Here is a 56,262-nt window from a genome sequence, read left to right on the forward strand (position 1 = left end):
AGCCCCGCAAGCCCCAACGCCCCGCCGAACAGCACATTGGCGGCAATCTTCTGCCCGAAGAACACCCGGGCATTCAGCGCGTTCCACAGGGTCGCAGTGGAGAACACCACGGCGATCAGCCCGGTGGTCACCCACTGGCTGGCGGTGAGGAAGCACATGAAGTTCAGGCAGAACAGGCACAGCCCCTGGGCCACGCAGACCAGGTGCCCGCGCCGGTTCATCGGCTGCAGCTTGCGGCTGAGCAACAGGAAGGCGAACAGCACCAGCGCCGCCAGGGCGAAGCGATAGACGATGGACACCGGAATGGCGACCACCCCGAGTTGCAGTTTCAGGGCGATCCAGGTGGTGCCCCAGATCAGGACGGTGAGCAGATACAGCGACAGGTTCATGGCGAAGGCTCCTACGATGGCCTTCAGTCTCCGGCTCATCCCGGTTCGGCCGCTTGCACAAACTTGCGCTTTTATCGGCTGCCGGGCTGTCAGACCCGTATCCACGGCGTAGGATGGCGTCGGAGGTAGCCATCATGACCGCGCTCGACCAATTGCAAGTGTTCAAGTCCATGAATGCTTCGCCCCACGCCCGCCTGGAAACCAGCGCGCTGCTGGGCGAGGGCATGGCGGCGGCATTGTGGAGCAACCGGCATGACGCGCGGGACTACGAGGCGCCGAACCATCACACCCTGTCCTGCTACATCGCCGACGGCACCGGCACCTTCCGCCGCGGCCAGCCCGAACGCAAGGGCGCGCCGGACAAGCTGTGCATCATGCCGGCCGGGTGCGTATCAAACTGGATCGTCAACGGCAACATTCGTCTGGCCCACCTGTATATCAGCGAGGAGCAGTTCGCCCTGGGCTGCGTCACCTTGCTGGATCGTGAGCCCCGGGAGTTGCAGTTGCGCGAGGCGGATTTCGTCGAGGATGCGCAGCAGGCGCAGCGCTTTCGCCAGTTGATTGCGCTGAACTGGGAGGAGCCGGGGGAACGCTTGCTGACCAGCAGCCTGGCGAACGAGATCCTCAGCCATGCAATTCTCAGTCAGGTCGGGTTGCGCGACGGGTTGCGCTTGAAGGGCGGCCTGGCACCGCATCAACGGCGGCAACTGGCGGACTACATCGAGGGGCATCTGGACGAGTCGATCGGGCTGGGTGAGCTGGCGGGGTTGTGCAGTTTGTCGGAGTACCACTTTGCGCGGATGTTCCGCGAGAGCTTCGGCTTGCCGCCGCATCAGTATCTGCTGGCCCGCAGGCTGGCCAAGGCCCGGGAGTTGCTGGCCGGCGGGGACCTGCCGCTGGGCGAGGTGGCGCTGATGTGCGGGTTTGCCAGTGCCAGTCATTTCAGCAACCGGTTCCGGCAGGCGGTGGGGGCGACTCCGGGGGCCTACAGACTGGCGCTGGGCCGCTGATTTTTTCTTTGGTTTTGAGGGCCCTATCGCTGGCAAGCCAGCTCCCACAGGGATCGCATGCACCGCTGAACCTGTGCTGTAAGGCACAGCACAAATCCCCAGAGCACCGCTGAACCTGTGGGAGCTGCGGTTCGGCGCCCCGACTTGCCAGCGATGAGGCCCTGAAGGTCACTGCAAGAATCAGAACTCCAGCGTGCTCGACAGACTGACCTGCCGCGCATCCCCGATCGCCACGAAGTACCTGTTCACCGCCGAGGTGTAGTAGGTCTTGTCGAACAGGTTCTTCACGTTCAACTGGAAGCGCACCTTGTGCTCGTCCAGCTTCGTCTCGTAACTGGCAAAGGCATCCGCCACGGTGTACGACGGCAGGTCGAAGTCATTCACCGCATTCCCCGCCCGCTCACCGACATACCGCGCCCCGGCGCCCATGCGCAGGCGATCACCACCCAGCACGCTGCCGAAGTCATACACCGCCGACAACGAACCACTGTGCTTCGCCACGTTCTGCAGGCGATTGCCCTTGTAGTCCGGGTCCTTGGTCACTTCCGCGTCGGTGTAGGCATAGCTGCCGATCAGGCTCCAGCGCTCGCTCAACTGGCCGCTGACATCCATTTCCAGACCACGGGATTTCACCTCGCCCGCCGCGCTGTACAGCGTGTCACCGGTGCTGCTGTCGAAGTTGGACACCAGCACGTTGCGCTTGGTGATATCGAACAGCGCGACCGTGGCGCTGAGCGAATTCGGCAGGTCGAGCTTGGCGCCGATTTCCCAGGACTTGCCCTCCTCCGGCGCGATCGCCGAGTCCAGGACCAGGCCACCGGTGAGCGGCGCGATGCTGGAGTTGGGCTTGAAGGATTCGCTGTAGCTGCCATACAGCGACAGGGTGTCGTCGACCTTGTAGACCACCCCGGCATGCGGCACCCAGGCCTGGTCCTTGTTGTCGGTGTTGGCCGTGAAGGGCCGCCCGCGCCCGGCGTACTGGTCGTAGGTCTGCCAGCGCGCGCCGGCCACCAGGATCCAGTGCTCGTCGAGGTGCAGCGAGTCCTGGAAGAACAGCGCATCGTTGCGCAGCTTGTCGGTCTGCGCGCTGTCGCTGGCGCGGACCGTGGTGCCCTCGACTTCGCGGCCATACACCGGATTGACGTAGCTGAAGGTACTGCGGCTGGTCTGGCGGATCAGGTCGGAGCGGTAGATCTTGCGGTACTCGCTGTCCAGACCGAACAGCAGGTCGTTCTGCAAGCCGGCGACCTGCACCTTGCCGTCGAAACTGAGGGTGGCGAACCGGTCGGTGCTCAATGCACCGTGGGTGCCATCGATACTCCGGGTCAACGTGCCGCGGGCAGCGTTCACCCCGGTCACCCGCACCTGACTGGCATCGTAGGTCTCGCGGTTGAAGCTGTAGCCGAAGTGAGCCTTCCAGTCATCGGAAAACTGGTGGTCGATCTCCAGGCGATACAGGTCCGAGCGCCCTTCCATATCGTTGAACGGCTCGTCGAGGCGACGCTCGGCGGGGATGTTCAGCGGGCGATTGGTGTTCGGGTCGATTGCAGTACCACGGTCGAACGGGTAGAGGAACTCACGGTGCTCATAGGCCAACTGCACCTGGGTGTTCTCGCCATACCAGGCCAGGGACGGCGCCACCAGCGATTCGCGGTGCACGCCGTAGTTGCGCCAGTAGCCCTCGTCCTCGTGGTCGAGCACCAGGCGATAGGCCAGGCCGCTGTCGCCCAGCGCGCCGGTGCTGTCGAGCCCGCCGCCGCTGCCGTTCTTGCCTTCGCCGTAGGTCGAACCGCGCAGGTTGAGGGCGTTGTAGCTCTGCAACTGCGGACGCTTGCTGACCACGTTGATCACCCCGCCCGGGTCCTGGATGCCGTACAGCAACGAGGCCGGGCCCTTGAGCACTTCGACCCGCTCGGTGGTGGCATTGAGGCTGCGGCCCTGCACGATGGGCATGCCGTCGCGCATGATCGAACCGTCGCGGTTGTCGCCGAAGCCACGCTTCATCACGGTGTCGGACGTGCCGCCGAAGTTGTTGCCCTGGGTGATGCCGCTGACGTTGTACAGGGCATCGTCGAGGTTGCGCGGGGTCTGGTCCTTGAGCACCTGCTCCGGCACCACGTTGATCGCCTGCGGAATCTCCATGCTCGACGCCGAGCCGCGCATGATCGAGGTGGTTGGCGGTTGGGCATAACTGCCGACACTGTCCGCCTGGGAGACGATGCTGGTGGCCTGCAGGTTGAGGGTGCCGTCCTGCGCCAGGGGTTCCAGGGTCAAGGTACGGGCGTTGACCCGGCGGTAGCCGAAGCCGGAACCCTGCAACAGCCGCAGCAGCGCCGCCTCGGCACCCAGGCGATCGTTCAGGGCCGGCGCCTTGAGGCTGGAGAGATCGACGGTGTAGACCACGCTCTGCCCGGTGATCCGGCTGAACTCGGCCAGGGCCTGGGGCAGCGGCTTGCCCGCCACGTCGAACTGATAGACCTGCTCGACCTGCTCCGCGGCAAACGCCGGCAGCACCATCAGCCCCGCCGCCAAACCCAGTGAAACGCTATGTGCCTTCATGCCGATGAACCTGTGAATGAACCGTCATGTATGCGAATAAATCGCACTTCCATTCACTACACGGATGTCGCTGCGAAGTACCTCATCAATTTTTTCAAAAAATGTTCAGCGCAACAGGGTGACCCGGCCCAACAGGGTGTGGCGCTCGAAGCCGGCCACTGCGCCGAGGGCATCGAGGGCCGCCAGCGGGTCGTTGCCGGGGAAGCTACCGCTGACCTTGCGCGCACCGAGTTCGCGGTCGAGCAGGATGATCCGCCCCGGGTAGTAGCGGGCCAGGTCGTCCACCACCTGGCTCAGCGGCACCTGGTAATAGTTCAGCCAGCCCTGGCGCCAGGCCAGGCGGCCTTCGCTGTCGACGCCGTGCACCGGCCCGGCATGGCCGTCGTGGTACTCGACCTGCTGGTTGGCGGTAAGCACCTGCTGCGCCTCGCCCTCGGCGGCGGTGACCCCGACCCGTCCGGACAGCACCGTGACCTGCGCCCCATGCGCCTGCTGGCGCACCTCGAACTGCGTGCCAAGAACTTCGGTACGCCCGCCTTCGGTCTCGACGATGAACGGCTGGCCGGTATGGGTGACATGGAAGAACACCGCACCACGGCGCACCTCGATACGGCGCTGGCCATGGCTGAAATCGACGCTGATGGCGGTATCGGCATCCAGCATCAGTTGCGAGTTGTCGGCCAGGGTCACGGCGCGCAGTTGTCCCACCGGGGCCACATAGTGCGCGCCAAGGTCCCGCAGCCAGTCCGCCGGGTGCCAGCCGGCAACCATGGCGAGAATCAGGGCCACGGAAGCGGCGCCAGCAAGGCCGCCGAGCTTGCGGGCTTTACGCGACGGCACGGGCTCGCTGGCGATACTCGCCTTGCAGGCTTCGAGGGCGCGCATCATGTGTTTTTCCACCGCGCTCTGGGAAAGTCCGACGCTGTTGGCGATCTCGCCGTAGGTGCGGCCATGCAGGCGGTTGAGCAGGAAGATCTGCCGGGTCCGCTCGGGCAGCGCATGCAGCGCCGCCTCGATCCGGCGCAGGTCGCTGGTAGCCTCGTGAGCCGCCTCGGGCTGGCTTTCCAGCGGCAACTCCAACGGCTCGGGGAGGTTGTCGTTGATCCGCTCGCGGACACCCTCGCTGCGCAGGTGGTCGATGGCGATATTGCCGGCGCAGCGCATCAGGTAGCTGTCCAGTGCCTCGATCTCGACCTGCGGGCGCCGCCAGAAACGCAGGAACAGCTCCTGCACCAGGTCCGCCGCCGTGGCCCGGCAGCCGACCCGCCGGTTCACCAGGCTTTCCATGCGCCCGCGCTGGGCCAGGAATACCTGGAGAAAACGCGCCCGGGCGGATGCGTCGTTCGGCGGCAGGTCGAGAGGTTCGCTCATCGCTTCAGATCAATCCCAGGGCGGAGAACGGTGCCACTACCAGGCTTGCCACGGCCAGGCCGAGCAGCCAGCGCGGGCGATAAGGCAGAGCAAAGACCCACAGGCACAGGCCGGCCATCAGCATGCCGAACAACTCCGCCAGGCCCACGGCCCAGCCGCTGTGGTTGACCGCTGCCGTGAGGGCCAGGGCCATCAACAACCAGCCGATCACGCGCAGGCCAAGCAACTGCTCAGGCCGGGGCTTGCGTCCAAGCAGCTCAGTGAAATGCTTGTCCATGGCCAGGCACAACGCCGCACAACCGGCAAAAGAAAACAGGGCGATCGCCAGCATCAGCTCGCCTCCGCTTCAAGGGTCGCAGTGGGTGCCGCCTTGGCCGGCTTTGGGGCGCGTTTGGGCGCCTGTACCGGTGGACGCAGCATCTTGCCCGCAGTCCAGGCGAACAGCAGGCCACAGCCCAGCACGGTCAGGTCGAAGCCGGCCATGGCCCAGTCGCCGGCCGGGATCGAGTGGTTCAGGCCCTGGCCGGTGGTCAGCCCGTTGAGCAGCGGCAAGGCCGCCCAGGCCAGCGCCGCCAGCGCCAGTTGCTCCCCCCAGGCGCGACGGCCCGGGCGCAGCACGGCATGCAGCAGGCTCGCCAGCCAGACCGCGAAGAACACATTCACTTCCCACTGCGCCCGCCCTTCCAGGCCGAGCGGCAACAGGCGATTGGCCCAGAAGAACCCGGCCACGCCGAGGATCAGGCCGCTCATGCTGGCGATGTTCAGTACTTCCACCAGGCGCAGTTCGAACGGCTGGGTGCCGCTCTTGGCGTGCTTGAGCTGGCGCTTGCCGAGCCACATCACCAGGCCGGTGCCGATCACCGCCGTGCCGGCGAGGCCGAAGAAGAAGTACAGCCAGCGCAGCAGCGGGCCGGCGAAGGTGGCCATATGCAAGCCGTAGAAACCGCCGTTGATGATGCTGGCGACACTTTCCGGGCGCGCGCTCCAGGCGAGGCTGCCGTCGGCACCGTTGAAGCGCCAGCCGGCGCCGCGCTGCATCGAGACGCGTTCATGCCCATCGGGAATGAACAGCACCTGGGCATTGCGATCGCCCGGGCGCTGCACGTCGAGCCAGATGATCTTGGTCTCCGGTGCCTGCGCCAGCACCCGCTGGTACAGCTCCGGCAGCGGTTGCAGAGGCAATTTCTCGCCCGAGGCCTTGACCGTGTCACGCCCGCCGAAGACTTCGGCGAAATAGCTGTCCTGGTTGTCGTAGCTGGCCAGGATCGGCGCCGGCATGACCATGTACATGAAGATCACCAGGCTGCTGTAGCTGATCATCAGGTGGAACGGCAGCACCAGCACGCCGATGGCGTTGTGGCCGTCGAGCCAGGAGCGCTGGCCCTTGCCGGGGCGGAAGGTGAAGAACTCCTTGAAGATCTTCTTGTGGGTGATGATCCCGGTGACCAGGCCCACCAGCATCATCAGCGCGGCGAAGGTCGCCAGCCAGCGGCCCCACGGATAGGGCATTTCCAGTTGGAAATGGAAGCGGTAGAAGAACTCGCCGCCACGGGTTTCACGGGCGAGCACTTCCTCGCCGGTCTGGGCATCCAGGGTCTTGCGGGTGAAGCCACGCGGGCCATCGCCGCCGCGCCAGCCGACCGTGACACCGGGGCTGCGCTCGTCCGGCACCTGGATGAACCAGCTCGGCGCCTCGGCGGCGTTGCGTTGCAGATACTCCTGGGCCTTGCCCAGGGCCAGCGGGATATCCAGCGCGCGTGCGGGCACTTCCGGCTGGCTCCAGCGGGTGATCTCGGGCTTGAAGTAGGACATGGTCCCGGTGAGAAAAATCGCGAACAGCAGCCAGCCGAAAATCAGCCCGGCCCAGGTGTGCAGCCAGGCCATCGCCTGGCGGAAGCCCTCTTTCATGGCATCGCCATCCAGTACGTCACTCCATTGATCACGCCCAGCACCAGGCTCGGCAACAGGATGCCCGCCCAGGCACGCCAGGCGCTGTGGGTGGCGAAGGCCCAGATGAACGCGCCGAGGTAGAACAGGAACGAACTCATCATGCCGAGCTGCACCGCTTCGGCTCTGGGCAGGGGCAGCCACTGCGCCAGGAGCATGCCTGCCATGGCCGCCAGCAGGTAGCCACCCAGCAGCGCGGCGAGGCAGCGGGAGGTCACGGCGAGGCGATAACTCAGGGGCAAGCCGGCGGCTTTGCTCTTCATCACGGGGTGTCCGGGGCGGAAAAGGCGCTCAATATAAATGATAAGGATTCTCACAATCAAAGCTGTCTGACGGGCCGCTGATCATTGTCCGATTGCCGGCACGCGGTTTCCGCACATACAATGCGAACAATTCTTATTCTGTTGCGCATCCTGGCGCCCGGAGTGTGCACGGTGCGCAGCGCCCCTCCCTTGCTTTCGACTTCGCTGGAAGGCCTCTACCACGAGCATCACGGCTGGCTCACCGGCTGGCTGCGGCGGCGTCTTGGCTGCCCGCACAACGCTGCGGACCTCGCCCAGGACACCTTCATGCGCCTGCTTCAGGCCCGGGACACCCCAGCGCTGAACGAGCCCCGGGCCTTCCTCACCACGGTGGCCAAGCGCGTGCTGTTCAACCACTACCGGCGCCAGGAACTGGAGCGCGCCTATCTGCAGGCCCTGGCACAGTTGCCCGAGGAAGTCGCGCCGTCGGAAGAAGAACGGGCGATCATCTTCGACACCCTGATGGAGCTGGATCGCCTGCTCGATGGCCTGCCCGCCCAGGTCAAGCGCGCCTTCCTGCTGGCCCAGGTCGATGGCCTGACCTACAACGAAATCGCTGCCGAGCTGGGCATTTCCCTGGCTACGGTGAAACGTCACCTGAACAAGGCGGCCATGCGCTGTTATTTCGCCCTGTGAACAACCCCGCCTTTTCCCCGCAGGTGGCCGAACAGGCCGTGCACTGGCTGATCGAGATCCAGGGCGGCACCCTCGACCACCGCCAGCAACTGGCCATGGAGCGCTGGTTGCAGGCCAGCGAAGAAAATCGCCAGGCCTGGGCGCATATCCAGCGGGTAAACCAGCGCTTGAGCGGGATCTCCTCGCCGCTGGCCCATGCCACCTTGCAGGCACCGGCTTCGGCGGGGCGGCGACGGGCGTTGAAGATGCTGCTGATCCTGGGCGCCGGCAGTGCAGTGGGCTTGGGTGTGAAGGTCAGCGACACGCCGTTGATGGCGGACTACCGCAGCCCGCTGGGCCAGCGCCGGAAGATGCAGCTGGACGATGGCAGCCAGTTGCAGCTAAACACGGCCAGCGCCGCCGATGTGCGTTTCGATGGCGCGCAGCGCCTGGTGCATCTGCTGAACGGCGAGATGATGCTGACGGTGGCGCAGGAGCAGCGGCCGTTGCGGGTGCTGACGCGCAATGGGCTGCTGGACCTGTCGGCCGGGCGTTTCAATGTGCGCCAGTGGGCCGGGCATACCGGCGTGGCGGTGTTCCAGGGACGGGCCGGGCTGGCCGGGGAAATGCTCGAGAGCGGGCATCAGGCGCGCTTCGACGAAGCCGGCTGGAGCGTGCGCACGGCGCTGGATGCCAACAGCGGGGCGTGGGTCGACGGGATGCTGGTGGCGGCGCATATGCCGCTGGGGGAGTTCCTCGAGGAGCTGGGGCGTTATCGGCGCGGGCAGCTCAATTGTGATCCGGCGGTGGCGCGGTTGCTGGTGTCGGGGAGTTATCCACTGGCGGACAGCGAGCGGATCCTGGATTTGCTGGAGGTGGCGTTGCCGGTGAGGGTCAAGCGCTTTACCCGGTATTGGGTGACGGTCGAGGCCAGGGCCTGACTTGAGGGCCTCATCGCTGGCAAGCCAGCTCCCACAGTGTCCGCGGCGCTGCTGAACCCTGTGGGAGCTGGCTTGCCAGCGATAGGGCCCGAGAGAACCCCACAAAAATTATTTTCAAACCCGGTGAGCCGTTTTCCCCACCTCGCGTGACAGAGAAGACAGAACCCTTCCGCCCTGCCCTTCTCAAGGATCCTGTGCAATGCCCTTCCGCCCCAGCCCCCTTGCCCTCGCCCTGCTCCTGACCTTCGCCGGCGTCACCCAGGCCCAGGCCGCCGACACCCCGGCGCGCAGCTACCACATCGCGCCCATGTCCCTGGAGAGCGCCCTGAACCAGTTCGGCCGGGAAAGCGGCGTGCTGATCTCCTTCGGTTCGGAAGTCACCCAGGGTGTGCAGAGCCGCGGCCTGAGCGGTGATTTCACCCCGGCCCAGGGCCTTGCCGCACTGCTCGAAGGCACCGGCCTGCAAGCCCGCGCCGAAGGCGACAACGCCTTCAGCCTGCAACCCATCAGCCCCGCCGCCAACGCCCCGCTGGAACTGGGCGTGTCCAACGTGGTGGGCGACTGGCTCGGCGATGCGCAGCAGGACAACGTCTTCGAACACCCCGGGGCCCGGGACGTGATCCGTCGTGAAGAATTCGAACGCACCGGCGCCAGCAGCGCCCGGGAAGTGCTCAACCGCATCCCCGGCGTCAACGCGCCGGAAAACAACGGCACCGGCAGCCACGACCTGGCGCTGAACTTCGGCATCCGCGGCCTCAACCCGCGCCTGGCCTCGCGCTCCACGGTGCTGATGGACGGCATCCCGGTGCCCTTCGCGCCTTACGGCCAGCCACAACTGTCCTTCGCGCCAATCAGCATGGGCAACATGGATGCGGTGGACGTGGTGCGCGGTGGCGGCGCGGTGCGCTACGGGCCGCAGAACGTCGGCGGTATCGTCAACTTCGTGACCCGCGCCATCCCCGACGAGCCGACCGTCAAGGCCGGCCTGCAGACCCAGACCAGCCCGTCGTCCAGCCACGACGGCTTCAAGAGCAACGCCAACCTGCTCGCCGGCGGCACTGCCGACAACGGCCTGGGCGGCGCCATCCTGTACTCCGGCACCCGTGGCGGCGACTGGCGCGAGCACAGCGATACGCGCATCGACGACCTGATCCTCAAGGGCAAATTCCAGCTCGACGAAGCCAACAGCCTGCACGCCATGGCCCAGTACTACGACGGCGAAGCGCAGATGCCCGGCGGCCTGAGCGTGGCCGACTACGATGCCGACCCGTACCAGTCGACCCGCCTGGTGGACGAGTTCTGGGGCCGCCGGACGATGTTCAACGCCGGCTACGACTACAAGGAAGGCGAGCGCCAGTTCAGCGTCAACAGCTTCTTCACCAAGACCCTGCGCAGCGGCTACCTGCGCCAGGGCAGCTCGATCTCGCTGTCGCCGCGCGAGTACTGGGTGCGCGGTATCGAGACCCGCTTCACCCAGGGCTTCGCCCTCGGTGACAGCCATCACGAAGTCGGCCTGGGCTACCGCTACGTCAACGAGGCCGGGCACGAGCTGCGCTTCATGGAAGCGGTCAGCGCCAACCGCCTGCCGACCACCGGCAGCCGCAACGACCGCGACACCCGTGGCGCCACCGAAGCCCACGCGCTGTACCTGGATGACCGCATCGACATCGGCCAGTGGACCATCACCCCGGGCATACGCTACGAGATGATCGACTCGCGGCAGAACAACAATCTCACCGGCAAGGACTACCAGGGCAGCTACAACACCGCCCTGCCAGCGCTCAACGTGATGTACCACCTGAGCGAGAGCTGGAACCTCTACGCCAACACCGAAGGCTCGTTCGGCAGCGTGCAGTACAGCCAGATGCCGAACCGCGTCGACCTGGGTGAAGTGAAGCCGGAAAAGGCGCGCACCTGGGAAATCGGCACCCGCTACGATAACGGCAACTTGCAGGCAGAAGCCGGCCTGTTCCTCATCAACTTCGACAACCAGTACGAAAGCAACCAGACCAACGACAGCGTCATCGCCCGCGGTGAAACCCGCCATCAGGGCTTCGAGACCAGCGTGAAATATGCCCTCGATGACGTCGCCCCGGCGCTGGCCGGTTTCGATGTGTATGCCAGCTACGCCTTCGTCGACGCGACCATCCGCGAGGACGGGGCGAACAAGGGCAACCGCGTGCCGTTCTCGTCGCGGCACAAGGGCACCCTGGGCGTGGGTTACACCGAGGGGCCGTGGAAGCTGAACCTGGACAGCACCTACCAGAGCGACCAGTTCGCCGACAACGCCAACACCTCGCAGGAAACGGCCGATGGCGCCAACGGGCGGATCCCGGGGTACATGCTGTTCAGCACCCGCGCAGCGTATGACTTCGGGCCGCAATTGTCGGACCTGAACGTGGCGGTGGGGGTGAAGAACCTGTTCAATCGCGAGTACTTCACCCGGTCGTTCGATGACAACAACAAGGGCAAGTATGTGGGGGAACCGCGGACGGTGTACCTGCAGACTTCCGTGGCGTTCTGAAGATCATCGCTGGCAAGCCAGCTCCCACAGGTACAGCGCACAAGGCTGAAGTTTTGTGGGGACCTTGTGGGAGCTGGCTTGCCAGCGATGAGGCCGGTCCAGGCAACTTATCTCCCTGATCCTAACCCTATTTTCCAACCCACTTGAAACAAAATATTTTTATTTTTTAGGGGGTTGAAATCTGTTCCGATCTGCCCGAAGTTGTAAGCAAGAGACAACGAATTCCCAGGCAACCCAGCCTCGGGTGTCTCTTGTGAGCTAGCTGAATAAGGATTGGAATCATGCAAATCCAGGTCAATAGCGACAACCATATTCAAGGCAACATCCGTCTGGAGCAGTGGGTACGCAGCACGGTTGAAAGCACGCTCGAACGCTTCGACGACGGCGTCACCCGGGTCGAAGTCCACTTGAGGGACGAGAACGGCGACAAGGCCGGTCCCCACGACAAACGCTGCCAGATGGAGGCACGCCCAAAAGGCCATCACCCAATTTCCGTTACCCACAAGGCCGCCAGCCTGGAGCAGGCCGTCGAGGGTGCCGCACTGAAACTGAACAACGCCCTGGAGCACTTCTACGGCAAACTGCGCAGCAAACGCGCCGTCACCCAGCAAGAGATCAGCGCCAATGACGCGCTGCTGCAAGAGGAATTCCTCGAGCGTCTGGGCTGAACGTAAAACAGCAACGCGAGACGGTAAATGAGAAAGCCCCTGGCCTTGTGGTCAGGGGCTTTTTCTTTGCTCTTTCGGCCCTCATCGCTGGCAAGCCAGCTCCCACAGGTATCGCGTGCACCGCTGAACCTGTGGGAGCTGGCTTGCCAGCGATGAGGGCCTGAAGAACACCCTCAATACTTCGGCAAGTTCTCCAGCTCCCCGGCCCGCTGTTTGGTCATATCCACCTCACAGCCAATCCCGTTGAGCTGGTCGATAGTCCCGCCCGTCATCGTGTAGTACATCCCGCAATTGGCATCCCGGTACGCCACCCACTTGCGCTGGGCATCGCGCAGCTTGCCCTTCTGCTCTTCCCCGAGGCTGGCCATGGCCACCTTGTAGTGCTTGTTCAACAGGTCATCCTGACGCTTGAGCTCGGCGCCGGAACATTCGCGCATGGACACTGTGGTCATGGCGCCCTTCATGCACTGGCTGTAGCTGTCGGCCTGGGCCAGCGGGCTGGCCGCGAGCAAAGCCAGGGCGAGGATTCGAAGGTTCATCGGCAAACTCCATGTGGTGTGATTCAGGATTCAACGGGGTCCAGCAGGCAGGCGCGCATCACTTGTCCGCGCAGCCAGCGGTGAGCGGCATCACCTTCGCGGCGCTCATGCCAGGCCTGCTGGAAGCCAAAAGCGCGGATCGGCAGCGGCGGTGCGAAACAGCGTAGCCCACGAGGCGGTCGCAACAGATTGCGCCGGGCCACGGTCAGGATCAGGTCGGTCCCTGCCAGCACCTCGGTCGCCGCGATCCAGTGCGGCATCGACAGTGCAACCCGCCGCTGCTCGCCCAGCGCCGCCAGGGCCAGGTCGATCTCGTTGTCGGTCCCGGGGCGCATCGCCACCAGCACATGGGGACGGGCCAGCCACTCCGGCAAGCTCAAACCGCCCCGGGCCGGCAGGGTGCCACGGTCGGCGAGGCAGGCGAAGCTCTCCTCGAACAGATTCTCCGCGCGCAAGGGCGCGACCAGGGTGGGAAAGACGCCGAGCGCCAGGTCGATCTCGCCATCGAACAGCTGGCTGAGCATGGCTTCGCGACTGCCCTGGGTCACCACCAGATCCACCTCCGGCGCCTCGATGCGCAGGGCACGAACCAGTCGTGGCAGGACGACCCGCGCGCCATAGTCCGACATCGCCAGGCGAAAGCTGCGCCGCGCTTTTAGCGGATCGAAACCCGGGCTGCTGAGCAGGGCATCAAGTTGCTGCAACGCTTCCCGCAGTGGCTGGGCCAGCTCCAGGGCACGGGCGGTGGGCTGCAAACGCCCTCCCCGCCTCACCAGCAACGGATCGGCAAAGATCTCGCGCAACTGCGCCAGGGCATGGCTCACCGCCGGCTGGCTGCGATGCAGGCGCAGGGCGGCGCGGGACACATGCTGCTCGGCCAGCAGGGCATGCAGGGTGAGCAACAGATTGAGGTCGATACGCCGTAGATCATCCATCTGACGAATAGTCCCTGTGCAGATTTCGAATTTCCATCCAGCCTGTGGATAACCAAGACTGCCTTATGCCCATCGTGCGTATCAAGGAGTCCGCCATGAATCTCAACCTCGCCCCTGCCGTCGTGCTGCTGCCGCTGGTCGCCCTGGTCGCAGGCGCTGCCGTGCCGTTCCAGGCCGGGAGCAACGCTGCACTCGGTCGATTGCTCGGCCATCCGTTGTGGGCCGCGCTGATTTCACTGTCGGTCAGCGTACTGATGGTGCTGCCGGCGCTATGGCTGATGCGCGCACCGCTGCCGCAGCTCGGCGCACTGGCCCAGGCGCCGTGGTGGGCATGGTTCGGGGGTGTGGCGGGGGTGGTCTACATCACTGCGGCGCTGATCCTCACGCCGAAGCTGGGGGCGGCGGGCTTTATCGTCTGCGTGATCGCCGGCCAGGTGCTGTCGTCGCTGGCCATCGACCAGTGGGGCTTGATGGGCCTGCCAGAACGCCCGGTGAACCTGGCCCGACTGCTGGGGGTCGGGCTGATCGTGGTGGGCATGCTGGTGGTGCAGTGGGGCACCCGCTCCAGCCAGTAGCGACTCAGGCCGCCGTCGAACCCATATCGAAATCGAACGGTTGCAACGGCGGCAGCCCATGGGCCGCCCGGGCATCGTCACAGCGCGGGTTGTGCTCGCCGTGTTCCCAGGAAGCATCGAACTCCCGGCAGGGGCTGGAGCGCTGTTCGTACATGGTGCAGGCCACCGCCTTGCCCACCTCGCCGGACAGGGAAATGCACCGCGCCGGCTTGGCGTCGGTACCGATCATCGCGACCCGGCTCGGGGTGATCTGCACCACCAGGTCGTCCGGCACGCAGCCGCCGGCCGAGGTGCACTCGCCCCAGAAGAAGGACACACGGAAATGCGCGCAGCAGGCGCCACAACTCAAGCAAGGATGGGTATCGGACATGATGTCGGGAGACGGGGGGAAGAATTGTTATGGGGAGAATCCCGTCGCCAATTCTATGCGTTGCAACGCCGTTGAGAAGGGGGTGACGAAAAGAAATTCCGGCGCCCGACCGACGGAATGCAAAAGGCCCGAAGCGCCCGTATGACGGGGGCTTCGGGCCTTTTCAGGAGGGCCTCAGACCTTGGCCGGCCTGGCCGTCTTCGGCGGCTCGATGCCGTCGGCCCGGAACATCTGGCGGATGCCACGCACGGCCTGGCGGATGCGATCCTGGTTCTCGATCAGGGCGAAACGCACATGATCGTCGCCGTAGTCACCGAAACCGATACCCGGCGACACGCAGACCTTGGCCTCGGCCAGCAGCTTCTTGGAGAACTCCAGGGAGCCGAGGTGCTGGTACTGCTCGGGGATCTTGGCCCAGACGTACATGGACGCCTTGGGGTTCTCGACCATCCAGCCGATCTCGTGCAGGCCCTTGACCAGTACGTTGCGGCGCTGGCGGTACTGCTCGGCGATGTCGCGCACGCACTGCTGGTCGCCTTCGAGCGCCGCGATGGCCGCGACCTGCAGCGGGGTGAAAGTGCCGTAGTCGTGGTAGCTCTTGATCCGCGCCAGGGCGCTGACCAGCTCCGGGTTGCCGACCATGAAGCCGATCCGCCAGCCGGCCATGTTGTAGCTCTTGGACAGGGTGAAGAACTCCACCGCGATGTCCTTGGCGCCTGGCACCTGCATGATCGACGGGGCTTTCCAGCCGTCGTAGACGATGTCGGCGTAGGCCAGGTCGTGAATCACCAGCACGCCATACTGCTTGGCCAGTTCCACCACCCGCTCGAAGAAGTCCAGCTCCACGCACTGCGACGTAGGGTTCGAGGGGAAGCCGAGGATCATCATCTTCGGTTTCGGAATGGATTCGCGGATAGCCCGCTCCAGCTCGGCGAAGAAGTCCACGCCCGGGACCAGCGGCACCGAACGCACCTGGGCGCCGGCGATCACGGCACCGTAGATATGGATCGGGTAGCTGGGGTTGGGCACCAGCACCGTGTCGCCGTGGTCCAGTGTGGCCAGCATCAGGTGTGCCAGGCCTTCCTTGGAGCCGATGGTGACGATGGCTTCGCTCTCGGGGTCGATCTCGACCTTGTAGCGTTCCTCGTACCAGCGCGAAATCGCGCGGCGCAGGCGGGGGATGCCTCGGGAAGTGGAATAGCCGTGGGTGTCTTCACGCTGGGCGACCTGCACCAGCTTCTCGACGATGTGCGGCGGCGTGGCCCCGTCGGGGTTGCCCATGCTCAGGTCGATGATGTCCTCGCCACGACGGCGCGCGGCCATCTTGAGTTCGGCGGTGATGTTGAAGACGTAGGGGGGGAGACGATCGATGCGCGCAAAGCGGCGCGGCGAACCTTGTTCGGCCATGATTTCCTCGAAGACGTAAGCGCCCGGAACCGTCCGAGCGACGCTGGCCACTCCTGTGGCCGAGGCAGAAAGATAGGGCCCGGGGTGGATCCTTGTAAAGAGTTATTTCATAGACCCTGTAGTGACCCCACTGGCCTCATCGCCGGCAACGCCGGCTCCCACAGGTTCAGCGGTGCACACAATACCTGTGGGAGCCGGCGTTGCCGGCGATAGGGCCCTCAAGACAAACAAAAACGCCCCGGAACCTCTCGGCCCCGGGGCGTTTTCGTTAACCGTCGGTACTTACTGCACGTAGGTCATCAGCACTTCGGCAGGCGAACGGGTATCCACCGACATCATCACGCTCAGGGCAGTGATGGTGAGGATGGAGAAGGCGAACACCTTGCGCGCCCAGAGGCGATCATCAGCCACCTTGTTGCCGTTCCAGGCCATGTACAGCCAGTACAGGCCCATGACCGCCGCGACGGCCAGGTAGCTCAGGCCGGCGTAGCCGCCAGCGGTGAGCATCAGGGTCGCGACCAGGAAGGCAACGATGTACCAGATGATCTGCTTCTTCGCCGCGGCCACGCCACGGGCAACCGGCAGGACCGGAATCGACGCGGCGCGATAGTCGTTGAAGCGGAAGATCGCGATCGCATACGAGTGCGGCATCTGCCACAGGCTGAACATCACCAGCAGGGTCAGCGCAGCCAGGTCGAAGGTGCCGCTCACGGCGCAATAGCCGATCACCGGAGGCATGGCACCGGACAGGCTGCCTACCAGGGTGCCGTGCACCGATTTGCGCTTCAGGTACAGGCTGTAGAAGCCGACGTAGATGATGAAGCCGATCAGGCCGAACAAGGCCGCCAGGGCGTTGGCCTTGAAGAACAGCAGGCCCAGGCCGGCCACCCCGAGCAGGTTGGCGTAGGCCAGGGCAACTGGCGACGAGATCGCGCCTTGCACCATCGCGCGGTTCTTGGTGCGCTCCATCTTGATGTCGATGTCGCGGTCGATCCAGTTGTTGAAGACACAACCGGATGCCACCACCAGCGAAGTACCGATCACCGTGGCGAGGAACAGCAAGAAATCGACATGCCCTGCCGCGGCGAGGAAGAAACCGCCCGCCACGGACAACACGTTACCGAAGATGATTCCCGGTTTGGTGATCTGGATAAAGTGTTTCAGGGACATGCCGTGTTACCTCACTTCGCCATCATGCTGGTGTGGATGCTGAACATGATCCACAGCGACAGACCGACCAGCAGTGCAATTACCAATGCAGTGAACAGGAACGACGTCACGCTGGAGCGTGCCGCTTTCGAGCTGTCCAGGTGCAGGAAGTAGTACAGGTGCACCACGATCTGGATCACTGCGAAGGCAACGATGATCAGCAGGGTCATGTCTTTCGGCAGGGTCGGGTTCATGACCAGGGCGAAAGGAATGACGGTCAGGATCACCGACAGGATGAAGCCGATGGCATACGACTTGACGCTGCCGTGGTTGGCTTCGTCGTGGCCGTGGTTGTTTGCGTTAGCCATTTACAGAACCCCCATCAGGTACACGACGGTGAACACGCAGATCCAGACCACGTCCAGGAAGTGCCAGAACAGGCTCAGGCAGCTCATGCGGGTCTTGTGGGTGGTGGTGATACCGTCCTTGTTGATCTGGTACATCATGATCGCCATCCAGATCAGACCTGCGGTCACGTGCAGACCGTGGGTACCAACCAGGGCGAAGAAGCCAGACAGGAAGCCGCTGCGAGTAGGACCGAAGCCTTCGCTGATCAGCAGGTGGAACTCGTTGACTTCCATGCCGATGAAGCCGGCACCCAGCAGCCAGGTGACGGCCAGCCAGCCCAGCACGCCGCCCTTGTTGCCCTTGTACATCTGCAGCATGGCGAAGCCGAAGGTGATACTGGAGAACAGCAGCAGCGCGGTTTCGACCAGTACGTAGTTCAGTTCGAAGATGTCATGACCCGACGGGCCGCCGGCAAAGTTGCCGGACAGCACCGCGTAGGTCGCGAAGATCGACGCAAACAGGATGCAGTCGGTCATCAGGTACAGCCAGAAACCGAAGACGGTCATCTCGCTGGAGTCGTGGTGGTGATCGTCATGCCCATGGTCGTGACCATGAGCATCTGCGTTGATTACATGACTGGACATTGATTAAACCCGCTCAAACGATTCGACACGTGCACCGTGAGGCGCACCAGTGGCCAGACCCAGGTTCTTCATGCGCTCACCTTCGATGCGCGCCACTTCCTCGGCCGGAACCATGTAGCCCTGGTCGTCACGCGCGGCGTGGCGAACGAAGACTGCAACGGTGGCGAACAGGCTGACGCCAACCAGCCACCAGATGTGCCAGATGAAGGCAAAGCCGAAGAGGGTCAGGAACAGGCCCATGAACACACCGGTAGAGGTGTTGTTCGGCATGTGGATCGCTTCGTACTTGGCCGGAACCTTGTACGCAACGCCCGCTTCCTTGGCTTCGTGCCAGGCATCCAGGCCGACTTTCTCAGGCATGGTGGCGAAGTTGTAGAACGCAGGTGGCGACGAAGTCGACCATTCCAGGGTACGGCCGCCCCATGGGTCGCCGGTGACGTCCATGTTGTCCTTGCGGTCGCGGATCGACACGTACAGCTGGATCAGCTGGCAAGCGATACCGAACAGGATCAGCACGGCGCCGACCACGGCTACGTACAGGTACGGTTCCCAGGCAGGGTTGTCCGAGTGGTTCAGACGACGGGTCATGCCCATGAAGCCCAGGGCGTACAGCGGCATGAAGGCCACGTAGAAGCCGGAGATCCAGAACCAGAAGGCAGCCTTGCCCCACTTCTCGTTCAGGGTGAAGCCGAAGGCTTTCGGGAACCAGAAGGCGAAGCCCGCGATGTAGCCGAATACCGCACCGCCGATGATCACGTTGTGGAAGTGCGCGATCACGAACAGGCTGTTGTGCAGCACGAAGTCAGCACCTGGAACGGCCAGCAGAACGCCGGTCATGCCACCGATGGAGAAGGTGACCATGAAGCCCAGGGTCCAGAGTACTGGCGCGGTGAAGCGCAGGCGGCCCTGGTAGATGGTGAACAGCCAGTTGAACAGTTTTACCCCGGTCGGGATCGAAATCAGCATCGTTGCCAGACCGAAGAAGGTGTTGACGCTGGCGCCAGAACCCATGGTGAAGAAGTGGTGCAGCCATACCGCAAAGCCCAGTACCGCGATCGCGCCCGATGCGTAGATCATCGAGTGGTGACCGAACAGGCGCTTGCCGGTGAAGGTCGAGGTAACTTCCGAGAACACGCCGAACGCCGGCAGGATCAGGATGTAAACCTCGGGGTGACCCCAGGCCCAGAACAGGTTGACGTACATCATCGGGTTCCCACCAAGCTCGTTGGTGAAGATGTGGAAGTCCAGATAACGGTCAACGGTCAGCAGAGCCAGTGCAGCGGTCAGGATCGGGAACGAAGCCACGATCAGGACGTTCGCCCAGGTGCAGGTCCAGGTGAAGATCGGCATGTCCATCAGTTTCATGCCAGGAGCGCGCATTTTCAGCACGGTCACCAGGAAGTTCACACCGGTCAGCGTTGTACCCAGACCCGACAGCTGGAGTGCCCAGATGTAGTAGTCAACCCCGACACCAGGGCTGTACTGGATACCCGACAGCGGCGGGTACGCAACCCAGCCGGTCTTGGCGAACTCGCCGACGCCCAGGGAGATGTTGACCAGCGCAACGCCGGACACCAGCAGCCAGAAGCTCAGGGAGTTGAGGAACGGGAAGGCCACGTCACGGGCGCCGATCTGCAGCGGCAGCGCCAGGTTCATCAGGCCGGTGAAGAATGGCATCGCCATGAAGATGATCATGATCACACCGTGGGCGGTGAAGATCTGGTCATAGTGTTCAGGCGGCAGGTAGCCCTCGGCGCCACCGGTGGCGGCCGCGAGCTGGGTACGCATCATGATCGCGTCGGCGAAGCCGCGGATCAGCATCAGCATGGCGACGATGATGTACATCACGCCGATTTTCTTGTGGTCGACCGAGGTCAGCCACTCGGACCAGAGGTAGGTCCACTTCTTGAAATAGGTGATTGCCGCGAACAGCGCGATACCGCCGAGCGCGATCATGGCAAGCGTCACCATGACTATCGGCTCGTGGTACGGGACCGCGTCCAGACTTAATTTACCGAACATCTCTTACTCCTCTGCCCCAGCAGCTGAATGCATACTCACGTCCATCCCTTCGGTACCGGTAGTGACCGCTGCCTCTTTGTGCTCGGCCTTCTCGTGTACCACCGGCTTGCCGCGGTTCATGCCTTCGTACTTGTCGACGATGGTCTGGAACTGGTCGGCCGGCGCCACGCTGTACAGCGTGACCGGGTTGTTTTCGCTCGCTTTGGCCAACGCCTCGTACTCAGCCTTGTCCAGCTGCTTCGGCGATTGCTTGACTTCGTTCACCCACGCCTCGAAATCGGCCTGGGAGGTGGCGACTGCCTTGAACTTCATACCGGTGAAGCCGGCACCGCTGTAGTTCGCCGAGATACCGTCGAACTCGCCGTTCTCGTTGGCGATCAGGTGCAGCTTGGTGGTCATGCCGGCCATCGCGTAGATCTGGCCGCCCAGTGCAGGGATGAAGAACGAGTTCATCACGGCGTCGGAGGTCACGCGGAAGTTGACCGGAGTGTTGGCCGGGAAGACGATCTTGTTGACGGTGGCAATGCCTTGTTCCGGGTAGATGAACAGCCACTTCCAGTCCAGGGCGACCACGTCGATCTGCACCGGCTTCACGTCGGAAACCAGCGGACGATACGGGTCCAGCTCATGGGTGGTTTTGTAGGTGACCACGCCCAGGGCGATGATGATCAGGACCGGGATGGTCCAGATCGCCACTTCGATCTTGGTCGAGTGCGACCAGTCCGGGGTGTACTTGGCAGCCTTGTTGGAAGCGCGGTACTTCCAGGCGAACGCCAGGGTCATGCAGATGACCGGAACGACCACCAGCAGCATCAGGCCGAAGGCGATCAGGATAAGGTTCTTTTGCTCAATGCCGACCTGACCCTTCGGGTCGAGCAGGGTCCAGTTGCACCCACTGAGTAAAAGCATGCCTAAAAAGGGCAGAATGCCAAACAGTCTGGGGTAACGCTTTTTACTCATCTCACGACCTCTAGATCAGCTTGCTTCAATGCAATTTGTGTTTTGGTCGCCAACACTTCTTCCTGCCTGGTGTCAGCATTTACGGGCGAATAAGGCCATACCTTGAGGAGCGACGCTGCTCGGCATAAACCTTGGGTGGTGCGTGGTTATTGTTCTGACTTCGTGGGCAACAGGCCTGTATTTCAGACCAAGTCCATTTGGTGCGGAAAATCACGGAGGGGAGTCAGCCCGGCATCGCCGCAGGCGATGCTCGTCGAAGTCAGCAAGAAAGGCTGCGGGGCCTTTGAAACTGCGACTTGCAAGCAGTGCCGAACGGAAATTGGGGGCGATTGTAGATAGGTCGCCCCCCCTTGACTATGACTTATTGAGCAACAGTCTTTTACAGGAAGTGTAATAATCCGAGCTTAAAAGCCAGCTTCGCGACAGTTTGTCGCACCCGCTGCAATAGCTCTGAAACGCCCGTCCCACAAGGGCTGCGGGTTGACGCAAGTCAATCGCCCTGTGCGCACTGTGGGAAATTTCACAGCACAAGGGACTTGCGTCAAAACATGACTTTTGTCTAACCCCGGCGGCGGTTGCGCCAGATGCCCAGCGGCACCAGGACAGCGGTCAGGACGAAGGCTACAAGTGCCCATTGTGCAAGGGAAAGTCCCAATACAGGTGGGTATGGTGTAGAGCAGAAGCCGTCGACCTGGAACACCAGCGGCAGCACCGAAGCCAGGGGCAGGCCGTCGACGATCGGTTGCAGGGTATCGATGCCGCAACTGACGGACGGATTGGCGAGAATATAGGCGTGGTTGCCAGCAGCGGCGACGCCACCGAGGGCGCTGAGCACCACCAGGCCTTCGAACACCGTTACGCTGTGCTTGCCCGGCATGGCTGCGCCGATGAAGGCGAACAGGGCGATCAGCAGCAGCGCATAGCGTTGCAGGATGCACAGCGGGCAGGGCGCCTCGCCAAGGACGATCTGCATATAGAGTGCACCGCCGATCAGCGCCAGACAGATCACGCCCAGCAGGACCAGGAAGCGCCGTTCCCGATTCAGGCGCTGCGTTTGCTCGTTCATTGCCATTCCCTTCACGTTGATTGGATCGACTCGCGGCCACGCGAAAGCCGCGGGGCGCACAAGATGACGGTGCGCCGGCGGAAAGTCTACAGGCAGACGAGGGGTAGAAAGTGAAGTCGGCGTGAAAAACGCGGGCGCAGGGTGGGAGTGAAGAGGAAGGGGATTAACAGGGAATTAATGTGTTGAAGCTGAGGACCCTATCGCTGGCAAGCCAGCTCCCACAGGGTCAACACAGACCTTAAGCCTTGTGCAGTACCTGTGGGAGCTGGCTTGCCAGCGATGAGGCCCCTGAGATCACTCCAGAGCAGCAGCCGGCCCGAAGAACTCATAGCGGCTCTGCCCTTCCGGCACCCGCAGCGCTTTCAGGTGGCGCTTCACCGCCGCCATGAAGCCTTTAGGCCCGAGGAAGTACGCATCCAGGTCGCGCTCGACCGGCAACCACTGCTCCAGCTGATCCTGGCTCAACAGCCCCAGCGCATCCCCCGGCAGGCTCACGCCGTCATCCTCGTCATAGCAATAGAAGCGCTTGAGCTGCGGATTGCGCGCCGCCAGGGCATCGACATGCTCACGGAAGGCATGCACCCCGCCGTTGCGCGCGCAATGAATGAAGTGGACCTGCCGCCCGCTTTCCAGGGCCTTGTCGAGCATGGCCAGGGTCGGGGTGATGCCGACGCCGCCACTGATCAGCACCAGCGGCTTGTCGCCGGCCGCCAGGGTGAAGTCCCCGGCCGGCGGGAACAGGTTGATGCGGTCGCCGACCTTGAACTGGTCATGCAGGTAGTTGGAGACCTTGCCCTGCGCCTCGCGCTTGACGCTGATGCGGTACAGGCGCCCGTCGCCCAGGGTCGACAGCGAATAGTTGCGGCGCTGCTCGACCCCATCGATCACCAGTTGCAGACCGATGTACTGCCCCGGCTCGGCCACCAGCACCGGCTGGCCATCCACCGGGGCGAAATAGAAGGAGACGATCTCGGCGCTCTCTTCGACGCGCTCCACCAGGGTGAAGGCCCGCGCACCGCGCCAGCCGCCCTTGGCCTCTTCCTTCTGCTGATACATACCCTCTTCGGCACCGATCAGGATATCCGCCAACTGCTGATAAGCCGCGCCCCAGGCCTTGAGCACTTCAGGGGTGGCGATTTCGCTGCCGAGCACTTCCTCGATGGCGCGCAGCAGGCAGGCGCCGACGATCGGGTAGTGCTCCGGAAGAATCTGCAGGGCCACATGCTTGTTGACGATCTGCCCGACCAGCCCGCCCAGTTGCTCCAACTGGTCGATATGCCGGGCGTACATCAGCACGCCGTTGGCCAGGGCCCGGGGCTGGTCGCCGCTGGCCTGGTGCGCCTGGTTGAACAGCGGACGCACCTCGGGGTACTCGCTGAGCATCATCTTGTAGAAATGGGTAGTCAGGGCTTCACCACCGCTTTCCAACAGCGGAACGGTGGCCTTGATGATTGCACGGTCTTCGGCGGTCAACATGAAACGACTCCTGAGCCTGATGGGCTTCTGGTTAAACACTGACAGGGGTGTATTCAGAATCCATGCCAAGGATTAAACCCAATGAAACCGGGCACTTGAAGACACTACGAGTCAAATTGACACGAAACCTGCTAGAGTCATAACGACCACAAGGAGTCATTATGACCTCGAAACCGCTACTCACCGCCCTCCTCCCGCTGGTCAGCGACCTGTCCCGCGAGCTGCCCGAGCACGAGCGCTACCGTCGCCTGCTCGGTGCCATGCGTGCGCTGCTGCCCTGCGATGCCGCAGCGTTGCTGCGCCTGGACGGCGAATGGCTGGTGCCATTGGCGGTAGACGGGCTGAGCGCCGACACCCTCGGCCGGCGCTTCCGGGTCAGCGAGCATCCGCGCTTCGCCGCCATCCTCAGCCGCAGCGATCCGACCCGCTTCGCCAGCGACAGCGAGCTGCCCGACCCTTACGATGGCCTGGTCGAGGGCCTGCACCAGCAACTGGAAGTGCATGACTGCATGGGCTGCCCACTGTTCGTGGACGAACGTCCCTGGGGCCTGCTGACCCTCGACGCGCTGGAGCCGGAAAGCTTCCAGCAGGCCGAACTGGATTCCCTGCAAGCCTTCGCCAGCCTTGCCGCCGCCACGGTCAACGTGGCCCAGCGCATCGAAGGCCTGACCCTGCGCGCCGAGGTCTACCGCCAGGCCAGCGACCAGCAGGCCAAGGAGCTGATCGGCCAGAGCAAGGCGCACAAGCGCTTGCTGGAAGAGATCCGCCTGGTCGGCGGCAGCGACCTGACCGTGCTGATCACCGGGGAAACCGGGGTCGGCAAGGAACTGGTGGCCCAGGCCATCCACCAGGCCTCGCCCCGCGCCGACAAGCCGCTGATCAGCCTCAACTGCGCGGCACTGCCCGACACCCTGGTGGAAAGCGAGCTGTTCGGCCACGTGCGCGGGGCCTTTACCGGGGCCGTGGGCGAGCGCCGCGGCAAGTTCGAGCTGGCCAATGGCGGCACGCTGTTCCTCGATGAAGTGGGCGAGCTGTCCCTGGTGGTCCAGGCCAAGCTGCTGCGGGTGTTACAGAGCGGCCAGTTGCAGCGCCTCGGCTCGGACCAGGAACATCGCGTCGATGTGCGCCTGATCGCCGCCACCAACCGTGATCTTGCCGAGGAAGTCCGAGCCGGCCGCTACCGGGCCGACTTCTACCACCGCCTCAGCGTCTACCCGCTGCCGGTGCCTGCCTTGCGCGAGCGTGGCCGCGACGTGTTGCTGCTGGCCGGCTATTTCCTCGAACAGAACCGCTCGCGCATGGGCCTCAACAGCCTGCGCCTGAGCGCCGAGGCCCAGGCGGCGCTGCTGGCCTACGACTGGCCGGGGAATGTGCGGGAGCTGGAACACCTGATCGGGCGCTCGGCGCTCAAGGCCCTGGGGCAACACCATGATCGTCCGAGGATCCTGACCCTCGACGCGCCGGACCTGGACCTGCCCGGTGTCACTGCCCCGGCCAGCGCGCCGGCAAAGCCCGCTACTCTCCCCGAAAACGGCGGCGACCTGCGCCAGGCCCTCGACCACTACCAGCGCCAACTGATCGGCCAATGCCTGGAGCGCCACCAGCAGAACTGGGCCAGCGCCGCCCGCGAACTGGGCCTGGACCGTGCCAACCTCGCACGGCTGGCACGCCGCCTTGGCCTGCGCTGATTTACGGATATGCTAAAGGGCTGCGTGCCGGGGTCGATAACCCGGCACAAGCTTCTGAATTCTCATCTACGCACGAAGGTTTCTATGTTCTCGCAAAAAGCCCGCGCGGACTCGCTGTCGCTGCTGCTCTTCACCTTGCGCAGCGGCAAGCTGATGGCGATCAACCTGCTCAAGGTCAGCGAGATCATTCCCTGTCCGCCCTTGACCCGCCTGCCCGAAGCCCATCCCCACGTCAAAGGCGTGGCGACCCTGCGCGGCAACTCGCTGCCGGTGATCGACCTGTCCCGGGCCATCGGCGAACGACCGCTGGCCGACCCCAATGGCGGCTGCCTGATCGTCACCGATATCAGCCGCTCCAAGCAGGGCCTGCATGTCCAGGCGGTGGCGCGCATCGTCCACTGCAAGAGCACCGACATCCGTCCGCCGCCCTATGGTTCGGGGGAAAAGTCGTTCATCACCGGGGTAACCCGGATCGACGACACCCTGGTCCAGGTGCTGGATATCGAAAAAGTCATCCACACTATCGCCCCGGTGCATCACCAGGACGCGCCGTCGCAGCTCAGCGAAGAGGACGCGACCATCCTCAAGGCAACCAACATACTGGTGGTGGATGACAGCCAGGTTGCCTTGCAGCAGTCGATCTACACCCTGCGCGGGCTGGGCCTGGAGTGCCACACGGCGCGCAGTGCCAAGGACGCGATCGCGGTGCTGCTCGACCTGCAGGGCACCGACCAGGAAATCGACGTGGTGGTCTCGGATATCGAGATGTCGGAGATGGATGGGTACGCGTTCACCCGCACCCTGCGCGAGACGCCGGACTTCCAGCATCTTTATGTGCTGCTGCATACCTCGCTGGACAGTGCGATGAACAGTGAAAAGGCCAAGGCGGCGGGGGCGAATGCGGTGTTGACCAAGTTCTCTTCGCCGGAGTTGACGGACTGTTTGATCGTTGCGGCGCGGACTGTGGCCTTCACCGAGAGATAATTTTTTGCTGCTGATGGCCTCATCGCTGGCAAGCCAGCTCCCACAGGGTCCGTGTGCGCCGCTGGACCTGTGGGAGCTGGCTTGCCAGCGATGAGGCCCGAAAGAACAATACAAAGAAGATCAGGCATACTCCGGCACTCAGCCCCAGAGGAGCCACTTCCCCATGAAAGCGCCCATCCTCACCCTGCTTCTGCTCGCCCCCCTCGCCCACGCCTCCAGCGACCAGGCCTGGGCCGAGCACGACAAGCAACTGCTGCGCGCCTGCACCGCGGCCAGCCAGCTCAAGGACGTCCGCGCCCTGGGCAAGAGCGCCGAGTTCGATGACCGCAGCGGCTATTCTGCCCTGCTCCTGCAAGGCCGCTACCCGCAAAAACACATGAACAACCGCAAGGGCACCGAACTGTGCCTCTACGACCGGCGCCAGAAGAACGCCTACGTCACTGAATGGACCCCGGGCAAACCGTGAACGACGCTTCCGACACCACCCACTTCCATTGCACCGGCTGCGGCCGCTGCTGCACCGGTCACCATGTCCCCCTGACCCTGAGCGAAGCCCGGGCCTGGGTCGACGACGGCGGCCAGGTCATCGTCCTGGTCGAAGCGTTCCTCGCCAATGGCCTGGGGCTGCCGCCGGAACAGCAGGACCACGCCCGTCGCCGCTCCTGCGCCGTGCCCTGCGGCGACACCGAAGTCTACGTCGCGATCACCTTCGCCGCCTTCAACCCGGGCCCGTGCCGCAACCTCGACGCCGAGCTGCGCTGCCTGATCTACGAGCGCCGACCACTGGTCTGTCGCATCTATCCGATGGAGATCAACCCGCATATCCCGCTGCGCCCGCAGGCCAAGGACTGCCCGCCGGAAGCCTGGGACAGCGGCGAGGCGCTGATCCACCGCGAGCGCGTGGTGGACCCAAAACTGATGGAACTGATCGAACAATCGCGCCAGGCCGACCGCGACGATATCCGCAACAAGGCCCTGGTCTGCCAGCGCCTGGGCATCGACACCAGCGCGCTGAAAGGCAACGGCTTCACCGCCTACCTGCCGGACACGGGCGCGCTGCGACAGGCCATGCAGGACACAGCCGCCGACCCGCAAGCGCTGCTCGCCGCGTGGATTCTGCATGTCGAGGATGGCGACCTTGCCGGAAAACTGGACTCGGCAGGGGCCAGGGTCACCGGCACGAGCGCCGGGCACTACAGCTTCATCGGGTTCTGATCCGCCGCGCTACTGGCGCCGGCACCAGAATTCTTCGGCCAGGCGGCGCAGGTCTTCGGCCAGGCCGGCCACGTCGCTGGCGGTGGAATGCCCGCGCTGGCCGGCCGTGACGCTTTGCTCGCTGGCCTCGCGGATACTGATGATATTGCGGTTGATGTCTTCGCTGACCAGGCTCTGTTGCTCCACCGCCGAGGCGATCTGCAGGCTCATCTCGCTGATCTGGTTGACCCGCTGGCTGATGCCGTGCAGCGCCTGGGTCGCATGCTGGGCCTGCTCGACGCTCTGCCCGGCGTGATCGCTGCTCTGCTGCATGGCCTGCACCGCATCGCGGGCGCCGTTCTGCAGCATGGTGATCATGCGCTGGATCTCCCCGGTGGATTGCGCGGTGCGCTGGGCCAGGCCGCGCACCTCGTCGGCCACCACGGCAAAACCACGCCCGTGATCCCCCGCCCGCGCTGCCTCGATCGCCGCATTCAGCGCCAGCAGGTTGGTCTGCTCGGCGATGCTGTGGATAACCTCCAGCACCCCGGAGATTTCCTCGCTGTGGTTTTCCAGGGTGTGGACAACGTCCGTCGCCTCGGCCAGCGCGTTGGCCAGTTGCAGGATGGTGGTACGGCTCTGGTCCACCAGTTGATGCCCGACCTGGGTCTCGCCTTCGGCCTGGTCCGCCGCCTTCGAAGCCTGCTGCGCGCTGCTCGCCACTTCCGCCACCCGCGCTGCCATGCGGTTGATCGCTTCGGCGACCTGGTCGGCATCGCCCTGCTGGCCGAGGGTGGTGGTGTGGCTGTGTTGCAGGTGGCTGGCCAGGTCGGCGGTGTGTCCGGCAAGACGCCTGGAGGTGTCGCCGATGCGCCCGACTACCGCACCGATCTGCGCTTCGAGCATCTGCAAGGCAAATTCGATCTGCCCCACGGTGTCCCGGCGACCGGTGTACAGGCGCTGGCTCAGCGGGTTGTCGGCGATGTCGCGCACGCGCCGGCCGAGGCGCTCCAGGGGGCTCAGGGTACGCTGGATCATCAACGCGCCGAGCCCGACGGCGACCGCCCACTGCGCCACGCCGAGGTAAGGCAGGTCCGGCAGCAGCAGGCGGCTACCCATGACCAGCGCGAGCAAACCACCCAGTCCCAGGCTCAGGCGCGTGCCCATGCCCAACACCGGCAGGCGCTCCAGCAGGCTGCGCTGGCCGCTGCGCAGTTCGGCGTAATGCTGCTCCGCTGCCTCGACCTGCGCCCGCGTCGGCTTGGTCCGCACCGATTGGTATTCCACGGTCTGGCCATGACTGGTGATCGGCGAAACGAAGGCACTCACCCAGTAGTGATCACCGTTCTTGCAACGGTTCTTCACCAACCCCATCCACGAACGTCCCTTCTTCAGGGTCTGCCACATGTGCTCGAACGCCCCCGGTGGCATGTCCGGGTGGCGCACGATATGGTGCGCGCTGCCGATCAGCTCCTCGCGGGAAAACCCGCTGATGCGGATGAATTCGTCATTGGCGTAGGTGATTGCACTCGTCAGATCCGTGGTGGAAAGAATGTTCGCATCCACGGGGTAATCCACGTTTCGACCGGTCACAGGCAGATTGCTCTTCATCGAGAGGCGCTCGTCGTTCGGGTGGGGTTATAAAGCAGGGCGGAAATACTACGTTTGACCCCTTGCCGGAACCTTGACCCAGAGCAGCATTAAGGCCAATCGCCATCACCGCTCATCGATAATGATTCGCACCTGACAGCCGTGACAGCTAGCCGTCACTGTGCTGACCGGGTCTGTTCTATATAAGGGTAGGAAGCCCTTCTCCCTTCACTTCTGTCGGCGCCTTTGACGCATGCGAATTTCCAGCCCCCGAACGCTGCTTGTCCTCCTGGCCATCGTCCTGCTGGCGGGTGGCGCCTGGTTCGTCAACAAACGCCCGCAAGCCGCACGCCCGGTGACCTCCAGCGCCATCCCGGTCAGCGTGATCGCCGTGCAGCGCGAGGACGTCCCGCGGTTTCTCAGCGCCATCGGCACCGTGCAATCGCTGCATAGCGTGGTGATCCGCCCGCAGGTGGAAGGCGTGCTGACGAAGATCGCCGTGCAGGAAGGCCAGGACGTGAAAAAAGGCGACCTGCTCGCCACCCTGGATGACCGCGCCATCCGCGCCAGCCTCGACCAGGCCCGGGCCCAGCTCGGCCAGAGCCAGGCGCAAATACAGGTGGCGGAAACCGACCTCAAGCGCTATCGACTGCTCAGCGAAGACAACGGCATCTCGCGGCAGACCCTCGACCAGCAACAGGCCCTGGTCAACCAGTTGAAGGCGACGCTGCTCGGCAACCAGGCGAATATCGCTGCCGCCGAGGTACAACTGTCGTACACGCGGATCCTGTCGCCGGTCAGTGGCCGGGTCGGCATCCGCAATGTCGACGAAGGCAACCTGGTGCGCACCACCGACACCCAGGGCCTGTTCAGCGTGACCCGCCTCGATCCGATCAACGTGGAATTCTCGGTGCCGCAGAACTGGCTGCCGACCCTGCAGCAACTCACCGCCAGCCGCGAGGCGGCGCCGATCCACGCCTACCTGGAAGGCGACGGCGATACCGGCGGCCAGCTGCTCGGCGAAGGCCGCCTGAGCCTGATCGACAACCAGATCGCCGCCGGCACCGGCACCCTGCGCGCCAAGGCCACCTTCAACAACCCGGATGCACGCCTGTGGCCCGGCCAACTGGTGACCCTGCGGGTGCAGACCGGCATCGAGCGCGATGCCCTGGTGGTGCCGCCCGGCGTGGTGCGCCAGGGCGTGGACAAGCACTTCGTCTACCGCATCGCCGGCGACAAGGCCGAGGCGGTACCGGTCAAGGTGGTTTACCAGGACAGCAAGCTCAATGTGATCACCGGCGTCGAAGCCAATGACCGCCTCGTCGCCGACGGCCAGTCGCGGCTCAAGCCCGGCTCCACCGTGGAAATCCTCGAGGCGAAACCGGTGACCGGCGACGTCGCCCGCAGCGAAGCGAGCGTGCAGCCATGAACGCGGCCCTGCCCAATGGTCGCGGTGGCCTGTTCGGCTGGTGCATCGACCGCCCCGTCGCCACCCTGCTGCTGACCTTCGCCCTGGTCCTGCTCGGGGTCGTGGCCTTCCCGCGCCTGCCGGTGGCACCGCTGCCGGAAGCCGACTTCCCGACCATCCAGGTCACGGCCACGCTCCCGGGTGCCAGCCCGGAAACCATGGCCTCGTCGGTCGCCACACCGCTGGAGGTGCAGTTCAGCGCCATCCCCGGCATGACCCAGATGACCTCCAGCAGTGCCCTCGGCTCCACCAGCCTGATCCTGCAGTTCACCCTCGACAAGAACATCGATACCGCCGCCCAGGAAGTCCAGGCGGCGATCAACACCGCCACCGCCCGGCTGCCCCAGGACATGCCGAGCCCGCCGACCTGGCGCAAGGTCAACCCGGCCGACAGCCCGGTGCTGATCCTCACGGTCAGCTCCGAGCACATGCCGGCCAACGAACTCAGCGACTACGCGGAAACCCTGCTGGCCCGGCAACTGAGCCAGATCGACGGGGTCGGCCTGGTCAATATCACCGGCCAGCAGCGCCCGGCGATCCGCGTCCAGGCCCAGCCCGACAGGCTCGCCGCCCTCGGCCTGACCCTCGCCGACCTGCGCCTGGCGATCCAGCAGACCAGCCTCAACCTGGCCAAGGGCGCGCTGTATGGCGAGAACAGCGTGTCCACCTTGGCGACCAACGACCAGTTGTTCCATCCCGAGCAGTACGCGCAACTGATCGTCTCCTACCGCGACGGTGCGCCGGTGCAGCTCAAGGACGTGGCCAAGGTCATCAGTGGCTCGGAGAACGCCTACGTCCAGGCCTGGTCCGGCGACCAGCAGGGCCTCAACCTGGTGATCTTCCGCCAGCCGGGGGCGAATATCGTCGATACCGTGGACCGGGTGAACGCCGAACTGCCGCGCCTGGAAGAAATGCTCCCGGCCACGGTCAACGTCTCGGTGCTGCAGGACCGCACCCAGACCATCCGCGCCTCACTGCATGAAGTGGAACTGACCCTGGCCATCGCCGTGCTGCTGGTGATCGCGGTGATGGCGCTGTTCCTGCGTCAGTGGTCGGCGACCCTGATCGTCTCGGCGGTGCTTGGCGTCTCGCTGGTGGCCAGCTTCGCCTTCATGTACGTGATGGGCTTCAGCCTGAACAACCTGACCCTGGTGGCGATCGTCATTGCCGTGGGCTTCGTGGTGGACGACGCGATCGTCGTGGTGGAGAACATCCACCGGCATCTGGAGGCGGGAGACAGCCGTCGCGAGGCGGCGATGAAAGGCGCGCGGGAGATCGGCTTTACCGTGGTCTCGATCAGCTTCTCCCTGGTGGCGGCCTTTATTCCGCTGCTGTTCATGGGCGGCGTGGTCGGCCGGCTGTTCAAGGAATTCGCCCTGACCGCCACCTCGACCATCCTGATCTCGGTGCTGGTGTCCCTGACCCTGGCCCCGACCCTGTGCGCCCTGTTCATGAACGCCCCGGCCCACGACAAGGAGAAGAAACCCGGCTTCGGCGAGCGCCTGGTCGCCGCCTACGAACGCCTGCTGGACAAGGCCCTGGCCCACCAGCGCCTGATGCTCGGGGTGTTCTTCCTCAGTACCGCGCTGGCGGTGGTCGGTTATGTGCTGATCCCCAAAGGCTTCTTCCCGGTGCAGGACACCGGGTTCGTCCTCGGCACCAGCGAAGCGGCGGCGGATGTGTCGTACCCGGACATGGTCGCCAAGCACCAGGCCCTGGCCGAAGTCATCGAAGCCGACCCGGCGGTGCGCGCCTTCTCCCATTCGGTGGGGGTCACCGGCAGCAACCAGACCATCGCCAACGGGCGCTTCTGGATTGCCCTCAAGGACCGCGGCGACCGCGACGTCTCCGCCAGCGAGTTCATCGACCGCCTGCGGCCGAAGCTGGCGAAGATCCCCGGCGTGGTCCTGTACCTGCGCGCCGGCCAGGACATCAACCTGAGTTCCGGCCCCAGCCGCAGCCAGTACCAATATGTGCTCAAGAGCAACGACGGCCCGGCCCTGAACCTGTGGACCGAACGCCTGACCGAGCGGCTCAGGGCCAACCCGGCGTTCCGCGACCTGTCCAATGACCTGCAACTGGGCGCCAGCGTCACCCGCATCGAGATCGACCGCAAGGCCGCGGCGCGCTTCGGCCTGACCACCAGTGATGTCGACCAGGCGCTCTATGACGCCTTCGGCCAGCGGCAGATCAGCGAGTTCCAGACCGAGACCAACCAGTACAAGGTCATCCTCGAACTGGACGCGCGCCAGCGCGGCCGCGCGGAAAGCCTCAACTACTTCTACCTGCGCTCGCCGCTGACCGGTGAAATGGTCCCGCTGGCCGCCGTGGCGAAGGTCGAGGCACCGAGCACCGGCCCGCTGTCCATCGCCCACGACGGGCTGTTCCCGGCGGCCAACCTGTCCTTCAACCTGGCGCCGGGCGTGGCCCTCGGCGATGCCGTCAGCATCCTCGAACGAACCCAGCGCGAGCTGGGCATGCCGGCCTCCATCAGCGGCACCTTCCAGGGGGCGGCCCAGGCCTTCCAGAGTTCGCTGTCGAGCCAGCCATGGTTGATCCTCGCCGCGCTGGTGGCGGTGTACATCATCCTCGGCGTGCTCTACGAGAGCTTCGTCCACCCGCTGACCATCATCTCCACCCTGCCCCCGGCCGGACTGGGCGCCCTGGCCCTGCTCTGGCTCTGGGGCCAGGACTTCACCATCATGGGCCTGATCGGCGTGGTGCTGCTGATCGGCATCGTCAAGAAGAACGGCATCCTGCTGATCGACTTCGCCCTGGATGCCCAGCGCAACCACGGAATGAGTCCGGAAGAAGCCATCCACAAGGCCTGCCTGACGCGCTTCCGGCCGATCATCATGACCACCCTGGCCGCCCTGCTCGGCGCGGTGCCACTGATGCTCGGCGCCGGGGCCGGGGCCGAACTGCGCCAGCCGCTGGGGATTGCCGTGGTCGGCGGGCTACTGGTCAGCCAGGCCCTGACGCTGTTCACCACGCCGGTCATATACTTGGCCCTCGAGCGCCTGTTCCACCGCCGCCAGCGCCCTGCCCCGGCGCCCCGGCCGCTTGCCCACTGAGAGCCGACCATGCGCGTGCTGATTATCGAAGACGAAGAAAAAACCGCCGACTACCTGCACCGCGGCCTCACCGAGCAGGGCTTTACCGTGGACCTGGCGCGGGACGGCATCGAGGGCCTGCACCTGGCGCTGGAGGGTGATTACTCGGTGATCGTCCTCGACGTGATGCTCCCGGGCCTCGACGGCTATGGCGTGCTCCGCGCCCTGCGCGCACGCAAGCAGACCCCGGTGATCATGCTCACCGCCCGCGAGCGGGTCGAGGACCGCATCCATGGCCTGCGCGAAGGTGCCGACGACTACCTGGGCAAGCCGTTTTCCTTCCTCGAACTGGTTGCCCGCCTGCAGGCCCTGACCCGGCGCAGCGGCGGGCACGAGCCGGTGCAGATCCAGGTCGCCGACCTCTGGGTCGACCTGATCAGCCGCAAGGCCAGCCGCGCCGGGCAGCGCCTGGACCTGACCGCCAAGGAGTTCTCCCTGCTCAGCGTGCTGGCGCGCCGGCAGGGCGAGATCCTCTCGAAGACGGCGATTGCCGAGCTGGTCTGGGACATCAATTTCGACAGCGACGCGAATGTCGTCGAAGTGGCGATCAAGCGCCTGCGGGCCAAGCTCGACGGACCGTTCGAAAGCAAGCTGCTGCACACCATCCGGGGAATGGGCTATGTCCTGGAAAACCGTGCGAACTAACTCCCTGGCCTTGCGCCTGAGCGCCCTGTTCACCGGGGTCGCGGCGCTGGTGTTCCTGCTGATCGGCTGGGCCCTGTACAAACAGGTGGACCGCAGCCTCGACCTGCTGCCCTCGGCGGAACTGGAGGCGCGCTACAGCGTGCTGGAGTCCTCACTGACGCGCTTCGGCAACCAGGAGCACTGGGGCAAGGTCACGCGCAAGCTCGACCTGCTCGGCGAGGAAGACCGGCGTATCCGTTTCTGGGTGGTGAGTAGCGACAGCCGTTATGAATACGGCCATCCCGATGCGGCGATCCGGCATATCGCCGAAGGCCCGCCGGGGATGCGCGACGTGCGCCTGGGCGACAGTCCCTACCCGTTCAAGATCATGCTCAGCGAGTTGCCGGCCCTGGAAGAACGCCCGCCGCTGCGCTTTCTGATCGGCATCGACACCGACACCTTCTGGAACACCCAGCGCACTTTGCTCATCGCCTTGATCAGCCTGGCGGTGGTCGGCGTACTGCTGGCCTCGGCGCTGGGCTACTGGGCGGCGCGGATCGGCTTGCGGCCGCTGCGCCAGCTCTCCGACGAAGCCCAGCAACTGGCCCCGCCGCAGCTCAGCGGGCGGCTGCGGGTCTCGGCGCTGCCGCCGGAGCTGGAGCAGTTCGCCCAGGCATTCAATGCCACGCTGGAGCGGGTCGACCAGTCCTGGTCGCGGCTGGAAGCCTTCAATGCCGATGTCGCTCACGAACTGCGCTCGCCGCTGACCAACCTGATCGGCCAGACCCAGGTCGCCCTGACCCGCGGGCGCAGCGCCGAGCATTACTTCGAGGTGCTGCAATCCAACCTGGAAGAGCTGGAACGGCTGCGCAGCATCATCAACGACATGCTCTTCCTCGCCAGCGCCGACCAGGGCAGCAAGGCTACGGCGCTGATCAGCACTTCGCTGGCGGAGGAAGTGGCGACCACCCTCGACTACCTGGACTTCATCCTCGAGGACGCCCAGGTGCGGGTCGAGGTCAGCGGGGACGCCCAGGCGCGGATCGAGAAGGCGCATTTGCGCCGGGCGCTGATCAACCTGCTGAACAATGCAGTGCAGCACACCCGGCCGGAGGAAGTGATCCGGGTGAACATCGACCGCGCCGACGGGCAGATCCGCATTGCCGTGAGCAATCCCGGGCCGGCGATCGGCGACGAGCACCTGGCGCGGTTGTTCGAGCGTTTCTATCGGGTAGATGCGGCGCGCAGCAACAGTGGGGGTGGCAATCACGGGCTGGGGCTGGCGATCGTCAAGGCGATTGCGGTGATGCATGGCGGGAGTGTGTTCGTGCGTAGCCAGGCGGGGGCCAATACCTTCGGGATTCTTCTGCCCGCTTGAGGGCCTCATCGCTGGCAAGCCAGCTCCCACAGGTATCGCGTGCACCACTGAACCTGTGGGAGCTGGCTTGCCAGCGATAGGGCCCTCACTAACACCAAAACCCTCTAATCCGGCGCTCTCAACTGACTGTTACCTAATCAGCAACAGTCCATCTCTAAAACCCGTCTTTTTCGTTCGTTTGCTAACGATTATTTTGAACACACCAAACAGATACTTGCTCTGCAAGAAGGTTGTTCAAATGTCCAACAGCATGGGTATTGCCAGCGTTTTCGTCCTGTCCTCCGTCCTGCTTTCGCCTTTGGCGATGGCCGAAGAATCCCAGGCTTTCGTAGCCCAGACCGCCCGCCACCAGGCTGCCATGGAGCAGTCCCGCGAGGCCTTCGCCAAACAGCAGCAGGACGCCAGCAAAGGCTCGGACCAGACCGCATCCAAGGCGAACCTGAATGACGCCAGCGACAGCTGATCGTCAGCACTGCCCTCTCGTTTTTCCCTCGACTTTCGCGCGGGTGACTTTTGTCCCGCTGCGTCTGTCATTGAAAGCCGCTGCCTGTCAGCGGCTTTTTTTTGCCTGGTGAAAAGTACCGGAATACGGCCGGAACCCTCTAAGAAAAATACCTGCATCCAGAATAAAAACTGCCGCCAAACCACCTCAAGGAGTTCATCAAGGTGATCAAGACCCCACGTTTTACCCCGTTATTTCTTGCGCTGGCTGCAACGATGCCGTTGCACGCACAGGCTGAAGACGACAAGCCCGAAGGCTTCATCGAAGGCGCCAGCCTCGATGTGCTGGCGCGCAACTTCTATGTGAACCGCAACCAGCTGCTGCCCGGCGTGCGCGACAACCGCGAATGGGGCCAGGGCTTCATCGGCAAGTTCGAGTCGGGCTTCACCCAGGGCACGGTCGGCTTCGGCCTCGACGCCTACGCCATGCTTGGCCTGAAACTGGACGGCGGTGGCGGCACCGCGGGCTCCAGCATCCTGCCGATCAACAGCCCCAGCAAAGCCGGTTATGACTACGGCAAGGCCCCGGACGAGTTCTCCAGTGCCGGTGCCTCGATCAAGGTGCGTGCCTTCGACACCGTGCTGCGCGCCGGTGACCTGTTCCTCAGCAACCCGGTGATCGCCGGTGGCGAAAGCCGCATGCTGCCGCAGACCTTCCGCGGCTTCAGCCTGACCAACACCAGCTTCGACGACCTGATGCTCGAAGCCGGCCAGGCCAGCTTCACCAAGCCGTACAACCAGAGCGGCCACCGGCGCATCGACACCTTCTACGGCAGCCTCGCCGACGACCGCGACAGCCGCCACCTGAACTGGGCCGGCGCCGCCTGGACCCCGCTGGAAGGCCTGAGCAGCGACCTGTACGCCTCCGAGCTGAAGGACATCTGGAACCAGTACTACTTTGACCTCGACTACACCTGGCAGCTCAACGACCTGGTCAGCCTCAACCCGGGCCTGCACTACTACCACACCCAGGACACCGGAGACGCCCTGCTCGGGCATATCGACAACAACACCTACAGCCTGCACTTCACGGTGAATGTCGGTTATCACGCGCTGACCGCGGTTTACCAGCGGGTCAACGGCAACACCCCGTTCGACTACATCAACCAGGGCGACAGCGTGTTCCTCGACAACTCGCAGATCTACTCGGACTTCAACGGACCGAACGAGCGTTCGTGGAAGCTCAAGTACGACTATGACTTCGCCGGGGTTGGCGTGCCGGGGCTGACCACGTCGGTTTCGTATTCGAAAGGTGAGCTGGACCTGACCAAGGTCGATCCGACCGGGACCGGGTATGGCCATTGGTACAGTGAAGACGGCAAGAACGCCCAGCATTGGGAGCGCGATGTGGACCTGGCCTATACGGTCCAGGAAAGCACGCTCAAGGACCTCACCGTGCGCCTGCGCTGGGCTGCGCACCGGGGTAGCCAGGGGTATTCGGCGGTGGACAACGATGTCGATGAATACCGGGTGATCGTCGAGTATCCGGTGAATATCTTCTGATTCATCGCCAGGGCTGATGGCCTCATCACTGGCAAGCCAGCTCCCACAGGCACCGCATAACCCTGTGGGAGCTGGCTTGCCAGCGATGAGGCCATCAGTCCCAACACAAGACCAACAGCCATACATCAGCCCTCACCACTAACTTCTTGTCCTACAATCCCCGCCGCACCTAGAATACCCGCCGCCGCACGGGCGCATCGCCCGGCGAACCATGGAAATCCTTTACCCGCACCGTCCCCCGGAACAGTCCAGCCTGTTGCCGGCGCACGGCCTTATCCGTTTTCCGGCCCAACCGACGCCCAGGCATCGCGACCATGAACGCGCACACCCCGCCCCCGCGCTCCGGCCTGTACCGGAAGCATCCGGAGCTGCTCCTGAACCTGGGCAGCTGTCTGGCCGTGGGGGCGATCATCGCCATCGTCACCTTCCTGCTGATGCGCGAGCGGATGAACGTGGAACAGACCGCGGTGCGCTCGGCCGGCAATATCGTCAAGCTGATCGAGACCGACATCATTCGCAATGTCGAGCTCTACGACCTGTCCCTGCAAAGCCTGATCTGGGCCGTGCAACACCCGGAACTGCTGGGCATCCCCGCCCATATGCGCCAGCAGGTGCTGTTCAACCAGGCCTTCAGCAGCCCGGTGCGCGGCGACATCCTCTGGCTCGACCGCGACGGCAACGTGGTCGCCGACTCCGCCAGTACCCAACCGCGCACGGCCAACTTCGCCGACACCGCGATCTTCCAGGAGCACAAGCGCAACCCCGCCCTGGGCCTGGTCATCAGCCCGCCGTTCAAGGCCCGGCTCGGCGACCTGGACTGGTGCATCAGCTTCAGCCGGCGCATCGACGACGAAGACGGTAACTTCGCCGGGGTTGCCGGCGGGGCGCTGCGCCTGTCGCACTTCAACGATGTATTCAAGCGCCTCGACGTCGGTCGCGACAGCAGCATCAACCTGATGAACGCCGACGGCCAGTTGCTCGCCCGGCATGCCACCGGCATGAGCGAGCGCCGCCATGAACGGATCGGCGACAGCTTCGCCAACCGGCCGAATTTCCAGCGCCTGCTGGCCGAGGGCAGCGGCAGCTTCACCAGCGCCTCCGGGGATGATGGCGAGTTGCGCCTGTATACCTTCGCCAAGGTGGAGCAGTTGCCGCTGGTGCTGGTGGTGACCCAGTCGGTGAACGAGGTGTACAGCGCCTGGAAGCGCACCGCGATCCTGGTCAGCACGGCGACGGCGGTGCTCTGCGTGGGCATTCTCTGGCTGACCTTGCTGCTCGGCCGCGAGCTGAAACGCCGCCGCAGTGCCGAGCGCAGCCTGGAAGAACTGGCCGCCACCGACAGCCTCACCGGCCTGGCCAACCGCCGGCAACTGGACCAGGTGCTACGCCGGGAATGGGCCCGGGCGCAGCGGACCCAGCGGCCGATCGTGGTGTTGATGATCGATGTGGATCATTTCCGCGGGTTCAACGAGCGGCATGGACATCATGGTGGCGACGAGGCGTTGCGGCGGGTGGCCGGGGCGATTGACGACAGCCTGTTGCGGCCGACCGACCTGGCCGCGCGCTATGGCGGCGAAGAGTTCGTGGCGGTGTTGCCGGATACCGATCTGGCCGGGGCGCTGATCCTGGCCGAGCGGATTCGTCAGGGGGTCGAGGCGTTGCCGGCTTATGGCGGGGATGAGCGGCCGGTGACGGTCAGTATCGGGATCGGGGTGTATGAGCCGGGCAGCTCGATGGGCCTGGGGGAACTGATGGCCAAGGCGGATGCGGCGTTGTATCGGGCCAAGGGGAATGGGCGCAATCGCGTGGAAGCCCCGATATAAGTAGTGACTGGACTGGCCTCATCGCTGGCAAGCCAGCTCCCACACAGTCCCTGTGGGAGCTGGCTTGCCAGCGATGAGTCCATCAGCAACAACAAAAAATGCCCCGCCGAAACGGGGCATTTTTCATCAGATCAGGACTGAGCGCGAGCGCTGTTGCGCAGCACTTTCACCTGGTCATGGTTGCGCTGCACCCCATGGTACTGGCGCTCCACCAGGCTGTACGCAGCCGACGCCGGGGCAACTTTGGCCAGCTTCTCCAGCGCTTCCTTGTAGGCCTTCAGCGCATGGTCTTCACCACGCTCCGCTTCGTTCAGCACCGCCTCGTCGTCCTTGCCGGTAACCATCGCCTTCAGGTCCACCCAACGACGGTGCAGGTCACCGCTCAGGCTGGTGGAGGTTTCCGGATCGCCACCCAGGCTGCGTACATGCTGCTGCAGCTCGGCCGCGGCACTGGCGCAGTCGCCGGAGCGCTGCAGGAAGTAGGTTTTCAGGTCGGCACGCTTCACGTCCTCGGCACAGGTAGCGAAGCCCTTTTCGCCATCCTTGCTGAATTCGATCAGGTCGTTCAGGACGGAAATCACTTCTTTGTTGGTGTCGGTCATGGCACAGCTCCTTTTGCATGAGGGAAGTTGCAAGGGATATCGCAGGCTTCATGCCAGCTCGGCCGAACACATAAAAACCATAAATATCAATTACTTATAAAAATACACCGAATCTGTATGCTCGCTTTCTGCATGATCTGTCCTTTGGCCTTCATGCAGATTGCCTGTATCGTCCAGCCATTCGTCAGCCTTTCCTGCAAGCCCGTCCTATGAATCCCGAAGCCCTCGTCCTGCTGGTCACCCGTGAAATGCCATTCGGCAAATACCAGGGCCGGCTGATCGCCGACCTGCCCGGCAACTACCTCAACTGGTTCGCCCGCCAGGGCTTCCCCAAGGGTGAACTGGGCAGCCTGCTGGCGCTGATGCACGAGGTCGATCACAACGGCCTGTCGGACCTGCTCGACCCGCTGCGCAAGAAATATCCCCGCCCCTGATAAAGCGAGACGCCCATGATCCCGTTGCCTGCATCCGAGTCCTCCCTCCTGGCCCGCGATGAGGGCTACTGGCGGGATATCGCCGCGAAGTACGACGTCGAGCCCGGGCCGATCAACCTGGAATACGGCTACTTCGGGCGCATGACCCGCAGCGTCAGCCAGGCCTACCAAGGCCATATCGAAGCGATCAACCGCTGCAACTCGCTGCCGGTGCGCCAGCATTTCGAGCAGATCGGCAGCGTGCAGGTCCGCGATGCCGTGGCAGGTCTGCTGCGGGTGCCGCCGCGCAGCGTAGCGATCACCCAGAGCGCCTCCGCCTCGCTGCAGGCGATCATCCGCAACTACAACCGTCTGCAACCGGGCGACGAGTTGCTGGTCAGTGACCTGGAATACGACAGCGTGCAAAACGCTATGGGCTGGCTGTCCCGCCAACGCGGCTTGAAGCTGATCCAACTCGCCGTGCCGCACCCGGCAACCTTCGACAACATCGTCGAAAGCTACCGCGAAGCCTTCGTGCGCAACCCACGCATCCGCCTGATGGCACTGACCTGGGTGAACCATCGCACCGGGCTGGTGATGCCGGTGGAGGCCATCGCCCGTGTTGCCCGTGAGCATGGCGTGGAAGTGATCCTCGACGGCGCCCATGCCCTGGGCCAGATCGATTTCGACCTGGAACAGCTGGGCATCGAGCTGGCCGGTTTCAACCTGCAGAAATGGATCGGCGCGCCGCTGAGTCTGGGCGTGCTGTACATCGCGCCGGGCAAGATCGACGCGGTGGACGCGGACATGGGCGAGCTGCGTTATCCACAGGACGATATCCGCTCACGGGCTCCGTACGGCACGCCGAACGTGCCGGCGTGGCTGACCCTGCCGACGGTGATCGAGGAACACCAGGCCATGGGTGGGTCGGCGGTGAAAGGCGCGCGGCTGAACTACCTGCGGGACCTGTGGGCACGGCCGGCGCGGGAAATCGAAGGGATCGAGGTGCTGACCCCGGATGATCCGCGGTTGTATTGCGGGATCACCTCGTTCCGCTTTACCCGACATCAGGATCAGGTGGCGATGGCGCAGCGGTTGTTGCGGGAGTTCGGGTTGTTCACGGTGGCGCGGGAGGGGTCGGCTTGCGGGCCTTGCATCCGGGTTACGCCGGGGTTTGTGACGACGCCGGAGGAGGTTGGGTTGTTGGTGAGGGCTTTGGAGAAACTGGCCTGATTGTGGTGTCTTTCAGGGCCTCATCGCTGGCAAGCCAGCTCCCACAGGGACCGTGTGGGGCTTGCCAGCGATGAGGCCATCAAGCCTTACCCCTTGACCGGCTGCACCGCCAAGTCCACCACCTCACTCTTCTTGATCAGCGCATACACCACCCCGGTCACCAGGCTCCCCGCCACGATCGCCAGCAGATACAACAAGGCATGGTTGATCGCATTGGGAATCAGCATGACGAACAGCCCGCCATGGGGCGCCATCAGCTTGCAGCCGAAGTACATCGACAACGCCCCGGTCAGCGCGCCGCCGGCGATGCTGGCAGGGATCACCCGCAGCGGATCCTTGGCGGCAAAGGGAATCGCCCCCTCGGAAATAAAGCACAGCCCCAGCACCAGCGCCGCCTTGCCCGCCTCGCGCTCGCTCTGGGCGAACTTGCGCCGGGCGAGGAAGCTGGCAATGCCGAGACCGATCGGCGGCACCATCCCCGCCGCCATGGTCGCCGCCATCGGCGCATAGCTCTGCGAGGCCAGCAGCCCCACGGAAAACGCATAGGCCGCCTTGTTGACCGGCCCGCCCAGGTCGACGCACATCATCGCGCCGAGGACGATGCCCAGCAGGATGGCGTTGGTGGTGCCCATGCTGTCGAGGAACTGGGTCAGCCCGGCCAGCAACCCGGCCACCGGCTTGCCCACCACGTAGATCATCACCAGCCCGGTGAACAGGCTGGCGAACAGCGGTATCAGCAGGATCGGCTTCAAGGCTTCCAGGCTGGTCGGCAACTTCAGCCAGCGGGCGATGGCCCTGGCGCTGTAGCCGGCAAGGAAGCCGGCGATGATCCCGCCGATAAAGCCCGCGCCCAGCGAACTGGCCAGCAGCCCGCCGATCATCCCCGGTGCCAGTCCCGGACGGTCGGCGATGGACCAAGCGATATAGCCTGCCAGCAACGGCACCATCAGCTTGAATGCCGCCTCGCCGCCGATCTGCATCAGCGCAGCCGGCAAGGTGCCCGGCTCCTTGAAGGCCTCGATGCCGAAGACGAACGACAGGGCGATCAGCAGACCGCCCGCCACCACCATCGGCAGCATGAACGACACGCCGGTCAGCAGGTGCTTGTAGACCCCGGCTTTCTCGCTACGGGGCTCGGATTTCTGCGCCTCACCAACAGCTTCTTCGCGGGCCTCGGCGAGGGCTTTGCTCAGGGTCGCCTTCGCCTGCTTGAGCGCGACGCCGGTGCCACAGCGGTAGATGCGCTTGCCGGCGAAACGCTCGGTCGGCACTTCGATATCCGCTGCCAGCAAGACCACGTCGGCCTCGGCAATGGCGGCGGCACTCAGCGGATTGCGTGCACCGACCGAGCCCTGGGTCTCCACGCTCAGTTGCAGGCCCATCTGCTGCGCCGCCTGTTGCAGCGCCTCGGCAGCCATGAAGGTGTGGGCAACGCCAGTCGGGCAAGCGGTGACCGCGACGATCCTGCTGGCGGACGTCGGAGCCGCACTTTCGCTGGCTTGATGAACCGTGGCCTGCTTCAGCGCCTCCCGCAAAAAGTTATCCACATCCCCCAGCGCCTGGGCCGGGGTGCTCTGGAACAGGCGCTTGCCGGCAAAACGATTCAGGTCCAGGGCGGTACTGCTGACCACCAGCACCCAGTCGGCATCGGCAATGGCCGTGGGCGACAGGTGCCGCTCGGGCCGGGCCGGGTCGTGGACTTCCACGCAGGTGCTCCAGCCCAGGCGCTGGGCGGCGGCATCCAGCAGCCGCGCGCTGACCACGCTGGACACCTGGCCATTGGGGCAGGCGGTGATGATCGCGAGTTTCATTGGTCACCCTCTTGTTCTGCGACGGGGGTCTGAATGCGTACGTCCGCTTCGAGGCGCGCCAGTTGCGCGCGATCGTTGATGCCGAAACCGATCTGGCTGACCGCCTGGGCGGCGATGGCCGTGGCGCGGCGCAGGGTCTGCTGCGGCGCTTCACTGGCCAGCAGTCCGTGGAGCATGCCGGCCAGCAGCGAGTCGCCAGCGCCGACGGTGCTGGCGACCACCACTTCGGGCGGTACGCCTTGCAGCACGCCGCTGGCGCTGAACCAGTTGACGCCCTGCTCGCCCTGGGACACCACCACATGGGCGATGCCCTGATCGAGCAAGCGTTGCGCGGCGTCGCGCTGCTGGGCGAAGGTTTCCAGCGACTGGCCCACCGCCTCGCCCAGTTCCTCGGTGTTCGGCTTGATCAACCAGGGCGTGGCGCGCAGGCCGGCATCCAGGGCCGCGCCACTGCTGTCGAAGGCGACCTTCAGGCCCATGCCCTTCAGGCGCAGCAGCAGTTGCTCCAGCCATTGCGGGCTGACACCGCGGGGCAGGCTGCCGGCCACCACCACCGCGTCATGACCCGGCGCGAGCTGGTCGAGCCGCTGCAACAGCGCCTGCTTCGCCGCGTCATCCACCTGCGGACCCGGACCATTGATATCGGTGACCTGCCCGCCCGCCTCGACCAGCTTGATATTGCTGCGGGTCTCGCCGGGCACACGGATAAAGCCGTCGACGAAGCCGCGCTGGCTGATCAGCGCTTCGAACGGACCCAGGTTATCCACCCCGAGAAAACCGCTGACACTCAACTGGTGCCCAAGATCGGCGAGCACCTGGGCCACGTTCAGGCCCTTGCCGGCGGCATGGCTGTGCTGCGCCGAAGCGCGGTTGACCGCGCCGGTACGCAGGGCGTCCAGGCTGACGGTGACGTCCAGCGCCGGGTTGAGGGTCAATGTGAGAATCCTGGCCATCGTTACTTCTCCACCAGTGCCCGCACAGCGGCGGCACTGCCCAGGGTCAGCGCCTCTCGCGCCAGCCTCCGGGCCTGTTCAATACCCAGCGCGCGCACCTGTGCCTTGACTTCGGCAATGCTGCGCGCCGCCACGCTCAATTCATCCACATCCAGGCCGAGCAGCAGCGGTACCGCCTGCGGATCGGCCGCCAGTTCGCCGCACACGCCGACCCACTTGCCATGGGCATGGGCCGCGCGCACGGTCATGTCGATCAGGTTCAGCACCGCCGGGTGCAGGCCATCGGCCTGGGCCGAAAGGCTCGGGTGACCGCGGTCGATGGCCAGGGTGTACTGGGTCAGGTCGTTGGTGCCGACGCTGAAGAAGTCCACTTCCGCCGCCAGCACCGGGGCCAGCAGGGCCGCCGAAGGTACCTCGATCATGATGCCGACCTGCAGGTCGCTGACCGGAATCTCCAGCAGCAGCCGGTCGACCATGCGCCGCGCCTCGCGCCATTCCTCGACCTGGCCGACCATGGGGAACATGATCCGCAGCGGGCGGTTGTCGGCGGCGCGCAGCAGGGCGCGCAACTGGCTCTCCATGACCTGCGGGCGTTGCAGGGTCAGGCGGATGCCGCGCACGCCGAGGAAGGGGTTTTCTTCCTTGGCGATCGGCCAATAGGGCAAGGGTTTGTCGCCACCGACATCGAGGGTGCGTACCACCAGCGGGCGCCCGGCCAGACCGTCGAGGACGCGGCGGTATTCGGCTTCCTGGGTGGCTTCGTCCGGCAGTTGCGGGTGGGCCATGAAGATCAGTTCGGTGCGCAGCAGGCCAACGCCTTCGGCGCCCTGCTCCACCACCGCCTCGATTCCGGCGCTTTCACCGATATTGGCGAACACCTCGATGGCATGGCCGTCGGTGGTGATCGCCGGTTCGTGCCGGCGGGCATGGGCGGCACGCAGGCGCTGTTCGCGCTGTTCGCGTTCGGCCAGGGCCTTTTCCAGCTGGTCGGTGGCCGGATCGGCCACGGCACGGCCACGCTGGCCGTCAAGCAGCAGCGAGGTGCCGGGTTCGATCAGCAACACCGCATCGCCCGCGCCGACCACCGCCGGGATGCCCAGGGCCCGGGCAACGATGGCGCTGTGGGCCGTGGCGCCACCACGGGCGGTCAGGATGCCGGCCACCCGCGCCGGATCGAGGCGGGCGACATCGGAGGGGCCGACTTCGGCCATCACCAGTACATAGGGCTGTTTCGGTTCGGGGGTTTCGCTGATGCCGCACAGTTGCATCAGCACGCGACGGCCCACATCGCGCAGGTCGGCGGCACGCTCGGCCAGCAGCGCGTCCTGCAAGGACTCCTGCTGCCGTGCGGCGATGTCGATCACTGCCAGCCAGGCGGCCGGGGCACTTTCGCCCTGGCGCAGGCGCAGTTCGACCTCATCGCCAAGACCCGGGTCGGCGAGCATTTCCTGGTGGGTGACGAAGATCTCGCGGATGGCGCCGACATCGCTGCGCTGGATCAACTCGTCGATATCGCTGCGTACCTGGATCAGCGCGGCGTCCAGGCACTGACGCTCGTGGGCCGGAGACTCGCCGCGCAGGGGATAGTCGAAGTGCTGCAACAGCTGGACATGGGCGGGACCTGCGGCGATACCCGGAGCGGCAGCCACACCCTGGATGGTCGAACCGGATGCCGGAGCGAGCAGGACACTTTCCATCGGCTCCGCCGGCAGCGGTGCCAACGGTGTCAGTGGCTCGACCTCCTCGCCCAGCCCGCCCTCGACCGCCGCCAGCAAGGCCGGCAGTGCGTCGGCGATGCCCGGTTCGACACTGAATTCCAGCACCTGCCCACGGCGGGCGCCGAGGCCGAGCAGCTTGCTCAGGCTCTTCACCGAGACCGGCGAGCCAACGCCATCGACCAGGCGCACCCGCACTTCGCCGTCGAATGCCTTGGCCAGTTGCGCCAGTACCTTGGCCGGACGCGCGTGCAGGCCGTGGGGGTTGGCCAGGGTGATCCGGGCGCTGGGCCAGTCACCCGGGACTTCGCCACCGAGCAAGGCGAGCACGGCACGGATATCGCTGGCGCGCAGCAATTCCTGGCCGCGACCTTCGATCAGCAGGGTGCACAGGCGATCCAGCAGGGGCGCTTGTGCTTCGCCATGGGCGGCGAGGCAGAACAGGCCGTTGAGTGGCTGGTCATGATGACGCAACGGCTGTTGCGGGGTGACGAAGGCCAGGCCAGGCTGGCGCACGGCCTGGTCGCTGGCGGCCAGCCACAGGCCCTCGCCCAGCGGCAATGGCTCGGCCTGATGCAGATTCGAGGTGAACCCAGCATCCACGCACTCGGCCCGGCGCAGCAGACGGCCGCCCTGCCAGAGCAGGTCGTCGAAATCGTCGGCGGAAACGCCCAGGCCAATGCTGCGCTCATCCAGCACCAGCTCCCGCGACGCCCCTTGCAGCAGTTGCAAGACAGCCTCGGCGCTGTCGGCCCGGCTCAGGGCGACGGAAAGATCACCTTCGCCAAGGGCACGGGTCAGTTGCTGGAGCAGGCGCAGGTGTTCGTCGGAACGGGCGGCGATGGCGATCGCCAGGTGGACGATCTGCCCATCACCCCAATCCACGCCAGCGGGAAACTGCATCAGGCGCACGCCGGTGGCGAACACCTGATCGCGGGTCTGCGGAGTACCGTGGGGAATGGCAATGCCCTGGCCGAGATAGGTCGAGCCCTGTTGCTCACGAGCCTGCAAGCCGGCGAGATAGCCGTCGGCCACGAGGCCGTCCTCGACCAGTCGGGCTGCCAGCAGGTGCAGGGCGGCGGATTTGTCCACAGCCTCTTGACCCATGGCAATCTGCGCCGTGGTGAATTCCAGCATCGTCCTCTCCTTTTGCAACGCCGGGGCGGCGCCGAGGTATTGTTGTGAGTACACAATCATAGGGCCAGTACGACTTAAGACCCCTTGGCAAGCATCAGGTGCGGCAGCAAAATCGCTTGCTGAAACGATTAATCACGAAATGACGAGCACGTTACTCGATAACCTGCGAACAAAGAAGCCCCTTCCTGTCCGACAATTGCGACAATGGTCGCCTGCGCCGCCAGCACAGGATCGGCGACAATGACCGGTCAGGCTTCATCGCCCGCCCCGGCATATAACAAGGAAAATCTGGTGAAACTCAGCGATATCGCCCGTCTGGCCGGGGTCTCCGTGACCACCGCCAGCTACGTCATCAACGGCAAGGCCGAACAGCAACGCATCAGCAATGCGACTGTCGAGCGTGTCCGCGCGGTGGTCGAGGCCCATGGCTTCACGCCCAACCCGCAGGCTGCCGGCCTGCGCAGCCGGCACACCAAGACCCTCGGCTTTATCCTTCCGGATCTGGAAAACCCCAGCTACGCGCGTATCGCCAAGCAGCTGGAGCAGGGTGCGCGGGCGCGGGGCTACCAACTGCTGATCGCCAGCAGCGACGACCAGCCGGACAGCGAACGCCAGTTGCAGCAGCTGTTCCGCGCCCGCCGTTGCGATGCGCTGTTCGTTGCCAGCTGCCTGCCGCCGAGCGATGACAGCTACCGCGAGTTGCAGGCCAAGGGCCTGCCGATCATCGCCCTCGACCGCAGCATGGACCCCAAGGTGTTCTGCTCGGTGGTCAGCGACGACCAACCGGCCAGCCTGGAGCTGACCCGCAGCCTGCTGGAGCTCAAGCCGGCGAATATCGCCCTGATCGGTGCCCGTGCCGAACTGAGCGTCAGCCAGGCCCGCGCCAGCGGGTTCGACCAGGCGTTGCATGCCTTCAATGGCAAGGTCAGCCAGTACCAGGGCGAGTCGTTCAGCCGCGAGTGCGGGCGCGAGCTGATGAGCCAGTTGCTGGCCGAGCAGGGCCGTCTGCCGGACGCCTTGGTGACCACCTCCTACGTCCTGCTGCAAGGCGTGTTCGACGTGCTCTCGACCCGCCCGGCCGATTCCCGCGCCCTGCATTTGGGTACCTTCGGCGATACCCAGTTGCTCGACTTCCTGCCGCTGCCGGTCAACGCCATGGCCCAGCAGCACGGCCTGATCGCCGAGACCGCACTGGAACTGGCCCTCGCTGCCGTGGAGCAGAAGCAGTACCAGCCGGGCATCCATGCCGTGGCGCGGACCTTCAAGCAGCGGATCTTCAAGGGCTGACATGCGCCTGATCGACACCCACACCCACCTCGACTTCCCCGACTTCGACGCCGACCGCCGCGAACTGCTGGCGGCGGCCCGGGCCGGCGGGGTGGAGAAGATGGTGGTGCTGGGGGTGTACGAGGCCAACTGGCAACGGGTGTGGGACCTGGTCAAGGCCGAGCCGTCGCTGTATGCGGCATTCGGGCTGCATCCGGTGTACCTGGATGAGCATCGGTCGGAGCATTTGCTTGCGCTGGGTGACTGGCTTACCCGGTTACGCGGCGATCCGCAGCTGTGCGCCGTGGGCGAGTTCGGGCTGGATTACTACCTGGAAGCGCTGGACCGCGAGCGGCAGCAGGCGTTGTTCGAGGCACAATTGCAGCTGGCGGTGGATTTCGAGTTGCCGGCGTTGCTGCATGTGCGGCGCAGCCATGCGGCGGTGATCGCCACGCTCAAGCGCTTCAAGCTCAAGCGCGGCGGGATCATCCATGCCTTTGCCGGGAGCTATGAAGAGGCGCGGGAGTACATCCGCCTGGGGTTCTGCCTTGGGCTGGGCGGCGCGGCGACCTGGCCGCAGGCGCTGCGGCTGCACAAGGTGCTGCCAAGGTTGCCGCTGGAGTCGGTGGTGCTGGAGACCGATGCGCCGGACATGGCCCCGGCGATGTATCCGGGGGTGAGGAACAGCCCGGTGCACCTGCCGGAGATTGCCGGGGCGCTGGCCGGGATCATGGGGGTCGAGGTTGGGGTGTTGGCTGAGGCCAGTACCCGCAATGCCTGCAGGATTTTTGGCTGGCCTTGATGGCCTCATCGCTGGCAAGCCAGCTCCCACAGGGACCGGGCGCGCCGCTGGACCTGTGGGAGCTGGCTTGCCAGCGATGAGGCCATCAAATTTCACACAAGACTCAGACCCTGAACGCCCCGATCAGCTGCTTCAACTCCATCACCTGGGCACTCAACTGCCGGCTGGCGTCTTCGGTCTGGTGCGCGCCCTGGGTGGTGTGTTCCGCCGCGCGGTTGATCTGCACGATGTTCTGGTCGATGTCATGGGCCACCGCCGTCTGCTGTTCCACCGCCGCGGCAATCTGCTGGTTCTGGTCGACGATGCTGCCGATCGCCCCAAGAATGTTCTCCAGCGCCTGCTGCACCTGCTGCGACTGGTTCACCGTGCCCGAAGCCATCTGGTGACTGCTGTCCATCGCCCGCACCGCCGCGCCAACGCCGTTCTGCAGGCGCGAGATCATCTCGTCGATCTCCCCGGTGGACTGCTGGGTGCGCTTGGCCAGGGTACGCACCTCATCCGCCACCACCGCGAAACCACGCCCCTGCTCCCCCGCCCGCGCCGCTTCGATAGCCGCGTTGAGCGCCAGCAGGTTGGTCTGCTCGGCGATGCTCTTGATCACCTCCAGCACCCGGCTGATGGCCTGGCTGTCGCTGACCAACTGGTTGATCACCGACACCGACTGGTCGATCTCCCGGGCCAGCCCGGCAATGCTGCCCTGCTGCGACTCCACCAGGCCGCGACCGGTCACGGTTTCCTGGTTGACGCTGTGGGCACTGCTCACCGCCGCCGCCGCGCTGCGCGCCACTTCCTGGGCCGTGGCAGACATCTGGTTCATCGCCGTGGCCACCTGCTCGATCTGCCCGCGCTGGCCGCTGACCGCCTGGTTACTGCGTGACGATACCTGGTGCACCTGCTCGGCCTGGCGCTCCACCTCGCTGACGGTGTGCCCGACCTTCTCGATCAGGTCGTGGATGCGCTTCACCGTGCCGTTGAACATCTGCCCCAGCTCGCCCAGTTCATCGCGGCTCTGCACCTCGTAGCTGACGGTCATGTCCCCCGCCGCCACCTTGTCCATCACCGCGCCGAGGCTGTTCAGCGTATTGCGGGTCGAAGCGTAGAAGCCGCTGTAGAGGTAGACCACCAGCAAGAACACGCTGGCCAGGGCCACCACCAGCAGGATCATATGGCTGCGGTAATCCCCGAGCCGCCCCTGCAATTGCTGGTCGAGGAAGCCGACGGTGGCGTCGTTCAGCTCATAGGTGCGGGCCATCAGGTCGCTGGTGCGCTGGTAGAACTCCGCCCAGGGTGCATCGAGGGTCTCGGCCACCACCACCTGGCTTTCAAACAGCTCCGAGGCCTGTTTCAGTGACGCCTGACTGGCGGCGGCGGCCGTACCGAGACGGGCTTCGGCCTGACGATCGGCGGACAGCGCCTCCTGGATTTTCATGGCGTAGTCGGCGGAGAGCTTCTCCAACTGCATCAGCAGGTCTTCGAAACGGGTGCTGGCGGTGGAGTTGATAAAGCCCTGGGCCAGGGAATAGGAGCCCATGGCGCGGCCTTCGCCGAGGGTCTGGGTAACTTGCGGGGTGACGGTGACCAGCAGCTCGGTGAGCTGGCGCATGGCGCCGTCGACATCCTGGCTCAGCCCGGACTGGCTGGCGACCAGCCGGGGCAGGTTCTGCGCCGGGGTCTGCAACTTGTCGAACAGCGCGACCTGGGCCGGCAGGGAGGATTCGTCGAGGGCGCTGCGCAGGGCATCGAGCAGCTCGTCGCGCTTGTCGGCGAAGGCCTTGGCCAGGGCTTCGTCGCTGTGCACCGGCTGCAGCGCACTGAGCTTGCCTTGCGCCTGCTGGCCGAGGCTGGCGATGCGCGCCTCGATATCCTCGGCCTTGCCGGACTGGCCGACCACGGCATTGATCTGCACCAGGTTGCCGAGGGTCTCCAGGTCGCCGCGCACGGCCAGGGTGCCGCGCAGCAGGTCGAGGCTCTGCAGCTCGTCGCGGGTGGCATTGAACTTGGCGTAGGAATCACGCACCAGATAGAAGTTGGTGACCAGCATGGGCAGGAAGAACAGGACGCTGATCAGGCTGAACTTCATGCCGAAGCTCAGGCGATTCATCAGGGCAATAGCCGGACGCAACAGGCTCTTCACTGATCGTCTCCTTCGATTTCTTATTGTTTTCGGCGCAATGGCAGTTAGCCATTGGCGGCGCTCCTGCACTTGTATAGCGCATATCGAAGGGAGGCTTTGTAACTTAAGGTAAATGACTAGTGAGTCATCTAGTGGCCTCTCGGGCCTCATCGCTGGCAAGCCAGCTCCCACAGGGTCCGAGTCGCTACAGAACCCTGTGGGAGCTGGCTTGCCAGCGATAGGGCCCGCAAATTCACCGAAAAATATCAGCCAAGCACGGTCCACAGGGCAAAGAACGCATACCAAAGCACCGCCGACCTCAGCAGCAGTTCCCAGATCTTGTCCAGCCCCGCCAGCCCTTCCTCGCCCGCAGGCACCGTGGCCGGCAATTCCGCTGCCGCATGCCCGGCAATGCTGATCAGCCGCGACGCAGCGATATGCCAGTTGAGCAGCTCATGCAGCATCACCCGGCTCACCGCCACGAAATTGCCCACCAGGGCGAAGCTCGCCGCCAGCACCCGCACCGGCGCCCAGTCGAAGGCATGGCGCAACTGCCGCGCGCGTTCCTGCACCGCTGGCGTGCCGGCATGCTCGGCCGTCAACGCCAGCAGGCGATAAGCCAGGGCCGCCGCCGGCCCCAGCAGCACATACCAGAAGATCACCGCGAAAAAGCTCTGGCAGGCATCCCACAACAGGTGCCCCTGGACCTTGTGCAGCAGGCTCTGCTCGTCGTCGGCGATCACCTTCAGGTCACGCTCGGCCACATGCACCGCCGCCTGCTCGTCCCCGCGTCGCCAGGCATCGCGGAACGGCCCGAGGGACGCCTTCACATCCCCGCGCCCCAGGCTGTAGATCAGCACCAGCAGATGCACCGGCAAGGCCAGCAGCCCATAGGCCACGGGATCCAGCACATGCAGGAGCAACGCCACCAGCGCCACCGGGCACAGCACCACGATCGCCAGCACCCACCACGGCCGGACCTTGCCGTTACGCTCAAGCCGCGCCAGCTCGGCCAGGAAGAAACCATCACGCTGCAGGCGCGCACGCAGGGCCGAGAATTTCTCGATCCACAGCACCAGCAACAACACCAGGAAAGTCATCGATCAGTTCTCCTTGTCCACAAGGTGGGTCCGGTAGCGCGCCCAGTCGAAGGCCGGGCCCGGGTCGGTCTTGCGCCCGGGCGCGATATCGCTGTGGCCGCAGATCCGCTCGCCGTCGAGGGCCGGCCAGGCCGCGCGCAGTTGCCGGGTCAGGCCATCCAGTGCCTGGTATTGGGCATCGCTGTAGGGCAGGTCGTCCGTGCCTTCCAGTTCGATACCGATGGAAAAGTCGTTGCAACCTTCACGCTCGCCAAAACGCGACACCCCGGCATGCCAGGCACGGTCAAGGCAGGAGACGAACTGGGTGACGCCACCGTCGCGCTCGATCAGGAAGTGTGCCGAAACGCGCAGGTCCTTGATGGTTTCGAAGAAGGGGTGTTCGGCCGGGTCGAGGCGGTTCTGGAAAAATGCCTGAACCTTGCCCGTGGCGAACTGCGCAGGCGGCAGGCTGATGTTGTGGATCACCAGCAGGGCGATGCACTCGCCCTCGGGGCGCGCATTGAAGTTGGGGGAAGGGCAATGGGTAACGCCAGCGAACCAGCCTGTGGTGCGATCCAGCAGCATAAGAAGTCCGTAAACACGAGGGGCAACCACCGCAGTATGCCCCGAGCCGCCCCGCTCTGTATCGTTAAAAAGTGTGAGGGTTCAGTGACGATTGCCCTGCAACCGGCCGACCACCGACTCGAGGGCGCGGTCGAACAGCAGGCTGTCGTCGAGCAGGTTCACCTCGCCCCGTTGCAGCGCCGCTGCCAGGCCCATCTCGGTCCATTCGCGGACCTTCATGCCGCTGCGATTGACGAAGACATAGCGGTCGCTGTCGTCGAACAGGGCGATCAGCTTGCAGCGCAGGGTCTCGTCATCCTCGTGCAGTTCGATCCAGGCGCCCGGTTGCAGGCGGCGCACGTCGAGCAGTTCGGGATCGTCTTCGGACAGCAGCCGTTCGCCGTCCTGCAATGGCCAGTCTTCCGGCCCCTGGAGGATGATTTCATCGCGCACCAGTACCCTCTCGGTGCCAGGCTGAGCCTCGCCCTGCCCGCCCGCCGGGTCGAAGGCACCGAGGTGCAGCAGTTCAAGGGAGGCAAAGAATTCACTGGTGGCGAACGGATCGAACACCGCACCGCCCAGGCCATCGCGCAAGGCCTTGAGCAGGCCTGGTACCCGCGCCAGCAGCAACTGGCGATCTTCCGGCTGTTCCAGCGGCCCGACGCTCCACAGCAGTTCGTCCATGGTCAGCAGGGCAGCGCGCCACTGCACCGAGTCCTCGCCATGCTTGAGCCAGGCCAGCAACAGCACCTGGCTCCAGGCATCCTCCAGGACCCGCACCACGATGCGCGGCAACTGCTTGCCTTGCAGACGGCAATTGAGTTCGTGCTGCACCCGCCCGCGCCCCTGTTCGGTGCGGGCGCGGCCCTCTTCGGCATCGCGGGTGCGCTGTTCCAGCAGCTCGGTGCGGCGGCGCTCGTCATTGTTGAAGGCGAGGAAATCAGCGAGCAGCTCGCCGAAGATCGCCGGGTCGTCGCTGAAATCGTCGAGCAGGCGCTGCACCAGACGGTCCACGTGCTGGTAGAGGCTGTCGCGCTGGTGGTCGTCGCGCTTGTCCCAGCCCATGGCCGCCGCCGCCACTTCATTGAGCAGGCGCCGGGCCGGGTGGGTGGCGCGGCTGAAGAAGCGCTTGTCGAGCAGGGCCACCTTGAGCATCGGGATCTGCAGGCGGCCGATCAGCACCCGCAGGGAATGCGGCAGGTTGCGGTCGTCGAGGATGAAATCGAAGAGCATGGTGATCAGGTTGATCACGTCCTCGTCGCCCGCATCGATACGCCGGCCATTGCCGCTCTGCACGCTGAGGCGGGTCAGCAACTGTTCGAGGTGGTGGCGCAGGTCGAAGTCTTCGTGCTCAAGCTCCACCGGCACGTACTGTTGCAGGTGGGTCAGCAGGCGCAGCAGATCGCGGCTGCTGATCGGGCGGATCGGGCCACCGCCCAGGCGCGGGGCCAGGCGTCCGCGCACCGGACGCAACAGCGATTGCAGGGAAGAGAACACCGCCTGGGTGTTGGCGTCGATCTCCTCGGCGTCCAGGCTGTCGTCCGTTTCGTTGGCCGGCGCGCGGGTTTCCAGCACGGCACGGTCCTGCGCCCGGCGCCGTGGCGGGGCCTTGAGCTCGGGGAGCACACCGCTGTCGACCAGCGACTGGTTGGCCTCGCTGTACAGATGGTCGGCTTCGCGCAACACATAGCGCTCAAACAGCTTGAGCAACACCAGCTTGACCTTGATGCCCACGCCCAGGCTGCGGCCGGCGCAAAGGAAGTACTCGCAGAGCAGGGTCGGGCCCAGGGGGTTGTTACGGTCGTCGAGGGTCTGTTGCAACAGGCTGTTGAGACGCTGGGTCAACTGGCCGAGGGCGAAGCCGTCACGGCTCAGGACCCGGGCGACCATGCCATCCACCGCCACGGTGCGCTCCAGCTCGTCGCTGGCCACCAGGCTCAGGCTGTCATGGGACGCCGTCCGCGCCGGCAGGGCGGCCAGCGGATCACCGTGGCCGACTTCCATGAAGGCGGCGTAGAAACAGTCGAGAAAGCCCCGCTCGATGCTCTTGCGCTTGTGCCGCAGGTCACGCATGGCTTCGAACAGCAGGTTGCGCTCCTTGGCACCAGCGGCCTTGTCGGCCATTTCGAACAGCGTGTCGTCGGCATTGTCGAACAGCACCTGCAGCCACAGGCGCAGTTGCAGCGCGGCCTTGTCGCGCACCTGCAGCAGGGCGACCGGCAGACGAGCGAGGGACGCCGGCGCCGCCTGGCTGGCGACGCTGCGAAAGGGCAGCACCTTCCCGTCTTTTTGCATCCCGGTCTCCTTGCAGGGGGCTATTTCGAAATCGTCAAAAGCATGACGTCAAATAGTGGTCGCGCATTATCTTGAAATTATTTCCCGATTGCCAGAGGGGTCATGCGCACAGCTCCAGCACGGGGTAGACCGTGATTCCGGGTAAAACGCTCAACTTTCCCGACCAAAGGCTCGTCGTAGACGCATCGCCCACCGGCTGCTGCGCGCACGCCCCGGCCTGCCCTATAATCCCGGCCACTTTGCTTGTGGAGCTCGTCATGCCGAACCTACGCCTCGCCGATCTGACCGCCGAAATCGAAGCCAACGTGCGCCGTGCGTTGCTGGAAGATGTCGGCAGCGGCGATATCACCGCCCAACTGATCCCTGCCGAACGCCTGGCCAAGGCCACCATCATTACCCGCGAGGATTGCGTGATCGCCGGGACGGCCTGGGTCGACGCAGTGTTCCGCCAGCTCGATCCGCGGGTGGCGGTGCACTGGCAGGTGCAGGACGGCCAGCGTGCCGTGGCCAACCAGGCGCTGTTCCATCTGGAAGGCCCGGCCCGTTCGCTGCTGACTGGCGAGCGCAGTGCGCTGAACTTCCTGCAGATGCTGTCC

At 64.8% G+C, this 56,262-nt stretch carries 48 protein-coding genes and 2 pseudogenes (1 of these 50 only partly in view); 22 read left to right on the plus strand and 28 right to left on the minus strand.

Annotated features, from left to right (window positions below; all coding sequences use genetic code 11):
• Window positions 1-389: EamA family transporter (locus tag PSEMO_RS00005; protein ID WP_178391947.1), on the minus strand; the 389-nt coding region annotated here is incomplete at its 3' end.
• 134 nt (window positions 390-523) lie between these two features.
• Between PSEMO_RS00005 and PSEMO_RS00010 the strand changes: the two genes are divergently transcribed.
• A complete protein-coding gene (locus PSEMO_RS00010; protein ID WP_075801158.1) occupies window positions 524-1,399 on the plus strand; it encodes a helix-turn-helix transcriptional regulator in 876 nt (291 codons plus the stop codon).
• Window positions 1,400-1,579: 180 nt separating this feature from the next.
• Here PSEMO_RS00010 and PSEMO_RS00015 read toward each other — a convergent pair whose 3' ends face one another.
• The 5 genes from PSEMO_RS00015 to PSEMO_RS00035 all read right to left on the minus strand — a co-directional run bounded on the left by PSEMO_RS00015 (window position 1,580) and on the right by PSEMO_RS00035 (window position 7,539).
• The gene (locus PSEMO_RS00015; protein WP_144443514.1) at window positions 1,580-3,916 is read right to left on the minus strand and encodes a TonB-dependent siderophore receptor; all 2,337 of its coding nucleotides are present in this window, start codon (window positions 3,914-3,916) and stop codon (window positions 1,580-1,582) included.
• Window positions 3,917-4,063: 147 nt separating this feature from the next.
• Window positions 4,064-5,329: a sigma-70 family RNA polymerase sigma factor gene (locus PSEMO_RS00020; protein ID WP_075801160.1), complete on the minus strand. Its 1,266-nt coding sequence runs from the start codon at window positions 5,327-5,329 to the stop codon at window positions 4,064-4,066.
• A 4-nt stretch (window positions 5,330-5,333) separates the two neighbouring features.
• A complete protein-coding gene (locus PSEMO_RS00025) occupies window positions 5,334-5,660 on the minus strand; it encodes a DUF3325 domain-containing protein (RefSeq protein WP_075801161.1) in 327 nt (108 codons plus the stop codon).
• Window positions 5,660-7,237, minus strand: coding sequence for a PepSY-associated TM helix domain-containing protein (locus PSEMO_RS00030; protein ID WP_075801162.1), 1,578 nt, complete (start codon window positions 7,235-7,237; stop codon window positions 5,660-5,662). Before PSEMO_RS00030 ends, PSEMO_RS00025 begins: the two co-directional genes overlap by 1 nt.
• A complete protein-coding gene (locus PSEMO_RS00035; protein ID WP_075801163.1) occupies window positions 7,234-7,539 on the minus strand; it encodes a DUF3649 domain-containing protein in 306 nt (101 codons plus the stop codon). Before PSEMO_RS00035 ends, PSEMO_RS00030 begins: the two co-directional genes overlap by 4 nt.
• A gap of 171 nt (window positions 7,540-7,710) precedes the next feature.
• Between PSEMO_RS00035 and PSEMO_RS00040 the strand changes: the two genes are divergently transcribed.
• The 4 genes from PSEMO_RS00040 to PSEMO_RS00055 all read left to right on the plus strand — a co-directional run bounded on the left by PSEMO_RS00040 (window position 7,711) and on the right by PSEMO_RS00055 (window position 12,326).
• Window positions 7,711-8,214, plus strand: a complete 504-nt coding sequence (locus PSEMO_RS00040) for a sigma-70 family RNA polymerase sigma factor (protein WP_256720904.1) — start codon at window positions 7,711-7,713, stop codon at window positions 8,212-8,214.
• Window positions 8,211-9,134, plus strand: coding sequence for a FecR domain-containing protein (locus PSEMO_RS00045; RefSeq protein ID WP_075801165.1), 924 nt, complete (start codon window positions 8,211-8,213; stop codon window positions 9,132-9,134). The genes PSEMO_RS00040 and PSEMO_RS00045 overlap by 4 nt, the downstream gene beginning before the upstream one ends.
• 199 nt (window positions 9,135-9,333) lie before the next feature.
• Window positions 9,334-11,658: a TonB-dependent Fe(3+) dicitrate receptor FecA gene (gene fecA, locus PSEMO_RS00050; RefSeq protein ID WP_075801166.1), complete on the plus strand. Its 2,325-nt coding sequence runs from the start codon at window positions 9,334-9,336 to the stop codon at window positions 11,656-11,658.
• A 281-nt stretch (window positions 11,659-11,939) separates the two neighbouring features.
• Complete coding sequence (locus PSEMO_RS00055) at window positions 11,940-12,326, plus strand: HPF/RaiA family ribosome-associated protein (protein ID WP_075801167.1); 387 nt, start codon at window positions 11,940-11,942, stop codon at window positions 12,324-12,326.
• Between the two features lie 173 nt (window positions 12,327-12,499).
• On the opposite strand, the gene PSEMO_RS00060 is transcribed toward PSEMO_RS00055, so the two are convergent.
• Together PSEMO_RS00060 and PSEMO_RS00065 are read right to left on the minus strand one after the other, a co-directional pair.
• Entirely contained in the window at window positions 12,500-12,865 is a 366-nt protein-coding gene (locus tag PSEMO_RS00060; protein ID WP_075801168.1) for a lysozyme inhibitor LprI family protein, read from the minus strand.
• Window positions 12,866-12,888: 23 nt separating this feature from the next.
• On the minus strand, window positions 12,889-13,800 hold the full coding sequence (locus PSEMO_RS00065) for a LysR family transcriptional regulator (protein ID WP_075801169.1): 912 nt from the start codon (window positions 13,798-13,800) through the stop codon (window positions 12,889-12,891).
• A gap of 95 nt (window positions 13,801-13,895) precedes the next feature.
• Between PSEMO_RS00065 and PSEMO_RS00070 the strand changes: the two genes are divergently transcribed.
• Complete coding sequence (locus tag PSEMO_RS00070; RefSeq protein WP_075801290.1) at window positions 13,896-14,375, plus strand: DMT family transporter; 480 nt, start codon at window positions 13,896-13,898, stop codon at window positions 14,373-14,375.
• Window positions 14,376-14,379: 4 nt separating this feature from the next.
• Here the strand turns inward: PSEMO_RS00070 and PSEMO_RS00075 are convergent, their stop codons facing one another.
• The 9 genes from PSEMO_RS00075 to hmpA form a co-directional block, all read right to left on the minus strand.
• The gene (locus PSEMO_RS00075; protein ID WP_075801170.1) at window positions 14,380-14,745 is read right to left on the minus strand and encodes a YkgJ family cysteine cluster protein; all 366 of its coding nucleotides are present in this window, start codon (window positions 14,743-14,745) and stop codon (window positions 14,380-14,382) included.
• Between the two features lie 174 nt (window positions 14,746-14,919).
• On the minus strand, window positions 14,920-16,152 hold the full coding sequence (gene alaC / locus PSEMO_RS00080; protein WP_075801171.1) for an alanine transaminase: 1,233 nt from the start codon (window positions 16,150-16,152) through the stop codon (window positions 14,920-14,922).
• A gap of 282 nt (window positions 16,153-16,434) precedes the next feature.
• Window positions 16,435-17,322, minus strand: coding sequence for a heme o synthase (gene cyoE, locus PSEMO_RS00085; RefSeq protein ID WP_075801172.1), 888 nt, complete (start codon window positions 17,320-17,322; stop codon window positions 16,435-16,437).
• An 11-nt stretch (window positions 17,323-17,333) separates the two neighbouring features.
• On the minus strand, window positions 17,334-17,669 hold the full coding sequence (gene cyoD, locus PSEMO_RS00090; RefSeq protein WP_075801173.1) for a cytochrome o ubiquinol oxidase subunit IV: 336 nt from the start codon (window positions 17,667-17,669) through the stop codon (window positions 17,334-17,336).
• On the minus strand, window positions 17,670-18,293 hold the full coding sequence (gene cyoC / locus PSEMO_RS00095) for a cytochrome o ubiquinol oxidase subunit III (protein WP_075801174.1): 624 nt from the start codon (window positions 18,291-18,293) through the stop codon (window positions 17,670-17,672).
• A gap of 3 nt (window positions 18,294-18,296) precedes the next feature.
• Entirely contained in the window at window positions 18,297-20,315 is a 2,019-nt protein-coding gene (gene cyoB / locus PSEMO_RS00100; RefSeq protein WP_075801175.1) for a cytochrome o ubiquinol oxidase subunit I, read from the minus strand.
• A gap of 3 nt (window positions 20,316-20,318) precedes the next feature.
• A complete protein-coding gene (cyoA, locus tag PSEMO_RS00105; RefSeq protein WP_075801176.1) occupies window positions 20,319-21,275 on the minus strand; it encodes a ubiquinol oxidase subunit II in 957 nt (318 codons plus the stop codon).
• Between the two features lie 559 nt (window positions 21,276-21,834).
• The gene (locus PSEMO_RS00110; RefSeq protein ID WP_075801177.1) at window positions 21,835-22,341 is read right to left on the minus strand and encodes a disulfide bond formation protein B; all 507 of its coding nucleotides are present in this window, start codon (window positions 22,339-22,341) and stop codon (window positions 21,835-21,837) included.
• Window positions 22,342-22,635: 294 nt separating this feature from the next.
• Window positions 22,636-23,817: an NO-inducible flavohemoprotein gene (hmpA, locus tag PSEMO_RS00115; protein ID WP_075801178.1), complete on the minus strand. Its 1,182-nt coding sequence runs from the start codon at window positions 23,815-23,817 to the stop codon at window positions 22,636-22,638.
• A 161-nt stretch (window positions 23,818-23,978) separates the two neighbouring features.
• Between hmpA and norR the strand changes: the two genes are divergently transcribed.
• The 4 genes from norR to PSEMO_RS00135 all read left to right on the plus strand — a co-directional run bounded on the left by norR (window position 23,979) and on the right by PSEMO_RS00135 (window position 27,704).
• Window positions 23,979-25,505: a nitric oxide reductase transcriptional regulator NorR gene (gene norR / locus PSEMO_RS00120; RefSeq protein ID WP_075801179.1), complete on the plus strand. Its 1,527-nt coding sequence runs from the start codon at window positions 23,979-23,981 to the stop codon at window positions 25,503-25,505.
• A gap of 84 nt (window positions 25,506-25,589) precedes the next feature.
• Window positions 25,590-26,489 carry a chemotaxis protein gene (locus tag PSEMO_RS00125; RefSeq protein WP_075801180.1) on the plus strand — a complete coding sequence of 300 codons (900 nt, stop codon included), beginning with the start codon at window positions 25,590-25,592 and terminating at the stop codon, window positions 26,487-26,489.
• A gap of 163 nt (window positions 26,490-26,652) precedes the next feature.
• Entirely contained in the window at window positions 26,653-26,955 is a 303-nt protein-coding gene (locus PSEMO_RS00130) for a hypothetical protein (RefSeq protein ID WP_075801181.1), read from the plus strand.
• Window positions 26,934-27,704 (plus strand): YkgJ family cysteine cluster protein, encoded by a 771-nt coding sequence (locus PSEMO_RS00135; protein WP_075801182.1) that lies wholly within the window; start codon window positions 26,934-26,936, stop codon window positions 27,702-27,704. Before PSEMO_RS00130 ends, PSEMO_RS00135 begins: the two co-directional genes overlap by 22 nt.
• A gap of 9 nt (window positions 27,705-27,713) precedes the next feature.
• On the opposite strand, the gene PSEMO_RS34085 is transcribed toward PSEMO_RS00135, so the two are convergent.
• Both PSEMO_RS34085 and PSEMO_RS34090 read right to left on the minus strand, forming a co-directional pair.
• Window positions 27,714-28,721: a methyl-accepting chemotaxis protein gene (locus PSEMO_RS34085; protein ID WP_372239083.1), complete on the minus strand. Its 1,008-nt coding sequence runs from the start codon at window positions 28,719-28,721 to the stop codon at window positions 27,714-27,716.
• 291 nt (window positions 28,722-29,012) lie between these two features.
• Window positions 29,013-29,294: pseudogene (locus PSEMO_RS34090) on the minus strand (PAS domain-containing protein); the annotation flags it as partial.
• Window positions 29,295-29,526: 232 nt separating this feature from the next.
• Here PSEMO_RS34090 and PSEMO_RS00145 point away from each other — a divergent pair.
• From PSEMO_RS00145 to PSEMO_RS00175, 7 genes are all read left to right on the plus strand, one after another.
• On the plus strand, window positions 29,527-30,702 hold the full coding sequence (locus tag PSEMO_RS00145) for an efflux RND transporter periplasmic adaptor subunit (RefSeq protein ID WP_075801184.1): 1,176 nt from the start codon (window positions 29,527-29,529) through the stop codon (window positions 30,700-30,702).
• A complete protein-coding gene (locus tag PSEMO_RS00150; protein WP_075801185.1) occupies window positions 30,699-33,815 on the plus strand; it encodes a multidrug efflux RND transporter permease subunit in 3,117 nt (1,038 codons plus the stop codon). Before PSEMO_RS00145 ends, PSEMO_RS00150 begins: the two co-directional genes overlap by 4 nt.
• 9 nt (window positions 33,816-33,824) lie before the next feature.
• Window positions 33,825-34,499: a heavy metal response regulator transcription factor gene (locus tag PSEMO_RS00155; protein WP_075801186.1), complete on the plus strand. Its 675-nt coding sequence runs from the start codon at window positions 33,825-33,827 to the stop codon at window positions 34,497-34,499.
• The gene (locus tag PSEMO_RS00160; RefSeq protein ID WP_075801187.1) at window positions 34,474-35,856 is read left to right on the plus strand and encodes a heavy metal sensor histidine kinase; all 1,383 of its coding nucleotides are present in this window, start codon (window positions 34,474-34,476) and stop codon (window positions 35,854-35,856) included. Before PSEMO_RS00155 ends, PSEMO_RS00160 begins: the two co-directional genes overlap by 26 nt.
• A 238-nt stretch (window positions 35,857-36,094) precedes the next feature.
• Window positions 36,095-36,319 carry a hypothetical protein gene (locus PSEMO_RS00165; RefSeq protein ID WP_075801188.1) on the plus strand — a complete coding sequence of 75 codons (225 nt, stop codon included), beginning with the start codon at window positions 36,095-36,097 and terminating at the stop codon, window positions 36,317-36,319.
• Window positions 36,320-36,573: 254 nt separating this feature from the next.
• Complete coding sequence (locus PSEMO_RS00170) at window positions 36,574-37,860, plus strand: OprD family porin (RefSeq protein ID WP_372239082.1); 1,287 nt, start codon at window positions 36,574-36,576, stop codon at window positions 37,858-37,860.
• A gap of 314 nt (window positions 37,861-38,174) precedes the next feature.
• Window positions 38,175-39,683: a sensor domain-containing diguanylate cyclase gene (locus PSEMO_RS00175; RefSeq protein ID WP_075801189.1), complete on the plus strand. Its 1,509-nt coding sequence runs from the start codon at window positions 38,175-38,177 to the stop codon at window positions 39,681-39,683.
• A gap of 131 nt (window positions 39,684-39,814) precedes the next feature.
• On the opposite strand, the gene PSEMO_RS00180 is transcribed toward PSEMO_RS00175, so the two are convergent.
• Complete coding sequence (locus tag PSEMO_RS00180; RefSeq protein WP_075801190.1) at window positions 39,815-40,285, minus strand: ferritin-like domain-containing protein; 471 nt, start codon at window positions 40,283-40,285, stop codon at window positions 39,815-39,817.
• A 209-nt stretch (window positions 40,286-40,494) separates the two neighbouring features.
• Here PSEMO_RS00180 and PSEMO_RS00185 point away from each other — a divergent pair, with 209 nt between their 5' ends.
• Both PSEMO_RS00185 and PSEMO_RS00190 read left to right on the plus strand, forming a co-directional pair.
• A complete protein-coding gene (locus tag PSEMO_RS00185) occupies window positions 40,495-40,719 on the plus strand; it encodes a DUF3820 family protein (RefSeq protein ID WP_075801191.1) in 225 nt (74 codons plus the stop codon).
• Between the two features lie 15 nt (window positions 40,720-40,734).
• Entirely contained in the window at window positions 40,735-41,931 is a 1,197-nt protein-coding gene (locus PSEMO_RS00190; RefSeq protein ID WP_081430175.1) for an aminotransferase class V-fold PLP-dependent enzyme, read from the plus strand.
• A gap of 86 nt (window positions 41,932-42,017) precedes the next feature.
• Here the strand turns inward: PSEMO_RS00190 and PSEMO_RS00195 are convergent, their stop codons facing one another.
• The 3 genes from PSEMO_RS00195 to ptsP are packed head-to-tail and all read right to left on the minus strand — an operon-like array spanning window position 42,018 to window position 47,547.
• Window positions 42,018-43,742 (minus strand): PTS fructose-like transporter subunit IIB, encoded by a 1,725-nt coding sequence (locus tag PSEMO_RS00195; RefSeq protein WP_075801192.1) that lies wholly within the window; start codon window positions 43,740-43,742, stop codon window positions 42,018-42,020.
• Window positions 43,739-44,695, minus strand: coding sequence for a 1-phosphofructokinase (gene pfkB, locus PSEMO_RS00200; RefSeq protein ID WP_075801193.1), 957 nt, complete (start codon window positions 44,693-44,695; stop codon window positions 43,739-43,741). The genes PSEMO_RS00195 and pfkB overlap by 4 nt, the downstream gene beginning before the upstream one ends.
• 2 nt (window positions 44,696-44,697) lie before the next feature.
• A complete protein-coding gene (gene ptsP, locus PSEMO_RS00205) occupies window positions 44,698-47,547 on the minus strand; it encodes a phosphoenolpyruvate--protein phosphotransferase (protein WP_075801194.1) in 2,850 nt (949 codons plus the stop codon).
• Between the two features lie 291 nt (window positions 47,548-47,838).
• Between ptsP and cra the strand changes: the two genes are divergently transcribed.
• Window positions 47,839-48,834, plus strand: a complete 996-nt coding sequence (gene cra, locus PSEMO_RS00210) for a catabolite repressor/activator (protein WP_075801195.1) — start codon at window positions 47,839-47,841, stop codon at window positions 48,832-48,834.
• Between the two features lies 1 nt (window position 48,835).
• On the plus strand, window positions 48,836-49,615 hold the full coding sequence (locus tag PSEMO_RS00215) for a TatD family hydrolase (protein ID WP_075801196.1): 780 nt from the start codon (window positions 48,836-48,838) through the stop codon (window positions 49,613-49,615).
• A gap of 103 nt (window positions 49,616-49,718) precedes the next feature.
• On the opposite strand, the gene PSEMO_RS34095 is transcribed toward PSEMO_RS00215, so the two are convergent.
• The 5 genes and pseudogenes from PSEMO_RS34095 to PSEMO_RS00235 form a co-directional block, all read right to left on the minus strand.
• Window positions 49,719-50,648: a methyl-accepting chemotaxis protein gene (locus PSEMO_RS34095; protein WP_372239084.1), complete on the minus strand. Its 930-nt coding sequence runs from the start codon at window positions 50,646-50,648 to the stop codon at window positions 49,719-49,721.
• Window positions 50,622-51,899 (minus strand): annotated as a pseudogene (locus PSEMO_RS34100) (hypothetical protein); the annotation flags it as partial. The gene PSEMO_RS34095 and the pseudogene PSEMO_RS34100, both read right to left, overlap by 27 nt.
• A 95-nt stretch (window positions 51,900-51,994) precedes the next feature.
• Window positions 51,995-52,828, minus strand: coding sequence for a regulatory signaling modulator protein AmpE (ampE, locus tag PSEMO_RS00225; protein WP_075801198.1), 834 nt, complete (start codon window positions 52,826-52,828; stop codon window positions 51,995-51,997).
• Window positions 52,829-52,831: 3 nt separating this feature from the next.
• Window positions 52,832-53,392 carry a 1,6-anhydro-N-acetylmuramyl-L-alanine amidase AmpD gene (ampD, locus tag PSEMO_RS00230; protein WP_075801199.1) on the minus strand — a complete coding sequence of 187 codons (561 nt, stop codon included), beginning with the start codon at window positions 53,390-53,392 and terminating at the stop codon, window positions 52,832-52,834.
• Window positions 53,393-53,473: 81 nt separating this feature from the next.
• On the minus strand, window positions 53,474-55,666 hold the full coding sequence (locus PSEMO_RS00235) for a DUF1631 domain-containing protein (protein ID WP_075801200.1): 2,193 nt from the start codon (window positions 55,664-55,666) through the stop codon (window positions 53,474-53,476).
• Window positions 55,667-55,923: 257 nt separating this feature from the next.
• Between PSEMO_RS00235 and nadC the strand changes: the two genes are divergently transcribed.
• Window positions 55,924-56,262: the beginning of a carboxylating nicotinate-nucleotide diphosphorylase gene (gene nadC, locus PSEMO_RS00240; protein WP_075801201.1), read on the plus strand. The gene runs 510 nt beyond the window's last position; only the first 339 of its 849 coding nucleotides appear in the window; its start codon is at window positions 55,924-55,926; its stop codon lies beyond the right edge, outside the window.

This window comes from Pseudomonas putida (assembly GCF_001941965.1).
Lineage (GTDB): Bacteria > Pseudomonadota > Gammaproteobacteria > Pseudomonadales > Pseudomonadaceae > Aquipseudomonas > Aquipseudomonas putida_L.

What these genes read in the sequence shown, in the direction of transcription:
- PSEMO_RS00035 (WP_075801163.1), bottom strand. Translation starts at nt 7,539, where the DNA reads ATGAAGAGCAAAGCCGCCGGCTTGCCCCTGAGTTATCGCCTCGCCGTG.
- PSEMO_RS00130 (WP_075801181.1), top strand. Translation starts at nt 26,653, where the DNA reads ATGAAAGCGCCCATCCTCACCCTGCTTCTGCTCGCCCCCCTCGCCCAC.
- PSEMO_RS00145 (WP_075801184.1), top strand. Translation starts at nt 29,527, where the DNA reads ATGCGAATTTCCAGCCCCCGAACGCTGCTTGTCCTCCTGGCCATCGTC.
- ampE (WP_075801198.1), bottom strand. Translation starts at nt 52,828, where the DNA reads ATGACTTTCCTGGTGTTGTTGCTGGTGCTGTGGATCGAGAAATTCTCG.
- cyoE (WP_075801172.1), bottom strand. Translation starts at nt 17,322, where the DNA reads ATGTCCCTGAAACACTTTATCCAGATCACCAAACCGGGAATCATCTTC.
- PSEMO_RS00015 (WP_144443514.1), bottom strand. Translation starts at nt 3,916, where the DNA reads ATGGTGCTGCCGGCGTTTGCCGCGGAGCAGGTCGAGCAGGTCTATCAG.
- norR (WP_075801179.1), top strand. Translation starts at nt 23,979, where the DNA reads ATGACCTCGAAACCGCTACTCACCGCCCTCCTCCCGCTGGTCAGCGAC.
- PSEMO_RS00010 (WP_075801158.1), top strand. Translation starts at nt 524, where the DNA reads ATGACCGCGCTCGACCAATTGCAAGTGTTCAAGTCCATGAATGCTTCG.
- PSEMO_RS00190 (WP_081430175.1), top strand. Translation starts at nt 40,735, where the DNA reads ATGATCCCGTTGCCTGCATCCGAGTCCTCCCTCCTGGCCCGCGATGAG.
- PSEMO_RS00195 (WP_075801192.1), bottom strand. Translation starts at nt 43,742, where the DNA reads ATGAAACTCGCGATCATCACCGCCTGCCCCAATGGCCAGGTGTCCAGC.
- PSEMO_RS00135 (WP_075801182.1), top strand. Translation starts at nt 26,934, where the DNA reads ATGGACCCCGGGCAAACCGTGAACGACGCTTCCGACACCACCCACTTC.
- fecA (WP_075801166.1), top strand. Translation starts at nt 9,334, where the DNA reads ATGCCCTTCCGCCCCAGCCCCCTTGCCCTCGCCCTGCTCCTGACCTTC.
- PSEMO_RS00110 (WP_075801177.1), bottom strand. Translation starts at nt 22,341, where the DNA reads ATGAACGAGCAAACGCAGCGCCTGAATCGGGAACGGCGCTTCCTGGTC.
- ampD (WP_075801199.1), bottom strand. Translation starts at nt 53,392, where the DNA reads ATGCTGCTGGATCGCACCACAGGCTGGTTCGCTGGCGTTACCCATTGC.
- PSEMO_RS34085 (WP_372239083.1), bottom strand. Translation starts at nt 28,721, where the DNA reads ATGATCCAGCGTACCCTGAGCCCCCTGGAGCGCCTCGGCCGGCGCGTG.
- PSEMO_RS00060 (WP_075801168.1), bottom strand. Translation starts at nt 12,865, where the DNA reads ATGAACCTTCGAATCCTCGCCCTGGCTTTGCTCGCGGCCAGCCCGCTG.
- PSEMO_RS00170 (WP_372239082.1), top strand. Translation starts at nt 36,574, where the DNA reads ATGCCGTTGCACGCACAGGCTGAAGACGACAAGCCCGAAGGCTTCATC.
- PSEMO_RS00070 (WP_075801290.1), top strand. Translation starts at nt 13,896, where the DNA reads ATGAATCTCAACCTCGCCCCTGCCGTCGTGCTGCTGCCGCTGGTCGCC.
- alaC (WP_075801171.1), bottom strand. Translation starts at nt 16,152, where the DNA reads ATGGCCGAACAAGGTTCGCCGCGCCGCTTTGCGCGCATCGATCGTCTC.
- hmpA (WP_075801178.1), bottom strand. Translation starts at nt 23,817, where the DNA reads ATGTTGACCGCCGAAGACCGTGCAATCATCAAGGCCACCGTTCCGCTG.
- cyoB (WP_075801175.1), bottom strand. Translation starts at nt 20,315, where the DNA reads ATGTTCGGTAAATTAAGTCTGGACGCGGTCCCGTACCACGAGCCGATA.
- cyoD (WP_075801173.1), bottom strand. Translation starts at nt 17,669, where the DNA reads ATGGCTAACGCAAACAACCACGGCCACGACGAAGCCAACCACGGCAGC.
- PSEMO_RS00065 (WP_075801169.1), bottom strand. Translation starts at nt 13,800, where the DNA reads ATGGATGATCTACGGCGTATCGACCTCAATCTGTTGCTCACCCTGCAT.
- PSEMO_RS00125 (WP_075801180.1), top strand. Translation starts at nt 25,590, where the DNA reads ATGTTCTCGCAAAAAGCCCGCGCGGACTCGCTGTCGCTGCTGCTCTTC.
- cyoC (WP_075801174.1), bottom strand. Translation starts at nt 18,293, where the DNA reads ATGTCCAGTCATGTAATCAACGCAGATGCTCATGGTCACGACCATGGG.
- ptsP (WP_075801194.1), bottom strand. Translation starts at nt 47,547, where the DNA reads ATGCTGGAATTCACCACGGCGCAGATTGCCATGGGTCAAGAGGCTGTG.
- PSEMO_RS00055 (WP_075801167.1), top strand. Translation starts at nt 11,940, where the DNA reads ATGCAAATCCAGGTCAATAGCGACAACCATATTCAAGGCAACATCCGT.
- PSEMO_RS00030 (WP_075801162.1), bottom strand. Translation starts at nt 7,237, where the DNA reads ATGAAAGAGGGCTTCCGCCAGGCGATGGCCTGGCTGCACACCTGGGCC.
- PSEMO_RS00025 (WP_075801161.1), bottom strand. Translation starts at nt 5,660, where the DNA reads ATGCTGGCGATCGCCCTGTTTTCTTTTGCCGGTTGTGCGGCGTTGTGC.
- PSEMO_RS00155 (WP_075801186.1), top strand. Translation starts at nt 33,825, where the DNA reads ATGCGCGTGCTGATTATCGAAGACGAAGAAAAAACCGCCGACTACCTG.
- PSEMO_RS00075 (WP_075801170.1), bottom strand. Translation starts at nt 14,745, where the DNA reads ATGTCCGATACCCATCCTTGCTTGAGTTGTGGCGCCTGCTGCGCGCAT.
- PSEMO_RS00160 (WP_075801187.1), top strand. Translation starts at nt 34,474, where the DNA reads ATGTCCTGGAAAACCGTGCGAACTAACTCCCTGGCCTTGCGCCTGAGC.
- PSEMO_RS00180 (WP_075801190.1), bottom strand. Translation starts at nt 40,285, where the DNA reads ATGACCGACACCAACAAAGAAGTGATTTCCGTCCTGAACGACCTGATC.
- PSEMO_RS00020 (WP_075801160.1), bottom strand. Translation starts at nt 5,329, where the DNA reads ATGAGCGAACCTCTCGACCTGCCGCCGAACGACGCATCCGCCCGGGCG.
- PSEMO_RS00235 (WP_075801200.1), bottom strand. Translation starts at nt 55,666, where the DNA reads ATGCAAAAAGACGGGAAGGTGCTGCCCTTTCGCAGCGTCGCCAGCCAG.
- PSEMO_RS00150 (WP_075801185.1), top strand. Translation starts at nt 30,699, where the DNA reads ATGAACGCGGCCCTGCCCAATGGTCGCGGTGGCCTGTTCGGCTGGTGC.
- cyoA (WP_075801176.1), bottom strand. Translation starts at nt 21,275, where the DNA reads ATGAGTAAAAAGCGTTACCCCAGACTGTTTGGCATTCTGCCCTTTTTA.
- pfkB (WP_075801193.1), bottom strand. Translation starts at nt 44,695, where the DNA reads ATGGCCAGGATTCTCACATTGACCCTCAACCCGGCGCTGGACGTCACC.
- PSEMO_RS00165 (WP_075801188.1), top strand. Translation starts at nt 36,095, where the DNA reads ATGTCCAACAGCATGGGTATTGCCAGCGTTTTCGTCCTGTCCTCCGTC.
- PSEMO_RS00215 (WP_075801196.1), top strand. Translation starts at nt 48,836, where the DNA reads ATGCGCCTGATCGACACCCACACCCACCTCGACTTCCCCGACTTCGAC.
- PSEMO_RS00185 (WP_075801191.1), top strand. Translation starts at nt 40,495, where the DNA reads ATGAATCCCGAAGCCCTCGTCCTGCTGGTCACCCGTGAAATGCCATTC.
- PSEMO_RS00175 (WP_075801189.1), top strand. Translation starts at nt 38,175, where the DNA reads ATGAACGCGCACACCCCGCCCCCGCGCTCCGGCCTGTACCGGAAGCAT.
- PSEMO_RS34095 (WP_372239084.1), bottom strand. Translation starts at nt 50,648, where the DNA reads ATGACCGTCAGCTACGAGGTGCAGAGCCGCGATGAACTGGGCGAGCTG.